Origin of the sequence: Lacrimispora sp. (assembly GCF_032078915.1) — a bacterium.
Lineage (GTDB): Bacteria > Bacillota > Clostridia > Lachnospirales > Lachnospiraceae > Lacrimispora.
The window spans coordinates 1-57,671 of the sequence record NZ_DAMAUN010000025.1; the positions used below are offsets into that span (position 1 = coordinate 1).

A 57,671-nucleotide genomic window follows, 5' to 3' on the forward strand; every position below is an offset into this window, starting at 1 on the left:
TAGCAGCCGGATCATGTAAAATTATTCTATTGACATCCGAGTCTGGTTTCTCTATAATATATGGTAATGAATACTACATGATAAGTTTTTCGCCAGGAGGAAGGATAGAGATATGAGCTATAAAATCATTGGGGACAGCTGCCTGGATCTTACGGCAGATCTAAAGAAAGATCCTCACTTTCAGATAATTCCCCTTACTTTGCAAGTGGGAAATACTCACGTTATCGATGACGAGACCTTTGACCAGAAGAGTTTTTTGGAGCTGGTAAAAGGCAGCAGCGAGTGTCCTAAAACAGCATGTCCGTCACCGGAGCTTTATAAAGAAGCCTTTGAATGCGACGTGGACCAGATTTTTGTTATCACTCTGTCCGAGCATTTAAGCGGCAGCTATAACAGCGCAGTTCTGGGAAAAAGGCTTTATGAAGAAGAACATGGGAATGACGGGAAAAAGATCGCTGTGCTTGGTTCAGACTCTGCCTCAGCCGGACAGCTGAATATCGCTCTTTACGTTCAGTCTCTTTGCCAGGCATCTCTGGCCTTTGAAGAGATTGAAGAAAAGGCAAGGACCTTCATCAAGAATATGAATACCTATTTTGTTTTGGAAAGTCTGGATACTTTAAGAAAAAATGGACGCCTCACGGGTCTTCAGGCATTTTTTGCCACAGCCTTAAACATTAAGCCGGTTATGGGATCTGATTCCGGCGTAATCATTAAGCTGGATCAGGCAAGAGGAATCAATAAAGCGCTGTCCCGCATGGTGGAGATTGCCATTAAGTACGGAGGTAATACCAGAGATAAGGTTCTGGCAATTGCTCATTGTAATAATCCGGAGCGGGCGGAGCATGTAAAACAGGAAATGCTTAAGCAGGCTGTATTTAAGGATGTGCTCATTGTTGAAACAGCCGGAGTTGCTACGGTATACGCCAGTGACGGCGGAATCATCATGACTCTGTAAAGTATGTTCGATAAATGCTTTACAAGTTTGGGAAAATATGTTAAAATGCTCACAAATAGAGAGTTTGACTAGGTGTAACTGTAATTAATCGTGCAGGCATAACTGGTTATATTTATACTTTTGCTCAGGCAAGGCGTAAATATGACCAGTTTTTTATTTTAGGGGAAATCTGGAATATCATAAGTCCCCCCCCACCCCTTATGTCGTACCGGCATTAAAGTGGGGGACTTACCTGATGAGGTCAAAAGACAGTACGTTTTATGAAAGGCCGAAAAACAGCCTTTCAAAAGCTGTATTATAAAAAGAAAGGATGGGAACTATGAGAGAAAACTTTTTGTGGGGAGGAGCCACTGCGGCAAACCAGTGCGAAGGCGGCTGGAAGGAAGGAAACCGGGGAATGGGAACTGTGGATGTGATCCCATGGGGAGAGAACCGTCTTCCGGTTATGCAGGGGGAGATGGATTACAGGCAGCTGCCGGAAGATTCCTATTATCCCTCCAGGGATGCTATTGATATGTACAATCATTATAAGGAGGACATCGCCTTATTTGCAGAAATGGGGTTTAAATGCTATCGCTTTTCCTTTTCCTGGTCCCGCATATTTCCAACAGGGGAAGAAGAGGAGGCGAATGAAGAAGGGCTTAAGTTTTATGAGGATTTCATTGATGAGCTTTTAAAGTATGGGATCGAACCGGTAGTGACCATCTGCCATTTTGATATGCCGCTGGCTCTTGTTGAAAAATATGATTCCTGGAAAAACCGAAAGGTCATTGACTGTTTTGTGAAATACTGCGATGCCATTTTCCGCCGTTTCCGGGATAAGGTGACTTACTGGATCACATTTAATGAGATCAATATGCTTCTTCACCTGCCGTTTATGGGCGCAGGAATCCGGTTTTCTGAAGGAGAAAATGAAATGCAGGTGAAATATCAGGCTGCCCATAACGAATTAGTGGCTTCTGCCATGGCAACCAGGCTGGCTCATCAGATTAATCCGGATTTTAAAATAGGCTGTATGCTTGCCGCAGGAAATTTCTATCCCTTTAGCTGCAATCCTAAGGATGTCTGGGAAAGCATTAAAAAAGACAGGGATAATTATTTCTTTATTGATGTACAGGCCAGAGGAGAGTACCCTGCCTATGCAAAGAAAATGTTTGAAAGGGAAGGAATAAAGCTTGAAACAGGCCCGGAGGACGATGAAATATTAAAAGAGCATACGGTGGACTTTATTTCCTTCAGCTATTACTCATCCCGGTGTGTCAGCACAGCAGAAGAAGCCATCAAAGAATCCACATCAGGCAATGTGATGAAGAGCGTCAAGAATCCCTACTTAAAGGAATCGGAATGGGGTTGGCAGATCGATCCACTTGGACTTAGGGTTACCTTGAATACTTTGTATGACCGTTATCAGAAACCGTTATTTATCGTGGAAAACGGCCTTGGTGCAGTGGACCGGCTGGAAGAGGATGGAAGCATCATTGACGGCTACCGGATAAATTATCTGGAAGAGCATATAAAAGCAATGATAGAGGCTGTGGATGAGGATGGAGTAGATTTATTGGGATATACCCCCTGGGGCTGCATTGACCTGGTCAGTGCATCTACAGGAGAAATGAAAAAGCGATACGGATTTATCTACGTTGATAAGGATAATGAAGGAAATGGAACCTTAAAACGCAGCAGGAAAAAATCCTTTGAATGGTATAAAAATGTGATCGCAAGCAATGGAGCTGTTTTGAAGGAAAGCGGATCCTGATAGTGAAATAGCATACGGGGAGGAAGGAAAGCACCTTTTGGGATAAACCCGAAAAGGTGCTTTTTTATTGATTCCATTTTATTTAATAAGAAAAACATATTTTTGTTGAAAATTGTAGGAGTAAAAGATATAATATATAAAAATACTAAAGCTTGAGGGGCCCGATGGAAAAAGAACAATTTTTATATAAAAAAATTTATCTGGATTTAAAAAATAAGATCCTTGCAGGAGAGCTGGAGGAAGGAACATGTCTGCCCCAGACAGGAGAATTAGCGGCGTCGTATGGAGTGAGTACCATAACCATTACCAATGCCTTAAATGCCCTGAAAGGGGAGGGCTACCTAAACCGGATCAAGGGGAAAGGAAGCTTTATACAGCTTCCGGTAAAGAGTGCAGGGACTTTAACAAGCGGCTTTGATGCTGCATCGGAACGATATGAGAGCCCGGACCGGGATAAGATGCTGGGCCTTGTACTGGAGCATGTATCCTCCTGCTTTGGGCTTGACATGATGTATGCAATGGATGCCATGGCGGCTGAGGCCGGCTATAAGCTTTGTGTCCGGTTTTCCTACGGAGAGAGAGAGAAAGAAACAGAGGAAATTGAGTTTTTAAAGGAGCTTGGCGTCAGTGGGATCATCGTCATGCCCTGCCATGGAATCTATTATAATACGGCAATTTTAAAGCTTGTGGTTGAAGAATTTCCTATGATACTGATCGATAAGAAAATGGAAGGGATCCCGGTACCATCCGTAAGAACAGACAACCATCTTGCCATGAAAGAGCTGGTGGATTATCTGGTTCATAAAGGAAATAAAAAGATCGGCTTCATTACATTTTCAGAAAACGGCACTTCTTCTATTAAGGACAGAAGAAAGGGATTCCGTGAGGCCATAAGGGCTGCCGGGGTTGAGAATATGGAGGAATGCTGTCTGGAAGGGTCTGAAAAAATAAATATTTATTCAGATGATCTTGATATAGGCCTCAGCGAGAAGATTGAACAGTATCTTGATGATAATAAGGACTTAGATGCGGTTATCTGCGCCGAGTATGGAATCGCCAGATGGCTTGGAAAATGGAAGGGAATTACCGTATGTTGTATTGACGAAGATTATTTATCTCCCGGAGGTCCTCTTTTTACTCATATAAAGCAGAATGAAAAGAAAATTGCCTTTGAAGCCATCAGGATCCTGTTAAAACAGATAGAAAAAGATCCGTCCTACAGCCAGATGGATTGTCTGATACCTGGAATATTTTGCGAATACTAAAATATATATTTAATTCTTGCAATAATTAGAGAGCAGAACAATGATTATAATTGTCCTGCTCTCTTTTTTTTTGATTGTTGTAAATATTGCATAAAAAATATTGATTAAATATGTATTTTAGTAACAAAATACCGATATGCAGTTGAAAGTAAAAGTGTGATATGGTATTATAAATAAATAAAACATATATTTTAATTAAAATATATGTAAAAGTTGAGTAAATATGGTTTACAAAATCAAAAATATAATATAGTATGATTTTGTAGTCCCGATGAGTGTTGGATTGAAAGGAGAAAAAATGAAAAAAAGAAGAGGTATGTTACTGCTCGCGGCAGCACTTATGGTATGTTCCATAAGCGCCTGCGGAAAACAGGAGAGCGCCAGCACAAAAGCCAGCCAGACAGAAGAAAGTAAGACAGACGAAAGTAAGGCAAACGAAAGTAAGACAGAAGCAGCCGGCCAGCCTGATAAAGAAGCAGGGGGCACCGTAAAGATCATGACAGCCAATACGGGAGGCAAGGATGAAGCGGAAATGAAGCTTTTTGCAGAAGCCCTTTCAAAGGCTACAGGCCTTACGGTGGAATTTGAAAAGCCGGCATCGGATTATGACAAGGTTCTGATGCAGAAGTTAAGCGGCGGTGAGATCTATGACCTGATTTATATCACTGCCAGCCAGTATGCCAATCTGGTGGCTCAGGGAGCCTTAATGGATATTACGGACCGGGTAAATGGTTCGGAGATTCTCACCGGCAATGTGGATCCGGCTGAGTGGAAGGATATCACCATTGACGGTAAGATCTACGCCGGTTTCAACAAAAAGGAGATCCACAGGGTAGTGGCTTTAAACAACACGCTTCTTAAAAAGACCGGAATCGATTATAAGAAGATCGAGCCTACCATGGATGGATATTATGATGTGATGAAAAAATTAAAAGACAGCAGCCAGGACCCGGACTTTTATCCATTTGATTCCATTTTATCTGAAACCTATGATTTACAGCCCTGGATGGCGGCAGTGGGCTTAAAGAACGGCGTGGTCCTGGACGATTCCGGGAAACGGTTTGCGCCATACGCAGAAGATGGAGCTGCGCCTGTTTGGGAGTGGTTTAAAAAGCTGTATGACGATGGTCTGCTGGATCCATCTTCCTTTGTAGATAAGACAAAGGATATGAGGGCCAAAATGGGGGCCTCCTCTCAGAAGACGGCTCTAACGGTTGACTGGGCGGCATGGGTTGGTTTACATAATGCAAATGCTAAGGCGGGGGGGATTTCTCCCGAAGATTTTGAGATCGTTTCTCTTCCTGGTCTTAAGACCCCTGACGGAAGCTATATGCTGGTCAAAGGAAGCGCCAGTTTGTTTGCAGTTCCTGCCAATGCAAAGAATCCTGACGGAGCCATGAAGGTTTTAGAGTATTTTGCAACGCAGGAAGGCGGAAATCTTCTTTCAACCGGAATTTTAGGCTATGATTATACTGGCACAGAAGGGAAATTTGAATTGACGGAAACTGGGGCTCAGCACGGCAATGACCATGGCGCTCCATTCCCTATCTATAAGGATTTTAAGCCGATTTTCGGGTTCAATCCCGGAGTGGATGAGGCGTTAAGCTACAGCAGCTATGCAACCATTGACAGGATCATTCCCAATGAAGCGGATTACAAGGAAATCGTTGGCAAATGGGGGATCAAGATCATCAAAGGAGAAGTTTCTGCCCAGGAGGGGCTTAGCGGCATGAGAAAAGAGCTTGTTGACCGGAAAGTGACTGACCGGTAATCACAATCCCTAAAATGAACAGGAGGTATCGGTTTGAAAGGACAGTTTAAGAAAAGGATATTGCGGTATAAGGAAATCTATCTGCTGCTGATACCAGTTCTCATTTACTTTCTTGTATTTTCCTATTATCCGCTGGTACTGGGAATCATAAAAAGCTTTCAGAAGGTAAAGCTTTTAGGCGGCTATGAGATGGTAGGGTTTAGCAATTACAAGGAGATTTTTGGGGATAGGCAGTACAGACAGGCGTTTATTAACAGCCTTACAGTAGGAGGAGGAACCTTTCTCCTGCAGTTTGTCTGGGGGCTTTTAATAGCTGTATTGCTGAATGAGGTCAGAAGTAAGGCACCCAAATCCCTGTTCCAGACGGTTACTTACATACCGTATCTCCTGTCATGGTCTGTGGTAGGAGGTCTGTGGATTTCCATTTTATCGCCTGCAGGCATGGTAAACGGCATCATGAGGGCTTTTATGGGAACCAGTTATTCTCCCATGGTATTTATGTCGGAGGGACGTTACGCCAGATCGATCATGATTTTTACAGGTGCATGGAAAGGGGCCGGCTATTTCGCGGCCCTGTTCCTGGCCGCCATGGTCGGAATCGATTCGGCGCTGTATGAATCCGCCAGAATGGATGGTGCTACAAGAATCAAGCAGATCCTATACATCACTCTGCCGGTTATCGTGCCCACCATGAAGGTGGTGGCAGTGCTGTCAGTCATGGGAATCCTGCGGAACTTTGACCAGATTTTTGTTATGATGAATGCATCCATCAGCGATAAGGTAAAAAACCTGCTGGTTTTAATTTACGAACAGGGCATTATCCAGTTTAATGTGGGGACTGCCACGGCGGCTGCGACCGTCGTTTTGTTCGCAACCCTGCTGATAACCTCGGCGGTCAGAAAAATGCTGAAATATGATGAGATATATTCCTGATGGAAAGGGCAGAGATATGAAGAATAATCTAGATAAAAAAGGTTTAACAGGTTTCTTTAGAGTATTATTTTTGTTTTTGACGGCAGCCATTTTTCTTACCATGTTTCTACCCATGTGGAATGTATTTGTGGTGTCCACCTCAACAGCCCTTGATTCCTCACAGAGCGGGATCAAGCTGTGGTGGACAACATTCAGTGTGGAAGGCTTTTTCTATGTATTCCGGGTGACAAAAATGGCAAGGCCATTTCTAAATTCCTTTTTTATAACCACCTCGGGTACTGTGATCCAGGTCCTTTTATCAGCCCTTGCAGGCTATGTTCTGATACAAAAGAGCCTTCCTCTTAAAAATTTTATTTCCTCATTCATCATGCTCACCATGATGGTGCCGGGGGACTTAACTTTAATATCCGTTTATCAGCTTAATAAGCAGCTATCATTGTTAAATACTTATCAGGGGCTGGTTCTAAACGGACTGGTGTCCGGTTTCAGCATTATGATGATGAGAAATTACTTTGAGACGGTTCCTTATTCTCTTGCGGAATCAGCCAGAATGGACGGGGCCGGAGAGTTAAAAATATTCCGAAGTATTTATATGCCCATATCCCTTCCGGGATTTGCAACGGTGTTCTTCATGGAGTATGTGGCCAGATGGAATTCTATCATGCTTCCGGCGACCTTGATCACGGACGAGAAAAAGTATACCCTTCCTCTGATGCTAAAGCAGATGATCATGTCTGTGGATTCCACTTCGGGAACGGCAGCGACTCCGGATAACGCGATTATGGCGGCGATCGTGATCTCAACCATACCGCTGCTGATCATCTATATGTTTGCCCAGAGATTTCTCATGGAGGGCATAAACATGGGGGCCGTTAAGGGCTAAAGGAGGACCGGTATGAAGGAAAAGACAATCACATTTCAACGGACAGCTTTAAAAGAGGAAGAAGGGCTGTATTTAGAGGTACCGTTTTTAGTGCCGGATCAGGCAGAAGCCATGGAACTGTCATACGACTACGACAGGAACGGAAATATCATAGATTTCGGCCTGTTAAATGAAACGGGAGAATTGATCGGCTGGTCCGGCTCCAACCGGAGCCGGATCGTTATTTCAGAGCACAGGAGCATGGCTGGTTTTGCATCGGTTCCTGTAAACCAGGGACAATGGAGCATACTTCTGGGTGCCTATAAGGTAGAGGAACAGGGAGTGGTAATTACATATAAAATTACATTCCATTTAAAAGGCCTGCGGCTGTATAAAGGAGATACCCACCTTCATTCCAGCGGCTCCGACGGAAATATGACTCCGGAAGAACTGGCCCTTGCTGCCGGAAGAGAAGGGCTGGATTTCCTGTTTGTTACGGATCATAACAATTATGCCCACAATTACCAGCTGCGTTCCACGGATCTGGTAACCATGATTCCGGGAGTGGAGTGGACCCATTACAAAGGACATATGGGAATGCTGGGAAGGAACCGCCCATATAAAAGCTTTCTCTCCAATTCTCTGGAAAGAACCGTGGAAATCATCGAAGAGGCAAGGAAAAACGGAGCCTTTACGGTGTTAAACCACCCCTTCTGTCCCTGGTGCGGCTGGCAGTGGGGGATGGAGAAGGTTCCCTTTGACGGGGTGGAGGTTTGGAATGGAGGCTTGATGGCGGAGAGCAACCAGGCCTGCCTGGCCTGGTGGGATGAAAGGCTTAAAGAAGGGAAAAGGATCCCAATCACAGGGGGCAGCGATTTTCATAAATATGAGCCGGGAAGAATGCCGGCTTCTCCTTGTACCTGCGTGTACGCCCTGTCAAGTACCGCCGGGGATATATTAGAAGGACTTAAAAAAGGGCATTCCTTTCTGACCATATCTCCGGAAGGTCCCATGATGGAGACCTGGGCCGGGGAGGACCTCATGGGAGATGAGATCCCGGAAGGAAGTGAAATCATGTTTACCTTCTGGAACTTACACGAGGGCGATATCCTGTTCCTGGTTTCCCAGGACGGCAGGGAAGAAATCTCCTGCGGGCAGGGCCGGCTGTCCATTCAGAGAACTGCCGGAAAGGCCGGATATCTCAGGGCAGAAATCAGACGAAGTTTTCTTGAGGGATATCCTTATATTCCGGTGTTGCTTTCCAATCCTTACTATATAACAGGTGAAAAAAATGACAAAGAATGAAATAGTGACAAATGAAACAATAAAAAGGGTGCATGTAGTATTCATGACCCATTTTGACATGGGATTCACGGATCTGGCAGACCGTGTTCTTTCCAGCTATATCCAGGATTTTATTCCTGAAGCCATCAGGCTTGCCATGGACTTAAACCAGGATGGAAGGAAACGGTTTATCTGGACCTTAGGGGCATTCTTAATTGACCAGTATCTAAAAAAAGCCTCTCAGGCGGAAGCGCAGAAGCTGAAAGATGCCGTGACGAGAGGAGATATCAGCTGGCATGGACTGGCCTTTACCACTCATACGGAACTGATGGATGCGGACCTGATGAATTTTAATCTAAGCTATGGAGACAGACTGGACAGAGAGTTTGGAAGGAAGACCATGGCTGTAAAACTTACTGATGTACCTGGCCATACAAAAGCCATGGTGCCGATCATGGCCCGCCATGGGAAACGATATCTTCATATCGGAGTAAATGCCTCATCCATGAATCCAATGGTTCCACAAAGCTTTGTATGGCGGTCAGGAAACAGCGAGATTCTTGTCCAGTATTCTCCTGTTTATGGCTCGACATGTTATATGGAGGGGATGGAGGATGTTCTGGAGTTTGTTTTTTTAGGAGATAATTTGGGCCTTCCCACCAGGGAAGAGGTTTTAAGTCAATTAGAGGAATTGGAAAAGAAATATCCGGGTGCATCAGTGGAGGCCTCCACTCTGGATGCTTATGCCGGGAAGCTTTGGGAAAGAAGGGAAGAGCTTCCCGTAATAACGGAGGAAATCGGAGATACCTGGATTCACGGCATTGCCTCGGATCCGGTCAAGGTCAGCGGCTTCAGACGGCTTCTGGGCCTTAAGGATCAATGGAAAAAACAAGGGAAGTTTGATTATGAAGGGCCGGAATTCCATGATTTTATGGAAAACCTTCTGATGGTATGCGAACATACGTGGGGGCTGGATTATAAGAAGCACCTGTTTGATTTTAAAAACTGGGAAAAGGAAGATTTTAAGAGAGCCAGAAAAGAAAATCATGTAACGGAGGATATGTTTACGGAAAGAAATGCAGCTCTCTTACATGCCATATATAAGGAGAAAGGTGTGGATCATCTTGAGAGCACTTATGACCGGTACGAAAGCTCCTATGAGGAACAGCGGGCCTATTTGCTCGAAGCGGTCCGGCTGCTGCCTGAGGAGCTTAAAGAGGAAGCCAGGCAGGCCCTGGTATGGGATCCGGTTTCAGAGGTGGAGCCATGGGAAGAGGGAGGAGAGGTCCATCCTTTTGAGATCCTTTCCATACAGGACTGGAAAGCGGCGTTTGATGGAGGCGGCTCAGTGGTATACCTGGAAAAGGGGGGAAAGGTCTGGATCCAGTCAGGCTGCTTTGGCCGTTTTTCTTATGAAACCTATGGGGCTATGGATACGGTATCGGAATACTATGAGTACAATCATGCATTTAAGGAAAATATGGCCTGGTCAGAAGCGGATTTTTCAAAGCCCGGACTGGAGACCGTGGAGGGACTTACCAACAGGAATTATACCTTTGGAGTGCGGGAGATGAGAAGGTCTGATTCTGTAGTGAGGATCCGTCTGGCAGGGAATCAGGCGGCTGTAAGTGAATACGGGTGCCCTGAGCGGGCATGGATCACCTACACATTTGGAGAAGAATTATTGTGCGATCTTTTATGGGAAAATAAAGATGCTAATAAAATGCCTGAAGCCCTCTGGTTTGATGTCAATCTTGATGTTGAAAACCCTTATCTCTGGAAAATGAAGATCATGGATCAGGAAATCTCTCCCCTGGAGGTGGTAAAAGGAGGAAACCGGAGGCAGCACTGCATAGAAAAGCTGGTCTATGACGGGGCGGATGGGACCATAGAAATACAGAATCCTGATTCTCCTCTGGTAAGTGTGGGAGGAAGACGGCTGTATGGCGGTTGTCTGGAGCTTCCGGATATGAAAAAGGGATTTTCCTATTGCCTGTTTAACAATAAATGGGGAACAAATTTTTCCATGTGGTGCCAGGATAACTGCAGGTTCCGGTATGTCTTAAGCGTACAAAATAAGTAAAAGGGAATATTTGACAAATCCATGGAACCAGTGTAAGATAAAAAAATGGAATATAATCCATAGAAATATGAAAGAAAAGTTATGGAAAAACCCATGGTTTTTGTGGAAAAAGTAATGAAATATGTAAAACCATGTGGAAATAGTCAACAATCAGGAGGAGTAGATGAAGAAAAAAAATGGGCTGATGAAGATTCTGATTTTCCTACCCATAGTGCTGTTTGTTTTGCTTGTTGGGTGGATCGGGGTAAGTGAAAGGAATGGAAAACAGGCAGTTCCAAGGGAAAGCCTGGCCCATTCAGAGCCTGAGACATCAGAGGAAACGGAAGTCCTGACGATGGAAGAATCCCAGCCTCAGGAAGAAACCGCTCCAATTGAGGAAGAAACAGAGCAAAAAACAGCCGTTCAGCTCCTCTTTGCTGGCGATATATTACTATCTAGTCATGTGATGGCGGCTTATGATAAGGCAGGGGACATGAATGGTGTCCTGGACGAAGGATACCGGGGCGAAATCAGCAGTACGGATATCTTTATGGCCAACCAGGAGTTTCCTTTCAGCGACAGGGGCTCTGCTGCACCGGATAAACAGTTTACATTCAGATTGCCGCCTTCCAAGGTCTCCCTGATGAATGAAATCGGAGTTGACATTGTTACTCTGGCCAATAACCATTCCCTTGATTATGGAACAGATGCCCTTGTGGATACCTGCACGGCACTGGATGGGGCCGGTATTAAGTACGTGGGGGCAGGCCCTGATATGAACCGTGCCAAACAGCTTGAGACGATAGAAGTGAATGGAAAGTCCATAGGCTTTCTGGGAGCGTCCAGGGTTTATCCCGATCCCAACTGGGTGGCGAGCAGCAAAAAACCAGGCATGGTAAGCGGTTATGATCCCACCATCCTTTTGGAAGAAATAAAAAAGGCAAAAGAAAGCTGTGATTATCTGGTGGTTTATGTCCACTGGGGAGTGGAGCGGGATGAGAAACCCCAGGAATATCAGAGGGCTTTAGGAAAGCAGATCATTGACGCAGGGGCTGACTTAGTGATGGGAAGCCATCCCCATGTTCTTCAGGGAATTGAATATTACAACGGCAAGCCTATCTGCTACAGCCTTGGCAATTTCATCTTTGGAAGCAGCATCCCAAAGACAGCCCTTATAAGGGCACAGGTGGATTTTGCACAGGGAAGCACCACCTTGTCCTTAGTCCCGGGGACATCAAAGGCAGGATATACCAGAACGCTGACCCAGGAAGGCGAGATCCGGGAATTCTACCAATATTTCCAGAGCATCTCCTTTGACGTATCAGTTGATGAAAACGGCGTTATTCACAATAATAACAATTAAACTCAGACGAGGTATCTGTCACCCTGGCAGATGCCTCGTTCTTTTAGCCGTTTAGCCAGAGTGCCGAGGACCAGCTTTTTATTTCCGCTCCATAAAGGCGAAAGAAGAAGTTTTTTCGGTCCATCTCCGCTGATCCGGTGTATGACCACTTCGGCCGGAAGGAGGGCGATGCAGTCAATCACCAGGTCTGTGTATTCTTCCAGGGTATAGACAGGAACCAGGCCTTTATCATATTCTGCGGCAAGATCAGTTCCTTTTAACACATGAAGAAGCTGAAGCTTAATTCCGTCGATTCCATGTTCCCCCAGATGACCCAGATCATTTACAGTTTCCAAAATCATATCTCTGGTTTCTCCTGGAAGCCCTAAAATGACATGAGCGATAACCGTAAGACCAGCTTTCTTTAAGTTCTGGTAGGCTTCATAGAACGTATGAAGGGGATATCCTCTGCGGATATGATCGGCTGTTGACTCATGGATGGTCTGAAGTCCCAGTTCCACCCAGACAGGCTTTATTTTATTTAATCTTTTTAACAGATTCAGGACATCAGGTGGAAGGCAGTCGGGACGGGTGGCAATGGAGAGGACCGCCACATCCGGATGGCAGATGGCCTGGGTAAACAGCTCTTCCAGATAGGGTACGGGAGCGTAGGTATTGGTATAAGACTGAAAATAGGCGATGAAACGGCCTTCTTCGGTCTTTATTTTACCCTGGATCCTTTTGCGGGCAGATTCGATCTGTTCCGTGACGGAGGAATGAAGGTTTAAGGATTCCGCAAATTCTCCTGATCCCCCGCCGCTGCAGAAAATGCAGCCCCCGGTTCCCAGGGTCCCATCCCGGTTCGGACAGGTCATGCCGCCGTCAAGAGCCAGCTTGTAGACTTTTTGCCCGTATTGTTTTTTCATTTCATAGTCCAGGGAATGATAAGGTTTTTCGTTCCAGAACATGGTTTCCTCTTTTCTGCCCGTGATTTTTGGGCATAAAGGTATGCCCGCAGGGTTTTCCTTCGCACTTATTTTTGTTTGTTTCATTATACGGGTCCCCCGGATGACCTGTCAAATTATTTTATAGGTTTTCGTAAAATATTATATTGTGAAATCTTTGGCATTTATGATATACTCGTAGCAATGACAATGCTTTGTCAATGAATGGGGGAAACCTACCAGGTTGCTATATAAATTGGGTGTGCCCAGCCCATAAGCGTGGGCAGTAAATCGGAAAAGGAGAGCAAGTGACATGAAGATAAGTGATACGATTCAGCTGCTGGAGTCTAAAGAGTCAGAAAAGCTTATGACTGCCTTATATGGAAAAGAGGCAGTCAGGGAGAATATTGAACGTTATCAGAGCCTTATTAAAAACTTCCAGAAGAAATTTCCGGAGGATGATGTGATGCTGTTTTCCTCGCCAGGGCGCACGGAGATCAGCGGAAACCATACCGATCATAACCATGGAAAAGTGCTGGCTGGAAGTATTAATCTGGATTGTGTAGGAGTAGCTGCAAAAAACAACAGCAGAAAAGTAAATATTATCAGTGAAACTTATAACCAGAGCTTTGAGATCGATCTGGATGACTTAGCTCCAAGTGATAAGAAGGCAGGAACCATTGACCTGGTAAAAGGTCTTTTAAAGGGCTTTTTAGAGGCCGGGTATGAGATCGGCGGTTTTGATGCCTGCGTAACAAGCAATGTCATCAGTGCGGCAGGTGTCAGCTCCTCTGCTTCCTTTGAGATGCTGCTTTGCTCTATTTTAAATACATTCTTTAATAATAGCGCTATGGATGCCGTGGCATATGCCCATATCGGCAAGTTTTCTGAAAATGTGTACTGGGACAAGGCTTCCGGTCTTTTGGACCAGATGGCATGTGCAGTAGGGGGACTTATTACCATTGATTTTAAGGACCCGGCAGTTCCGGTCGTAGAAAAGATTGATTTTGATTTTGGCTCTAAGAACCACAGCCTTATTATTGTCAATACAGGAAAGGGTCATGCGGATTTAAGCGCAGATTATTCCTCAGTTCCGGCTGAAATGAAAAAGGTTGCTGAATTCTTCGGAAAAGAAGTCTGCGCTGAAATCACGGAAAAAGAGGTCATTGACAATTTACAGGAAATCAGGGAATTTGCCGGTGACCGTTCGGTCCTCCGCGCCCTCCATTTCTTTGAAGAGAACAAGAGAGTAGAAGCAGAAGTGGCAGCCTTAAAAGAAAACCGGTTTGAGGACTTTTTAAAGAAAATCACCGAATCTGGAAATTCCTCCTGGAAATGGCTTCAGAACTGCTTTACCAACACCAGCTTCCAGGAGCAGGGAATCACCATTGCCCTGGCTCTTACGGAACTTTTCCTGGCAGAGAAAAATACAGGTGCGTGCAGAATACATGGAGGCGGATTTGCCGGTGTCATCATGACCATGCTGCCCAATGAGCTGGTAGAAGAATATATTTCCTATATTGAGAAATCCATGGGAGAAGGCAACGCTTACCGGATGAGCATCAGGCCATATGGAGCCATCTGCTTCAATGAGATAATCAATCAATAATAATTGTAAATTCTGCCAAAATGGAGTAAAATATAATTAAGAAACGTTAGAAAAGAACGTGGGCAGAAGGAGGCATTATGAAAGAAAAGAAAAATCTGGTCATCACCATAGGAAGGCAGTACGGCAGCGGCGGCCGAATCGTGGGAAAAGCCCTTGCAGAGGAGCTGGGAATTCATTTTTATGATGAAGAGATTTTGTCCATAACTTCGGAGCAAAGTGCCGTTGGAGAGGTATTTTTCCGTCTGGCGGATGAAAAGGCGGGAAGTAATCTGCTTTATAAGATCGTAAGCGGCTTAAAGCCTCAGCTTGGGAAACCCTCTACGGATGCGGACATTGTGAAACCGGAGAATCTGTTCCGTTTCCAGTCCCAGGTCATAAAAGAGCTGGCTTCGGAAGAGTCCTGCATTATTGCCGGGCGGTGCGGGGATTATATCTTAGGCCGTGAAAAGGAAGAATTCCCGGGCCTGGTAAAAATCTTTGTTTACGCAGATACGGAAACCCTCATCAAGCGCACCATGGAAGTGGATAAGGTTGATGAGAAGGAAGCGGCAAAGCGGGTAAAAAAGATTAACCGGGAGCGGAAGGAGTATTACCGCTACTATACCGGCGAAAACTGGGAAGATTGGAACAATTATGATCTGATTATCAATACCAGCAGCATTGACTTAGAGCAGACCGCGAAGCTGATTAAGGATTATATTAAGCTTAGAGGAATTGAGCTATAAAGGAAGGCATAAAACGGCGGCTTTGATTGTGATTTCAAAGCCGCCGTTTCCATGTCCAATCGGTTATATCATGGAATCAGTTTTAACGTTCCATGGATTTTTCCGGTACCAGCGCCGACAAGGCGCTATCTAAGTCATTCTTAAAGGAAATCAGGTTTCCTTTGTTGCATTCATAAATAAAATCCCTTAGACTTTTGCTGGTATAGCTTGAAAAATCCCCTATGATTGCAAGCTTAAAACGGTAGTTTGAAAATTTCTGCAGGATTTCCCCTGCTAAACCTGTTTTAAGATCAAAGAAGCTTTCCTCAAGGCTTTCTTTATACAGGATCATGCCGATGCAATCACATTGGTATTGGGACGAAGCCATGAGATCAAGGATATCTTGAGCAGTTGATATCTTTTCGTCCTTATTAAGAATTACAATGTTCTGGTTTCTTATTGTTTTTATATTCATCTCATCTAAATCCTTCTTTCTCCAGGAATGGAACTTCCAGATCCAATACATCTGCCAGTATATGCCCGCAGCCTTGAAGTATGTGGGTTTCCGACATTGGAGCCAGGGCAGCAAGCCTGCGTGCCGCTTCACGGGCATCAATGGTAACATTATTTTCTTAGGCAATCAGAAGAACAGGCATGGCAAGTCTCCCCTTTTTTTGTACAGGCTTCATTAATAATCCTCCTGTCTAATAGTTTCAACCAATTCCATAATCAACTGAATGATTGCCTGTGCAAATTGGATGTTCCCCCATATGGTGACACGAACTTTGCATTCTGATTCCAAAAACTGTGCATGCATGGTCGGATGGCCATATTCCGGGAGATTGGTATTCAGCGCGGCAGTAACAGTATTCATAATACGAATGGCATCATCCATTCCCTCTACATCAATATCAATTACGGAAGATACTTTTGTTTCATAGCCGGATTTTTTTATGGAATGGCTGTTTTCCTTTCCGGTTGGCAGTTTTGTGCTTTCCATAAAAACACTTAAGTCATGTCCGGTCACTCTCCAGCTTTTTCCGATCTTTCCAGCTCTCAGCTTGCCTTCCCTGATGTAGCGCTGGATTGTCTTTGGGTGGATGTTGAGCATTTCTGAAATTTGTTCCACTGAATAATATTTTTCTTTCATACCAATTACTCCTTATTGTTGTTTTAATACACTGTTTAGGTAATAATAAGGTACAATAGGGAATGTGTCAAGCGTTTTTTCGGGTTTAAATATGGTAAATATAAATTCAGATGGAGAGTGACTTTAATAGAAATATAAAAAGGCGGGTATCCGTACACATATTACGGACCCGCCTGATTACTAAACACATCTTCTTCTGCCTGTATCGATTCAATCGCCATCTATTCTAAATGAATAAATTCACATTGGATTCTTCCGCATCCCCCAGATAAGCGCCTACGCCTCCAAGCTCCACTCCGTCGATCAATTCCTCGGGCCGGATTCCCATGACATCCATGCTCATGGTGCAGGCAACAATTTTTACTCCGGATTTCATGGCCTTTTGGATCAGGGTTTCCAGTGAATCCACATGTTTATCATTCATGATTTTTTTCATCATAGCGGTTCCCATGCCGCCCATATTCATTTTCGACAATTTTAATTTTTTACTGCCCCTGGGAAGCATGAATCCAAACATGGATTCCACCGGTGATTTGCGGACCGGCTGTTTTTCTGTCTTTCTTAATGCCGTCAATCCCCAGAAGGTAAAGAACATGGTAACAGGTCTGCCCATGGCGGCAGCGCCATTAGCAATGATAAAGCTTGCCAAAACCTTGTCAAGATCACCGGAAAATACGATAATGGTCTTTCCTTCGGCTGCTTCCGTTTTTTCAGGGGCAGCCGGAGTTCCTTTCTTTACAAGGGCAACGTAATCCTTTCCGCGGAGTTCACAGGCCATAAGCTCATTACCGGTACGCCTGCACCAGGCGCCAATGTCCCGGGTAAAACCGGGATCAGAGGCGGACACCTCCATGACTGCTCCATCCGGCATCTCCTTCATGGTTTCAAACACCTTCATGATGGGACCGGGGCACTGCATTCCGCTGCAGTCCAAGCGCATGGCGGAGGTGGGGATATTTTTCGTTTCCATCTGGCCGCTGTCGGAATAAACGGTTTGTTCAAAAGGCAGAACCCCTTCAGCCGTATAATGGGTCGACTGATAGAATCTGGCGCCGCCGGGATAAAGCCTGACATTATGAAATCCGTTTTGCATCAGGAGGCGGGCAGCGTTGTAAGCCCGGACTCCAATGGCACAGAAGACGATGATTTTCTTTGAAGGGTCCAGCTCCTTTAAGCGGTTTCTTAACTGTCCCAAAGGAATATGCTTTGCATTTGGCAGGGAAAAGGCCATTAACTCTGCATCCTCTCTGACATCAAGCAGTACTGTCTCCGGGTTTTGCTCCACAGCATCCCAGGATGAAAATGCAACCTTTCCTGTAATCAGGTTTTCAGCCACAAAGCCAGCCATGTTGACCGGGTCCTTTGCAGAGGAGAAAGGAGGAGCATAAGCAAGCTCCAGGCTCTTTAAGTCAGAGATTCCTGCACCAAGGCGGATGGCCACTGCCAGAGTATCGATCCGTTTATCAACTCCGTCACGGCCCACGATCTGTGCTCCGAAGATCTTTTTTCCATCGGCGGAAAAAAGAAGCTTCAGAGTTATGGGAACGGCGCCGGGATAATAGCCTGCATGGGAATTCTGGGTAATGATGATGCTTTCATAGTCCCTTCCCTTTTGAAGGCCCCTCTTGATCAGTGCCTTTTCATTTACACCGGTAGAAGCTACAGCTAAATCAAATACTTTTGCAATGGATGTTCCCTGGGTCTTTTTATAGGTTTCCTGAGCTCCTGCAATGTTATTGGCTGCAATACGCCCCTGTTTGTTGGCAGGTCCTGCAAGGGGGATCATTGCCGGTTCCTGGAATATAAGGTCATCGACCTGGATCACATCACCTACGGCATAGATATCCGGATCCGAAGTCCTTAAATATTCATCGACTACAATACCGCCGCGCTCATTGACGGAAAGGCCGGCTGCTTTTGCCAGTTCGCTGTTGGGCCGTACACCGATGGAAAGGATGACCAGCTCTGCGGAGATGGTTTTTCCGCTTTTTAAAGTAATGGCCACAGATCCGGCCTCATCTTCAAATGCAGCGACACCGTCACTCAGATGGAGGTCTACTCCGTTTTGCAGGATGTGCTCGTGGAGCAGCTGAGCCATTTCGTAGTCCACAGGCGTCATAACCTGGTCCAGCATTTCAATGAGGGAAACAGAAAGACCTGCGTGACGGAGATTTTCAGCCATTTCAAGACCAATAAAGCCTCCGCCGATGACAGCCGCTGTTTTAATTTTGTTTTCTTTAATAAGAGCGCGGATGCGGTCGGTATCAGGAACCGTCCAGAGAGTCTGGATACGGGAAGATCCGATTCCCGGAATGGGCGGGCGGACCGGTGAAGAACCGGTGGAAATGACTAAGGTGTCATAGGTTTCCTCATAGGTTTCCCCGGAATCCAGCCTGCGGACCGTAATTCTTTTATTCTCCCGGTCAATGGAGGTGACTTCATGTTTCACTCTGACATCAATATTATATTTCTTTTTCATGGCTTCCGGCGACTGCAGCAGCAATGCATCCCTGGATTTAATCACATCTCCGACATGATAAGGAAGGCCGCAGTTGGCGTAGGAAATGTATTCCCCCCGTTCAAACATGATGATAGCTGCCTCCTCGTCAAGTCTGCGCAGCCTGGCTGCACAGCTGGCTCCTCCGGCTACTCCGCCGATAATTACAATTTTCTTCATAATTTGCCTCCTGCTATATTTTTAAAATAACGAATGATCACATGTTGTTTGGTTAAGTATAAACAAGAAATTAAAAGATGTCTGTGATTGAGTCACATAACAGTCATTGTCCCATGATATAGATCATTCGTTTTTCTGGCCCCATTAATTTGGTAAACCTGCAGTTTTTGATTTTGCACAATTAAATTTTACAACACCATTGACAAATGACGAATAAAGTCTTATGATAAGAATGATTTTAATAACTATAATTTTGTATAATATAAGAAGGAGGTACATGAAATGTCTGTTTATGATTTTACAGTGAAAGAGATGGATGGCACAGAGAAACCCTTATCCGATTTTGCAGGCAAAGTGTTACTGATCGTCAATACGGCGACGGTTTGCGGGTTTACGCCCCAGTATACGGACCTTCAGGCCATGTATGATGAGTATGGGGCCAAAGGATTTGAGATTCTTGATTTTCCCTGCAACCAGTTTGGAAACCAGGCGCCTGGCGATAACGAAGAAATTCATTCCTTTTGTACCGGACGCTTTGGAGTCACCTTCCCCCAGTTTGCAAAGATTGACGTAAATGGAGAGAATGCGATTCCCCTATACCATTATCTGGTGAATGAAAAGGGCTTTGAAGGCTTTGATCCGGGACACGAGCTGACTTCCCGCCTGGAACAGAAGTTTGAAACGCTTAATCCCAATTATAAAAATGAACCGGATATTAAGTGGAATTTCACCAAATTCCTTGTGGATCGCCAGGGAAACGTGGTCAGGCGCTTTGAACCTACCGCGGATATGAAGTATGTAAAAGGAGTTGTAGAGAGTCTGCTATGAAAAAACGTATCGAGGATCGCAATGGGAGAGAGGATAGAAGTTATGGACTATGAAAAATTAAAATTGGAGAACCAGCTTTGTTTTCCTCTTTATGCCTGCTCCCGTGAGATCATCAAATGGTATAAACCATTCCTTGATGAGATTGGTCTGACCTATACCCAGTATATTGCCATGATGGTATTATGGGAGAGAAAGCAGGTCACCATAAAGAAAATGGGAGAGCTTTTGTATCTGGACAGCGGCACCCTGACCCCTTTGTTAAAAAAGATGGAAGCTGCCGGGCTGCTCAAACGAAGCCGTGCCAAGGAAGACGAGAGAAGTGTGATCGTTGAACTGACGGAAAAGGGAGAGCAGCTAAAAGACCAGGCTGTAACCATCCCTGACCGGATGTCCCAATGTGTTCCTGTAAATAAAGAGGAGTTCAAAACCTTATACCGGCTTCTGTACCAGATCTTAGGCCAGACCGACCCCACAAAAGCACCCCCGCGTGAATCCTGATTTGCGCGAGGGTGCTTTTGCATTCATGCCTTTGCCATATACATGGGTTACCAGGAAAGGTTACAGCATTTAGAAGCTGTAAAGTCCATGTTATAAAACTCGCCGATCCCCTGAGGAAAGGTAAAAATGTTGAGCGGATCATAGTTCTCCTTTACCTTTTTTAATCTGCAGACATGGGTACCATAATATTCTTCAAGATAGCAGGGAAGGCATGCATAGGGGAAATTTACATAGGAGCCGTCGGTAACTGATTTTAAATAGCTGAATCTATCAGCAACCCAGGCGGCATTTTTACATCGATGGTCTTCAAATACGGTGTCAAGCCAGACTATAAAGTGGGCATTGCGGTAGAAAAATGCGGTTTCATCCACCTCCACCTCCGCCACCCTGCCTCCCAGGGCATAAAAGGAAATGCTGGCATAAACGGAGCCTTCGGCCCGTTCTTTTATAAGTCCGGCAATATTTAAGCTTTCACAGCTGCTAAAGTCCCGTACAGCAAAACGGCTTGCTGATTTGAACTTTTCAAAGGGTGGATAAAAATCCCCGATAATTGTAACAGCTTCCAGGAAGGTCACGTATTTTAAACTGTATTTTACACCGCCAAGCTCAAGGAGGGGAGCAATGATTCCAAGGGCTACTTCAGGAGGGCCATAAAAGATACCTCTTGCTATGATTGCAAGTCCTTCCAATCGGTCATTGTAGATCCTTGAGATCAAGGTTACCCTCTGATCGGCATCTTTCAGCCAGTCCTGCCAGGTCAGCAGAAATGAGGACTGCTTTTCCTGGTCTGCATGGGGATATCTTATGTCAATGAGCGTAACTTTATTTACCTTATGGGGAAGGCGGAATGTCATGGAAACAATTACGCCAAAGTTTCCTCCCCCCGCTCCCCGGCATGCCCAAAATAAATCGGCGTTTTCCTGTGAATTGGCATTTATGATGCGGCCTTCGTAATTGACCATACGGATTTCCAAAAGATTGTCGCAGCCAAGGCCAAAGTAGCGGCAGGAGAGTCCGAAGCCTCCGCCTAAGGCATATCCGCCTACCCCAACAGATGGGCAGGTCCCGCCAGGGAAGGGGTAACCTTTTGATGAGACGAATTCGTATAGCTGCTTGTTTGTTACGCCTCCCTGAACGTGAAGTAAATGGGCGTTTTCATCGATGGCAAGCTGGTTCATTTCACTTAAATCAATGTCAAGTATATCATCTCCAGTGGAGTAGCCTTCATAGTTATGGCCTCCGTTTCGGATCCGCAGGCAGACGTGGTTTCTTCGGGACCACAAAACAGCATTGCTGACATCTTCCTGGTTCTGGCAGTAAACAATTGCCAGGGGGAATTTTTGGACTGCCCTGTTATATACTTGTCTTAGTTCATGATAATAAGGGTCGTCTGGAGTTACAACACGACCGGTAAGCCCGTTAAAATTACAGGTGTTCATGAGGATTGCCTCCTTTCCTAATAACATGTTATTAAAAAGGAGGACATTTGGTTCGGGCGCAGCTTATCAGTAAATTTTGTTAAGCTCCAGAAACAGTTTGGCGATCTCAGGGTCAAATTGTGTTCCGGAACAGCGTCTGATTTCTTCCATTGCATCCAGGCTGTCCATTGCCTTGCGGTAGGCCAGATTGCTTGTCATGGCATCAAATGCATCGGCAACTGCCAGGATGCGGCACAGCAGTGGGATTTCAGTTTCTTTTAAGCCTCTGGGATAGCCGGACCCGTCCCATCTTTCATGGTGGGAGAGGATGTAATCAGATACAGTAGAGAGCTCAGGAGTGTTTTGGGCGATGCGGTAGCCGATTTCCGGATGGCGTTTCATTTCTTTCCATTCCTCATCGCTTAAGGGGCCTGGTTTCTTTAAGATCTCCATACTGATTCCGACTTTTCCAATATCGTGGAGCATGGACAGAAGGGATAAATCATTTTTTTCTTCAGGAGCCAGGTCCAGTTTTTGGGCCATTGCGATACAGTAGGTTTCAATCCTTAAGGTATGTTCTTCCGTTTCCATGCTCTTCTCATGCAGAGTAGCCAAAAGGGTATTTATGATTCGGTTGCGGTAGCTTTTCCCTTCTAAAAGCTTTTTATGGTACATTTGTTCTTCCGCTTTTTGCAGTACCTGATGAAGATTTTCATATACGCTGTATTTTACATCAAATCCCAGGGACACACTGATCTGCAGGGGAAGGCGGTCATTTTGCTTAAATTCCTCCTCCAGCTTCTGTATGATATCCTGGGCAGAAGTGGTATCGGTTTTTGGCAGCAGGATCAGGAATTCGTCTCCGCCCCATCTGCCTGCGATCCCGTTTTTGGGTAAGGCATGTTGAAAAATTTTCGCAACTTCCCTTAAAAGTAGATCCCCTGTTTTGTGGCCAAAGACATCATTGGTTACCTTTAGACCATTTACATCCCCCATGATTACTGTAATAGGCAGCATGGAGGCCCTGTCGATCCGGATCATTTCCTCCTCCACGTATCTGCGGTTGAAGATTTCAGTCAATGAATCATGATAGCTTAAGTACATAATCCTTCTCTGCTGCTTTTTTTCGTGGCTTACATCGCGAAAGACCATGACAACGCCGTACATATGTCCTGTTTGATCCTTGATGGGCGCGGCGCTGTCTGTAATGGGAATAAAATCTCCCTGCCTGTTTAAAAGAACGGTATGATTGGCAAATTCCACGATCTTTCCCGTTTTAAGAACGGCTCGGATCGGGTTTGAGATGGCTTCTCCGGAGGTCTCATTTCTTAAATCAAAGATTTCCTCAAAAGGCCTTCCGGTGGCAATCTCATGATTCCAGCCCGTGATTTCCTGGGCGGATTGATTTAAATAGGTTATTTTTCCTTCGTTGTCGGTGGTAACGACGCCATCACCAATGGAGTTAAGGGTAACGCTTAACAATTCTTTGTCCCAATAGAGGTCATATCTGAATTTTTCCCGGTCTGATACGTCAAAGATGATGGAGAAGAGCCGGCTCTTTCCTTCGTAGGTGATTTGGCTGGAATATACGTCTACCATTTTGACAGTTCCGTCCTTTAAGCGGTGGGAAAACAGGGAATAAGGCCTTTCATTATTGAGGGCCTGAACACGCATAAGTTTCATGGCGTCATTGGGAGTTTCACTGATATCCTGTATGTGCATGGTTAAAATTTCTTCTCTGGTATAGCCATAAAAGCTAAGGGATGATGGGTTGGCACTAAGTATTTTCCCGGTATTCATATCAAGGATCAGCATGACTGCAGAGTGCTCCGTAAACATGGAATTTAAGTTTGCAAGGAGCTGTTCCTTATCTTCCTGCAGCTTTTTTAATTCTGTGATATCAATTCGTGATCCGATAATATAGGAGACTTTCCGGTTTTCCTTAACAGGGGTAAGCCGAACCAGCCAATTCCTGAGGCTTCCCTTAAACTCTACGGTTTCCTCGTACATTATGGCTTCTCCGGAGGCGATACATTTCTTATATCCCTCCTGCAGAATACTCCCCACATCATCACCCATTGCTTCTATGGGCGTTTTTCCTTCCATAAGAGGAATGGTCATTCCGGTCAATCTCTGATGGACCGTATTGTTCCGGATATAGCGGAATTCTCCGTTTTTATATTCCAGAAAAAATAAACCATCCTGGGTGCTGTTAAAAAAAATATCAATATCCCGGCTTAGTCTTTCATTTTTCTTTCTTTGAGACTCAAGCTCCCCATTGATTTCCGTGATGTCGTCAAAAACAGCCGTCAGTCCGTCTGATGTGGGATTGCAGACAGTGACCTTAAAGCTGCGTTCCCCTATGGTCACGGTGAAATGCTTATCTTTTTCTGCATTCCCTAAGCGTTCATGAAACGTATGCCATGCGGGGGCTTCCGCTTTATCCTTCATAAGCAGGGATACATTTTTATGCAGCGCTTTTTCTTTGTCAAGGCCCCAGAGATCAAAAAAGGCATCATTTGCTTCTGAAAGAACATATTCCCGTGTGTGTTTCGTGCTTCCAAAGATAATTTCATAGTAGGCATAGCCTAACGGCATCTGCATGAAAAATTTTTCTTTTTCCTCTTTTGCCATAACAGGACCCCCTTTACGCGAATTTAATAAGTAAGGCGTTAAAATGCACCTATTTGTAATAAAATAATATCAAAAGTTTTTTTATTAGGCAATTTATATTTTGTGTTTTTTTACAAGAATTTTCACTTTTAAAACAAAAAATCTAATTTATCTGAATTTTATTGACAGAACTTGCCAGGAAGATTTTGGTTTGCAGCGGAAGCGGGTAGTGTCATGAACAGGAGGGGAATCTATGATCCGGAGAGCGCTGCTTTCCGGCGTTCATTTTTGTCAATATTTTACAAAAATATATTTTTTATGGGCTGACAGGTACTATTTTGATTTATAAATCATAAAATATGGAAAATTGCTTAATTGAAAGGCAGTAATCTTATGACTCCTTGCCCTGAAGGATTGCTCTCCTACACGATTCAATCCGGTGATACACTATGGCTTATTTCACAGCGTTTTCGTACTACCGTAGAGGAAATTATGGTTGTAAATCCTGGAATAACCCCCAATAATCTGATGGTTGGGCAGGTGATCTGCGTTCCCCAAGGAAGCAGGAACCGCAATATGCCATCACAGGCGGGGCCCCGGACACAACCTATGACCGGGCCTCAGACCCAGCCTACGACCCAGCCCCGGACCCAGCCGATGAACGGTCCTCAGACCCAGCCGATGACTGGACCTCAGACCCAGCCTACAACTCAGCCGATGAACGGTCCTCAGACCCAGCCGATGAACGGTCCTCAGACCCGGCCGATGAACGGTCCTCAGACCCAGCCGATGAACGGTCCTCAGACCCAGCCGATGAACGGTCCTCAGACACAACCGATGACTGGTCCTCAGACACAGCCTATGACTCAGCCTCAGACACAACCCCAGACTCAGCCCCAGACATCTGTTCCGGAAAACGGTATGAATAATTGTTCAGGAACGATGCAATCCTATACAATTCAAGCCGGAGATAACCTGTGGCTTATTTCGCGGCGTCATTCCATATCCATTGACGAAATTATGGAGGCGAATCCAGGCATAAATCCGAATCGTCTGTTTATTGGTCAGGTTATCTGTATTCCACAGGCGGGCGGAAATCGTAATATGCCTTCACAAGCTCAGCCCCAGCCCCAGACCCAGCCCCAGCCCCAGACCCAGCCTCAGACCCAGCCTACGACTCAGCCCCAGACCCAGCCTCAGACCCAGCCCCAGACCCAGCCCCAGACACAGCCTATGACTCAACCCCAGACACAGCCTATGAATCAGCCTATGTCTCAATCTTTTATAGAGGAAGACAGGAGGCGCAGAAACATAAGGACCAGATGTCCGGAAGGTTTACATCCCTATACAGTTCAGGACGGTGATACCTTATGGCTTATTTCACAGCGCCATTGCACTACAGTAGAAGCAATTATGGAGTCTAACCCGGGTATAACCCCTGGTAATCTGTATGTTGGCCAGGTAATCTGCATTCCTCGGTCAGCAGAATGCGCTACGCCTGAAAGTCCACAAAACCGGCCACGTAATGAAGAAGGACGGAGAGAGGAACGCACGGAGGAAGAAGGCCGAAGGAGACGCACGGAAGAAGAAGGCCGGAGGAGACGCACGGAAGAAGAAGGCCGGAGGAGGCGCACGGAAGAAGAAGGCCGGAGGGGACGCACCGAGAATCTCTGCCCAGGAGGATTACATTCTTATATCATAGAGGCTGAGGATACCCTTTGGATTATTGCACAACGTTTTCAGACTACGGTTGAAGCGATCATGTCTGTAAATCCAGGCGTTAATCCAACAAATCTGTTTGTTGGTCAGGTGATTTGTATCCCATTTGGACAGAGGCAGCCACCAAACTGCCCGACACCGCAGCCAATGCCGACACCACAGCCAATGCCGACACCACAGCCAATGCCGACACCACAGCCAATGCCGACACCACAGCCGATGCCGACACCGCAGCCAATGCCGACACCGCAGCCGCAGCCGATGCCTCAACCCCAACCCCCTATCACCATGTGTATCACCGAGGCAGAACAAAATGTATCTAACTACTTGAGGCTTTTATGGTTACAGCATGTATACTGGACGAGAATGGTTATTGAAGGCGTAGCTTTTGATCTTCCGAGTTTAAATGTTACAACAAATCGCCTTCTGCAGAATCCTAAGGATTTCGAAGAAGTATTGGTAACGTTTTATGGGCAGGATATAGCCTCAAGATTTGCAGAGCTGCTGACAACTCACCTTACCACCGCCAATGAACTTGTTATAGCGTCGAAGGTAGGCAACGTTGATGCTGCTTCCGATGCGGAAAAACGCTGGTATGAAAATGCAGATCAGATTGCAACGTTCCTTTCCAATATCAATCCCAATTGGTCGGTCGATGACTGGCAGGAAATGCTTTATAATCACCTGGCAATGACAAAGACGGAAGCTACTGATATTCTGACACAGAATTATGAAGACAGCATCGATATATTTGCGGACATTGAGAGGGGAGCCCTGGAAATGGCCGATGTCATGACACAGGGGATGGTACAACAGTTCATGCAGTTTTTCAGATAGTTACAATTAAATAAATGAGGGTATCTCAAAAGTCAATGAATGTCTTTTGGGATATCCTCATTTTTTCTTTTGGATAGCAGACTGAAATTGTTTGTGGTAAAATACCCATAAGACTGCGGCAGCTTTTTTTGATACTGCGGACGACTAATCGTGAAAAAGAAACTGCATAAATTGGGAGAGAAAATGACAATCAGGGGCAGGGGATTGCAACCGCCCTTTGTAACCGGCTGGAAGCAGATTTCCCTGCCGGCCCGGTGACAACACATGCTTCCATAACTGCGAAGCCGTTTTTTGAATCCCGCGGATATAGGGTTATCAAGGAACAGCGGGTAGAACGTAAAGGCGTTATTTTGACAAATTACGTGATGAAGAAATTATAAATGGAAGTAACTCTACGGAGCGTAGATTGAAAAGCCCACGACGAACATCTACAATGATATGCGGAGAAGAAACTTTAAATTTAAGAAAGATGGTGAAATAAAATGGATAAGTCTTCAAGGAAAGCTCTGAAAGAGCAGTATCAAAGTAGAAAAATAGTCGGGGGCGTATATTGTATTAAATGCAAGGACAGGGATGAAGTATGGTTTCGGGCAACTGAAGATATGCAGGGTGCAAAAAACCGGTTCCAATTTTTTGTGTCAACGGATTCATGTACTGAACCAGGTATGATGGATGCGTGGAAGGAGTCCGGGGCATCCGGATTTTCCTTTGAAATTATGGAGGAAATTGAAAAAAATGAAACACAGACGGATCGTGAATTTTCTGACGATGTTAATACACTTCTGGAATTATGGTTGGAAAAGAACCAAAACCCTGATCCTTAATTCCTGATATGGAGGTAAAGCATGGAAAACAATAGAGTAGGCGGCATAATCCGCACCTTACGCCAGGAACTCCGTTTGACACAAAGGGAACTTGCGGATAAAATGAACCTTAGCGATAAAACCATTTCCAAGTGGGAGAGGGGCCTGGGTCTTCCTGATATTTCTCTTATACCGGAGCTTTCCAGGATTTTGGAGATTGATATTATGAATTTACTGGCCGGTGATATGACTCCCAACAATTTTGCAGGAGGTAATATGAAAAATACAAAATATTTCGTTTGTCCCACATGCCAGAATATAACGCTCTGCACGGGAGAGGCGGAAGTCTCATGCTGCGGCAAAAAATTAGCGGCCCAGACATTGAAAAAAGCTGAAGAAGGCGAAAGGCTGACCGTACACTTGGTAGAAGATGACTGGTATATCACCAGTGAACATCCTATGGATAAAGAACATTACATTTCCTTTGTGGCTTTGGCTTCCGGCGACCGTCTCCAGATCATCAAGCAATATCCTGAATGGAATTTAAATGTACGCATTCCCAAAAGAGAACATGGAATGCTGATATGGTACAGTACGGATTATGGATTACGTTACCAATTGTTAAAATAATGCGGCTTAGCAGACAGCGGCAGCACTGTCGCCATACCGTTTAAGCAGCGTATCATTATAACAAATGCAGAAGAAATGCAGAAGAAAAGCACAGGGAGGCTCAATGCCCCCTGTGCTTTTCCTTGCGTTTTTCCTGCCGCAGTTCAAATTGGCGTTCTTTCTCAGCTTCCCGCTGTTCACGGGAACGGGATTTGCGTTCCGATTTTACCTGCTCCTGTTGAAGCTTCAAAGCCTGCTGCGCCTTTGTTCCAACCCCGTTATTTTGCAGATGTTTCTCAATGTCCCTCTGCATTCTCTTTGGATTGATGCGCCGTTCCGTCATTGGTGACGCTTCCAGAGATGGACTAAACCGAAGCCTGTTATAGTTTTTGAGTATGAAATCGTAGATTTCGTAGTCCTTTGGTTCTGCCCCGAAGGTGATTTTGCAAGCTTCGTATCTGCCTTCAAATTCACGCTCACAGATGCCTACCCAAAAGGGTTCCTCAAAGAATACAGTCAGCCTGGAACCAGCCTTTCTCATGATTAAATCCTCCTTTTAAATGCCTTACAAAGAACGGACAACCAAGGAGGCAGGTTACTGACAGCTTTCACTGCGTCCGGACTACCAACCGGAACTGTGTTTTTATCTTTGCATTGTATATTTTAACACTTATGGTTTTATGTTACATCATTTTTTTGCATCTTTTTATCAGTTTTACTGCTTCATACCAGAATACTGCGAATGCAGCAATGCCTATAGCAGTGAAAAGCATGGCTGCAGACAGCGGAGCCAGCTTTAAAAACGTATTTAAAGGTGAATACAAAATGATCCCCAGCATTGTAAAGGTTCCAAAGATCGCCGCCCACATCACTTTGTCTTTTACAAGACGTTTTATGGACTGAACTGCAAAATCGTTGTCTGAGCTGTTTACCTGTACCAGAAACAGATTGGAAAGCATGATGATAGTAAGCCCCATTGCACGGGCTGTGGGTGCGTTTCCTTCATTTCCATCAAGTAAGGTATAATAGGTGCCGAATGAAACGAAAAATATGATCAGTCCCTGCAGGACGCTTTTAAAAAGAAGGGCTGGAGTGAGCATCTTTTCTTTCGGATCACGGGGCTTTCGGTTCATGATATCCATTTCGGCAGGCTGCCGTTCCAGCACAATGGAGCAGGTTGGGTCAATTAGCAGTTCCATCAGCACAACATGCAGCGGCATCAGTAAAAGCGCAGTGGGCCCGATGCCAAGCATAGGGGCAAGCAAGGAAGCAAATGCAATCGGGATGTGGATGGTAAATACATAACCAACCGCCTTGCGGATGTTATCATAAATACGTCTGCCATCTTTTATGGTCTCCACAATCGTAGTAAAATTATCATCCATCAGGATCAGACCTGCGGCTTCACGGGAAACTTCGCTGCCCCGTTTTCCCATGGCAATACCAATATCGGCGTATTTCATTGCAGGAGCATCATTTACCCCATCACCTGTCATGGCAACGATCTCGCCGTTTTCCTTAAATGCCTTAACGATCCGCATTTTGTGTTCCGGTACAACACGGGAGAAGATCGAAACATCTTTTACTTTATTACGCAGTTCTTCATCACTCATTTCGTTTAGCATATCGCCTGTAATAATAGGATCGCTGTCAGGCATATTGATTTTCCTGGCAATAGAAGAAGCAGTAATGCCATTGTCACCTGTAATCATCACCACACGGATACCGGCCTTGCTGCAGACGGCAATGTCTGCTTTCACACTTTCCCGGGGAGGATCGGCAAGCCCGATCAAGCCGCAAAGTGTCAAGGAGCATCCGGTGATCTCAGCCGGTATCTCTGCTTCACTTTTGAGTTTAGCAGCAGCGACTGCAATGACACGAAGACCTTCCATGGACATTTCCCTGATTTTATGGCTGACGGTTTCTCTTTCTTCATCCCTGAGACTACAGATGGTCAGAATCCGTTCCGGGGAACCTTTCGCTGCAATGACTAACTCACCGTTTCTGCGCCAGATATGTCCCATCATTTTCAGCTCATTGGTAAACGCGTACTCGCTGACCAGCTCTCCGTTAAAAAGATGATCCCTGGTGATGCCAAGATTGCTGCAATGGGAAAGCATGGCTTTTTCCATGGGATCATAAACATCTGTTTCACAGCCAAGCCCCATGGTTTCACATAATGCATAATCATTTCCATCCAGTGCCCACACATCCTGCACTGTCATTTGATTCATGGTAATGGTACCGGTTTTATCTACGCAAAGGACTGATACCGCACCCAAGGTTTCTACGGAAGGCAGTTTACGCACCAAAGACTGCTTTTTTGCAAGCCTCCATGCGCCCATGGAAAGAAAAACGGTAAGAATAACCGGAAATTCCTCTGGTATCATTGCCATGGCAAGGGTAATGCCGGATAGAATGCTTTTAATCAGCCGGTCGTGAAACGTATGGTCCGGAATATTAAACCAAGTAAATATTGCCACAAGGGCAAACAATACCGCAGCGATTCCCGCGCATAGCTTAACAAGACTGCGGGTTTGCTTTTGCAAAGGGGTATCTTCATTAGGAGCTGCGGCCACATTTGCACCGATCTTGCCGTATTCCGTGGCAGCACCGATTTTATCTACACAAACAGTTGCCGTGCCCTGGGTGACCAGGGTACCTGCATAACAATAGTCACGGCGCCAGTAGTCATCAGCGGGATCTTCATGATCTGCTGAAAACTTCCAAACACCCTCAGCTTCGCAGATAAAGGATGATTCATCCGCGCATAATTTCCAAACACCCTCAGCTTCGCCGGTGAGGGAGGATTCATCTACACATAAGTCGTTGCACCTCACGATTATACCGTCTGCAGGGATCTTGACGCCCTCACAGATCGTCATTAAGTCGCCGGGAACAAGATCAGCACTGGCAATGATCTGTTCAATGCCATCGCGGATTACCGTCACATGAGGAGCTGATAAATCCTTCAGCGCATGAAGCGTTTTATCGGTTTTCCATTCCTGTATGACATCTATGCTGATGACACCCACTACAAAAACAAGCATGATGGCACCGTCTCTGGGCTCACCCAGAATAAAATAGATGATTGCAGCAACAATCAGCAGCAAAAACATCGGCTCACAGATAATGTGAAAGACCTTCTTAAAAATGCTCTCCATTTTCTGCGGTGTCAATTCGTTTTTGCCATATTGTTCCTGCAATCGCTTTGCTTCGGCAGAAGTCAGACCTGCCATGTGATCGTTGTTGTTTGTCATAAAAGTTACCTCCGTTTTAGCCTTCCGGCGTTCGTTTGATAGCTCTATGGCACTCCATTTTCGGGGTCTCTGTTCCATTTTTGTGTAAAAAAATACACCTATGGAACATATTATGAAAACAAAAAGATGTTCTCATAACCGGATGGACGACGCAGAAGCTGCGTCTTTTTATAAGGAGTTAAAAAGTAACTTCTCATAAACCATACTACTGTCCCACAGATGTGCAATCATTGCAATCTGTTGCCACTTATTAGGCGGCCCGGCCCCATGACCTTTGCAAAAAGGTTCATCGCCTGCTCAGTTTGTACCGTTGATCTCGCATCCACAATCGGATGTAATGCAGTGCAAAGAGATTACAGAACATTATATGCAGGGGGTTTTGGTTTGTCAACCAAGAAGAGTATTTTTTTGATGAATTAATTTTTTATTGTAAGATTATGAGAATTATTAGGATATATCAAACCATAAACAGAGAAGTGCCTTAACTTGAATCAGTATTATAAAAGTCAATTAGCATGAAAAAACATACTAAAAAAACAATTTTAATAGTTAAAATGATGATATTATTACGTGAATTGAAAAAAAAAGTTAATATAATGAACAAGAAAAACGTAAAAAAAATGTTGACTTTAAAAAAATGACATGTTAATATTTATTCAATAGTTAGGGGGTGGTAACAGATAGAATGTAAGCCCATAACAAAAAGTGAATAGATAAAAACTTGTTAATATCATATCAGGAAGCACAGTTGGATCGTGAATATGGCTTGAACGTATACGAAACCTGCTTGGTTCCGGGGATTTTTATCCCTGGAATCAGGTGGGTTTTCTTTTTTGGGGGGATCAGGAAGATGAGGATTGTAAAATTTTTAAACAATAATGCCGCACTGGTCTTAGACGAGACGGGGCATGAACTGGTTGTCATGGGAAAGGGAATCGCTCATTTATCCCATAAAAATGAGGAGATATCGCGTGAAATGATTGATAAAATATTCATTTTAGATGATCGCTCACAGCTTGCTCAGTATACTCAACTATTTTCGGAAATACCGGGGAGGATTTTTGAATTGGCCGGCCGTTTTGTTACGAAAGCCAAAGAGGACTTAAACCGTACTTTGCAGAATTCTCTTGTCATATCCCTGGCAGACCATTTAAACAGCATGGTTGCCCGTGGGAAGCTGGGGGCTTATCTGGAAAACAGAATGCTTTGGGATATCAGGAGGCTGTATCAGGATGAATTCCGGCTAAGCAGGGAGCTGGTGGCGGAATTTAATAAGCTTTATGATACCTTGTATGATGATCATGAAGCAGCGACCCTTGCCATGCATTTTGTCAATGCAGAATTGGAATCCGGCATGGAACATGCAGGGAAGATAACAAAGCTCATTGGTGAGATCTTAAATATAGTGAAATATCACTTTTTAATTGATTATGACGAAGAAAGTTATGCCTATTACCGCTTTGTGACTCACTTGCGTGTTCTGGCCCAACGGATTTTCCAGGGGTCTCAATTAAATGATGCCGATATGAGCGAGATATTAAAAGATCACTTAACCGAACGGTATGAAGCTACTTTTCAGTGTGTAAAAAAAATCAGGGATTTTTTTTGGATCCATTATAAATATTGCTTTACAGAGCAGGAAGGTTTATATCTGGCGATCCATATCATTAAGATCCTTGATGAAAATATAAAAATAGACTAGAAAGGGGAGATTTGCCATGGGAAAATATGAGGAACTGGCGAAGAAAATTGTCAAAGAAGTAGGAGGGAAAGAAAACATTGCGTCTTTGACCCATTGTATTACCCGCCTTCGTTTTCAGTTAAAGGATGAGAGCAAGGCACACGATGATGTCTTAAAGAAAATGGACGGAGTCGTTACGGTTATGAAAAGCGGCGGACAATATCAGGTGGTTATCGGCAATCATGTGCCTGCCGTGTACGAAGAGGTTTGTCAGGCGGCGGGAATCAGCAGCGAAGGAGGGGCAGCAGCGGATGCAGGCAGTAAAAAGCTGTTTGATAAGCTGATCGATACGATCAGCGGCTGCTTCCAGCCATTCTTAGGGATTCTCTCAGCAGGAGGTATCATAAAGGGTATATGCGCACTTTTGGTATTCCTCGGCGTCTTTTCCACTACGTCAGGCACCTATGCAATGCTTAATGCCATTGGTGATTCTGTGTTCCAGTTTATGCCCATCATCATTGGCTTTACTGCAGCGGGAAAATTTAATGTAAACCGGATGACAGGCATGGCCCTTGGTGCGGCCCTGTGTTATCCGGGCATCCAGTTATCTGCCCTGTCAGGAGGGGACGCCCTTGGCGTGCTGTTTGAAGGAAGCGTTTTCCACAGCGCTTATTACTTAAAGGCGTTTGGAGTGCCCTGGGTCGCGAATAACTATTTAAGCAGTGTAATTCCGGTTATTATTGTGGTCTGGTTTGCAAGCTATGTGCAGAAGTTCGCAAAAAAAATAATTCCGGAGATGCTTCAGAACTTTTTTGTTCCGTTTGTTGTTATGCTTGTATCCATGGTTGCGGGATTTTTGGTCATAGGGCCGGTAATATCTATCCTGACAAGTTTCTTAAACTCAGGATTTTCTGCCCTCTTTACAGCTTCTCCTATCCTATTTGGTATTCTGACGGGATTCTTCTGGCAGGTATTGGTTATTTTTGGCCTTCATTGGGCTTTGATTCCTTTGGCATTCATTCAGTTGGCTGAACTGGGATATATCAACGTATTAAGCGGAATGTATGGTGCAAGCTTTGCACAGACTGCCTGTGTGCTTGCCATGTACTTTAAACTCAAGGATAAGAAAACAAAATCACTTTGTATTCCCGCCGTGGTTTCCGGTATCTGCGGTGTTACGGAGCCTGCGATTTATGGTATCACCCTTCCGAAAAAGCTGCCCTTTATTTACTCCATGATCGGTGGTGCGGTAGGCGGAGCTATTATGACTACTATGAATGCGTCTTCTTATACTATGGGTGGCCTTGGAATCTTTGGGGTGGTAAACTATATCAATACTGCAACAGGAGATGCCAGCGGAATGGTTACTTCCTTTATCTGTATCGCCGTTTCTTCCCTGGTTGGATTTTTACTTACTTTCTTCTTCTGGAATGATAAGGAAACGCCGGAAGAGGATAACGGGGGAGCTGACGCATCGGCAGGGACACAAGAGAGTCCTGCAAAGTTTCTTTTCATAGAGGTTCGTTCTCCGGTAGAAGGTGATATTGTTCCATTGGAAAATCTGGAAGATGCTGCATTTTCCAGCGGTACTTTGGGAAAGGGGATTGCGGTAAAGCCATCAAAAGGAGTAGTTGTTTCTCCGGCAGACGGTGTGATCAGCGCCTTTTTCCATACAAAACATGCTTTGGGCATTAAGGCAGACAATGGTCTGGAGATTCTGATTCACGTTGGAATGGATACCACGAGATTAGAGGGGGAAGGTTTCATTGCTAAGGCAGAGCAGGGGCAGAGAGTAAAAAAAGGCCAGGTCATATTGGAGTTTGATATGGATTTTATAAATTCTAAGGGATATTCATTAGTGACACCGGTATTGATTACAAATTTAAATGAACATGACGGTATGATCTTGTGGAAAGAAAAAAAGGTCACTACAGAGGATTGCCTGATTGGAATTGAGAGAGCAGCAGCTCTGCAATGATTTTTGTGCCCAGTGAACATGGGCGGACAAGATAGAAGAAAGGAGTTATCATATGGCGTTTAAAGAGGATTTTTTATGGGGCGGTGCAACTGCTGCCAACCAATGCGAAGGAGGATATGCAGAGGGAGGCAGGGGCCTTGCCAATGTGGATGTGGTTCCACATGGCAAAGACCGCTGGGCTGTCGTTACCGGAGCCAGGAAAATGTTCGATTTTGATGAGGAACACTATTACCCGGCAAAAAAATCGATTGACATGTATCATCATTATCTTGATGATATTAAATTATTTGGGGAAATGGGCTTTAAAACTTATCGTCTTTCCATTGCATGGAGCAGAATCTTTCCTAATGGGGACGATGACCTTCCCAATGAGGAAGGGTTGAAATTTTACGAAAGTATTTTTAAAGAATGCCACAAGTATGGAATTGAACCGCTTGTTACTTTGGTACATTTTGACTGTCCCATGCACTTGATCACAGAATACGGCGGCTGGAGGAACAGAAAGGTCATCGGCTTTTTTGTAAATTACTGTAAGACCGTATTTACCCGTTACAAAGGACTGGTAAAATATTGGCTTACGTTTAATGAAATCAATATGATTCTCCATGGTCCTTTTATGGCGGCAGGATTATATTTTGAAGAGGGAGAAGACAGAACGCAGATTCAGTATCAGGCAGCCCATCATGAACTGGTTGCCAGTGCGTTGGCAGTCAAGATGGCTCATGAGACCGATCCGCAGAACAAGGTGGGCTGTATGCTGGCGGCGGGTCAATATTATCCATTTACCTGCAATCCCCAGGATGTATGGGCGGCATTTGAAAGTGATAGAGAGGGATATTTCTTTGTTGATGTGCAGGCAAGAGGCGAGTATCCTGATTATGCCTGGAAACGCTTTGAAAGAGAAAACATTAAGTTGGATATCACAGACGATGATCTGGAAATATTGAAAAAATCTCCTGTTGACTTCATTTCTTTTTCTTATTATTCGTCGAGAGTCGCCAGCGGGGATCCAACTGCTGCGGGAACAACGGAAGGCAATGTATTTGCCTCCCTGAAAAATCCTTATTTGGAAGCAAGCCAGTGGGGCTGGCAGATCGATCCTCTGGGCCTTCGAATTACCCTGAATGCTTTGTATGACCGTTACCAAAAGCCGCTGTTTATCGTGGAAAATGGTTTAGGTGCGAAAGATGTGGCTGATGTAAATGGATATGTGGAAGACGACTACCGCATTGGCTACTTAAAATCTCATATTGAAGCTATGAAAGATGCGGTCGAAATCGATGGTGTGGATTTAATGGGATATACGCCTTGGGGCTGTATTGATCTAGTAAGTGCTTCCACCGGAGAAATGAGTAAGCGCTATGGGTTTATTTATGTAGATCTGGATGATTCAGGAAATGGAACCGGAAAACGCTCCAGAAAAAAATCTTTTTATTGGTATAAAAAAGTCATTGCTGCCAATGGGGAAGATCTGACCTATTAAAACCGGAGGGAATGATGCCATGCCCGTCAAGAGGAGGCGGGCCGGCGGCTATCCGGGGGAAATGATCATGAGGAGTATATAATAATGGGGATGAGGGAATAAAGAATGAAAAAAGTTACCGGATATATGTCAGTATTTTTATTAGGAACCATGCTATTAACAGGCTGCCGGACGGCATCTGTAAAGCAGCCGGAGACGGCAGTGGCAAAGACTGAAACGGCAGTAACAAAGACTGAAACAGAGAAAGCATCTGCAGAAGAGTCTGCGTCAGCGATTGATACGGTGACACTTTATATTACACGTCACGGTAAGACCATGTTAAATACATCGGATCGTTCACAGGGCTGGATCGATGCACCGCTTACACCCGCCGGTATCGAGGTGGCAAGCGCTTTGGGACGGGGCTTAAAATTAGAAGGAGTTGAATTTGACGCTGTGTATACAAGCGATAGCGGGCGGGCCATTGAGACGGCAGAAATTGTACTGAACGAAAAGGGCCAGAATCTTGAGATTCATAAAGACAAAAGGCTTAGGGAGTTTAACTTTGGCACTTATGAAGGTATGCCAAATGATGAGATGTGGGGAGCAATCGCAGAAGCGCAGGGCATGACACTGGAGGATATGATGGCTTACATGCAGACCGGAAGTTTCATGGACACGGCTGCATCATTTGCAGATGCTCTGGCACAGCTGGATAAGGATAAGGCTGGGGAAGAGGGCAATTGGCCTGCGGAAGATATTGCCACAATACAAGCCCGTTTACAGGCGGCATTTAGCGATATCGTAAAGGAATCCATGGACAAAGGCTATGCTGACGTTCTTGTGGTTTCTCACGGATTAAGCATCGGAACTTTTCTTTCTACAGTCGATGCAAATGCTAAAGTGCCGGCAGCAGGGCTTAAAAATGCCAGTGTATCGAAAGTGGTTGTCAAAGATGGCATATATACAGTTGAAACGGTGAATGATTTGTCTTATGTAGAAAAAGGAAAATGATCAAAAAAAGAAAATGATCTTAAAAGAAAGATGGGATGGAATTAACCTCACCTTGCTTTGTATCACGTTTTAGGCTATACTGGTGTTGTTTTATACTACAATAGGCAAAGGAAACGTGATTCACATGGACATAGAGATTAAGCATAAAGCAGCAATTCCCCGCTATCAGCAAATTGCCGTAGAGGTGGCAGCCCGGATTGCCAATGGAGAATATGAGGTTGGTGAGAAGATTTACGCCCGTTCCTCCCTGGCCAGCCAGTACAGCGTATCTCCGGAGACTGCACGGCGGGCGATCTGCATACTCAGCGATCTGGGGATCGTAACCTCAGAAAAGGGGAATGGGATCATCATTAAGTCCCAGAAAAAAGCAGCAGAGTACATCCAGCAAAACAGTAAGCGGCAGACCATCGATACGATCAAAGAAAATCTTTTAAAGAGTGTCAGCCGCCAAAAACAGGAAATGGAGTATTTAAATGACTGCCTGAAGGATCTGATAGAGGCCTCCGTTCATTTCCGGTCAATGAATCCGTTTATGCCGTTTGAGATACGGATCACCAGCAATTGTGTCCATTTAAATAAGACGGTAACGGAAATCCAATTTTGGCAGCGGACTGGGGCGACGGTGATCGCAGTCAGCAGGAATGACACTGTCATAAAATCCCCCGGGCCATACGTTGCTCTTTCGGAAAATGATACCATATATTTCATAACACAGGATGACACCCCTGATCATGTAAGAGAATTTTTATATCCGTCCAAATAAGAGTTTTATCATAACGCTTGAAGCCATTTTGCTCCAGGCGTTTTTTTTGAAATTTGACAAAGTGACAACTTTATAATATAATTAAGTTGTTACTTTGCTAAAAAGGAGGGAGATATATGATACAATTTGAACGTATTTCCAAACGTTATAAGACAAAGCAGGTTCTGAATCAAATTACATTTACGATAAATAGCGGAAGCCTGGTGGCTATTATTGGTGAGAGTGGTTGCGGAAAGACCACACTTTTAAAAATGATCAACCGGCTGATCAAACCCACATCGGGTACGATCTCCATTGACGGGAAAAATATCGGCAGCATGGATGAAGTAGCCCTGCGGCGGAAAATCGGATATGTGATCCAGCAGACGGGACTGTTTCCCCATATGACGGTTAAGGAAAATATAGAGCTGATTCCAAAGCTTGAAAAGATGCTGCCAAAGGATGTTGAAGAAAATACAAAGAAGCTGATGCAGATGGTTGGACTTGACTGCGATGAGTTTTTGAATCGTTATCCGACGGAGCTTAGCGGTGGGCAGCAGCAGCGGATCGGAGTAGCCAGAGCCTTTGCCACGGATCCGAATATTATCCTGATGGATGAGCCTTTTTCGGCCCTGGATCCCATAACAAGATCAGATCTTCAGGATGAACTGGTGCAGCTACAGGCAAAATTAAAGAAGACGATTGTTTTTGTGACTCATGACATGGACGAAGCCATTAAGATTGCGGATATGATCTGCATCATGAAGGATGGCGACATTCTTCAATATGATACGCCGGAGAATATCTTAAACAACCCTGTGGATGAGTTTGTTTCAAGCTTCGTAGGAAAAAACAGGATCTGGTCTTCACCGGAGTACATCAAGGTGTCCGACATTATGATTGAGCAGCCGGTCACTGCCACCAAAGACTTATCTGTTTTAAAATGCATTGAAAAGATGCGAAGAAACAAGGTTGACAGCCTTCTCATAGTGGACCGGGATACCCGGCGTTTGATGGGAATTGTCAAGGCCAGCAGATTAAGAGGCATAGAGGACAGAACCCAGTCGGCAGAACAATTTATGTATGAAGACTTCCCTGCCCTTTTACCGGACCAATGTATACTGGATGCACTGAAAATAGTGACGGAAAACCAGGTGTCAACAGTTCCGGTGGTGGATGACCAAAGGCGCCTTAAGGGGCTTATTACCCGGAGCAGCCTGGTGACAACACTGAGTCAGCAATATTTTGACTATGAAGGAGGAGAGGAAGAATGAATTTTTGGAATTATGTAATAAGCAATTATCCCCAGATCCTTTCATTACTGATCGAACATCTGAAACTGACTGCCATATCGGTAGGTCTGGCCATCCTGATCGGAGTGCCTCTTGGAATTTTTATTTCCTTTGCGGCAAAAGCCAGTAAGCCGATCTTAGCAGTTGCAAACGTGATTCAGGCAATACCCAGCATGGCTCTGCTTGGCTTTATGATCCCACTATTGGGAATCGGTATCATTCCAGCAATTGTTGCAGTCGTTCTTTATTCTCTTCTTCCCATTATTAAGAATACCTATACAGGAATTGATAATATCAATCCCCAGACACTGGAGGCGGCCAGAGGAATCGGATTGACGCCGTTTCAGGTGCTGACAAAGGTGCAGATTCCCCTTGCCCTTCCGGTCATTATGGCAGGAGTGCGGATCGCTTCCGTAACAGCGGTGGGGCTTATGACCATGGCTGCGTTTATTGGTGCGGGCGGCCTGGGATATCTGGTGTTTTCCGGCATACGGACGGTAAATAACAATCAAATCCTGGCGGGCGCCATTCCTGCCTGCTTTTTGGCATTGATGGTAGACTTTCTGATTGGCCTGACTGAAAAGCTGGTTACGCCGGTCAGCCTTCAAAAGGGAGATGCCTCGGTTAAGAAAAAAAGCAGGAATATCCAGAAGGCAATGCTTGGAGCGGCTGCAATGTTTATTGCGGCTATATTCCTTTTCACATCCGTTGGCAGTGTATCAGGGGATGTGCGTACACTTTCAGTCGGCTCCAAGGATTTTACGGAGCAGGAGATCCTTGGGAATATGGTGGCGGATTTAATAGAAGACAGAACTGATATCATCGTAAACAGAAAGCTGAGCCTGGGCGGGTCACAGGTATGCTTTGCTGCAATGAAGACCGGAGATATTGATCTATATATTGACTACAGCGGTACCTCATACACTGATATCCTAAAACATCCGCCTATCAGTGATATGGAGCAGGTATATCAGACGGTAAAGAAAGAGTATAAGGAGCAGCTTGATCTGGAGATTCTTAAGCAGATGAGCTTTAATAATACTTATACATTGGCTGTAACTCAGGAAACGGCAGAGAAGTATCATTTGGATAAAATAAGTGATCTTGCTAAAATAAGCGGATCCCTGACATCCGGTACTACGTTTGAATTCTCCAACCGGGAGGATGGATTATCCGGACTGCAGAAAACATATGGTTTCCAAATGGGAAAAAACCTCACATTAGACTCTTCTCCCCGCTATACGGCTCTGGGAAGCGGTGAGGTGGATGTCATTGATGCTTTCGCCACCGACGGACTTTTGAAAAAATTCGACTTAAAAACGCTGACGGATGATAAGAACTTTTTCCCGCCCTATTTTGCAATTCCGGTTATTCGGGCAGATTCATTGGAAAAATGTCCGGAAATCGCCGGTATCATGGAAGAATTGGCACCATTTTTAACCAATGAGGTTATGATCGATTTGAACTATAAGGTGGATGAATTACAGCAGTCACCTGCTGCAGTCGCCCAGGAATTTCTAAAAGAGAATGGATTGATATCATGATTTATGGAATTCTGCTTTTTGCTTTTCTTTCCTTTATTTTTTCTTCTCCCAGGTGGCGCTGGCTGATGAGCGCTGACCAGCCCCTGTCTCTAAGGGAAGAAAGAATCGGTTTCATGTTTGGACGGTTTATGCGGGATGTGTCAGTTGTAATGCTGCTTTTATGGTTGCTTGGAACTTTGGGCATTCCCTGGGTATATGTGATTGCAGGGTGTGTGTTTATCCTGCGTACATTGAGTTTTCTCATTCATATGGCTCAGGTTTTTATAAATGATTAAATGCTTTCCGGAAAAAAGTAGTTAGGAATATAGCGAACAAGAGCCGTTGCATCGGAAAGAAGATGCAACGGCTCTTGTTCGTTTGTACCTTATACATTTGATCCAGTACGGCTCCGCTGCACTGGATCAAGGTATCCTTAAACGGTTTAATGCTTTCACCCTATGGTTAAGCCTTTTACTCTGACAAGTATATGCAATAGTCTAAAATAACATTTCCTTGTTCATCCTTCTCGGAAAATCTCGGACAGTTATACCTTTCGAAAAAATAAATCCTGTTCTCATTGTCTTCCTTAAAATTACCCATACCATGTTCCTGGAATTTAACCATGCACTCATCATGCATGCCATAGATGCCGCCGTCATCCTCTTTGCCTTTAATCCAGCATACACCGATGCTGCCCTCGTCCAAATCTATAAAATCATAGCCATCGGGGACAGATGTATCGGATGGAAGGAACATGCCAATCCAGTATTCAAACGTGTTTTCCAAATCGCTGCTGTTGCAGCGCATAAAGCCCAGATAACTGTTTTCGATCTTCGGGTCACCGCCAGGCTTTTCAAGCTCCCCAAACCAGCCGTTTCGAAACCATTCCATCCATTTGTGACCAAATCCGCCAGATCTGTCAGCGTTGGTATAGCATTTCCCAATAAAACGCAATGAGGGCAAATGCTCTTTATAGACTTTAATAATCTCTGCCATTTTTATTCCCCCTATTTTACGACTTTTTATAACCTTATTTTAACAGATATCCGCCAGAATACAATATAGGAGTCTGGAAAATAATGGAAGAAACTGCTCTGATCGGACAGGAGGCAAAACTACGGTAAAGAAAAAGGCCATTGCAAAGAAGTAAAAATGGTGATAAGATATATATGACACACTCATATATTAACTGTGTCATATATATAGTGGAAAGGTAAAATTATGTCTGATAATGATATACGGGTATCTGGCGCAAGGGTGCGAAATCTAAAAAATATTGATGTCCTGATACCCAAAAAAGAAATTACTGTTTTTACGGGAGTATCCGGTTCTGGTAAATCGTCACTTGTGTTTGATACGATAGCAGCAGAATCCCAAAGGCAATTAAATGAAACCTACACCAGTTTTATCCGCCACCGTATGCCTCATTACGGAAAACCTGATGTGGATACTATGGAAAATTTATCGGTAGCTTTTATAATCAACCAAAAACGGTTGGGTGGCAATGCACGGTCAACGGTAGGCACGATTACAGATATTTATTCTTTATTGCGCCTGTTGTTTTCACGGATTGGAACTCCTTTTGCCGGCTATTCTGATGTTTTTTCATTCAATAATCCGGCAGGAATGTGCGGCGGCTGTCAGGGCTTGGGAAAGATGGAAGCGGTTGATATTGAACGGCTGTTAGATAAAAACAAATCCTTAAATGAGGGAGCAATCCGTTTTCCAACTTTTGAACCCGGCGGCTGGCGGCTGACCCGTTATATTTATTCCGGATTTTTTAATAATGATAAAAAAATAATAGACTATTCACCCGAAGAACTGGAGCTGTTACTTTACGCTGACGGCATTAAGGTGAAGGATCCTCTTCCCGAATGGCCTAAAACTTCATTGTATGAGGGGGTGGTTCCACGGATCGAGCGGAGCTTTCTCAAAAAAGAGGATGGCGAAAAAGTCAGATACAGCAAAGAAATTGAGGGCTTTGTCATTAAACAGGATTGTCCCTACTGCCATGGGACACGCCTGAATGACAGAGTATTATCCTGCAAAGTGAACGGTAAAAATATAGCGGAATGCGCTGATATGCAGATAAACGAACTATTAGAATTTATCCAGTCCATCAATGCTCCGGTGGCGGCAACAATCGTTTCAGAATTGGTGAATCGCCTGCAGCAAATGGTATCTATTGGGTTGGATTATTTAAGTTTAAGCAGACAAACCTCCACTCTTTCAGGCGGGGAATCTCAAAGAATCAAAATGGTTTGCCAACTGGGCAGCAGCTTAACAGACCTTACTTATATTTTTGACGAGCCCAGTATCGGGCTTCACCCTTACGATATAAGCAAGATCAATGACCTTATGAAACTTTTGCGTAACAAAGGCAATACCGTACTTATCGTGGAGCATGATCCAGATATAATAAAGATTGCTGACCATGTGATTGACATGGGACCCGGCGCGGGAATTCATGGAGGCGAAATCGTATATCAAGGGAGCTTGCAAGGGTTAAAAGCATCGGGTACATTGACAGGGAAGTATTTGTCTTACCGGCCGGAATTAAAATCCGGCACACGTACCCCCAACGGCTGGCTGTCCATTCACAATGCAAAGCTGCACAATTTGAAGAACCTTTCAGTTGAAATACCCAAAGGAGTAATGACTGTCGTGACAGGGGTTGCCGGTTCAGGAAAAAGTACGCTTATTAGTCAGGTGCTGCCCCGATTTTATCCCGATACTGTTTTTATCGATCAAAAGGGAATACAAGCATCAAAGCGTTCCAACATAGCAACCTTTACAGGTATCTTTGATATGATCAGAAAACTATTTGCAAAAAGCAACGGAGTCAGCCCCTCCCTGTTCAGTTTCAATTCCCAAGGCGCATGTCCTGCATGTAAAGGCTTAGGTGTTACCTATACAGATTTAGCGTTTATGGATACCATAGTTACAGTATGTGAAGAATGTCATGGGAACCGTTATACCGACGAAGTGCTTGGGTATCAGCTAAGAGGTAGGAATATTGGTGAAATACTTAAGATGACCGTATCGGAGGCTTTGGAATTTTTTCGGGAAGAAGAAATAAGAACAGTACTTAAAAGGCTTTCAGATGTTGGAATTACCTATATTTCTTTGGGGCAGCCCTTGAACACCCTTTCAGGAGGGGAATTGCAGCGGATCAAACTGGCTTCCGAGCTGGAAAGCGGAGGGAAGGTTTATGTTTTGGACGAACCCTCAACAGGCTTGCATATGGCTGACATAAAACAGCTGATTGGTATTATGAGTCGTCTTGTAGAACAAAATTCCACCCTTATTGTAATAGAGCATAATTTGGATATTATTTGTCAGGCAGACTGGATTATTGACTTAGGCCCATATGCCGGACAGCATGGCGGTAAAATTATGTTTACAGGGCTGCCGGAAGATTTAATTAATTGTAAAGATTCCCTGACAGGAAAATCCCTGAAAAAATATATGAATAAAATATAGGAGATCGGTCTTATGGCAGAAATAGAATTAGAAGAAAGTTATGTACCTTTTCAGTGTATGATTGTATCTGATTCAAACAAATTTAACGTGGAAGGCGTTTCAACAGCACAGTACTATATACTTGATACGTTGAGTAATCAAGGGCCGAAAACAACAAAAGAGCTTGCCGAAATGAAAGGAATCTCGCAGTCAGGCATTTCAAAATTGACGAAACGGCTGTTGGAAAAAAAGTATATCGTACAGGAAAGGCAGCTTAATGACCGCCGTTCCTATAAAATTATACTGACCAGTGAAGGAAAAGCCTTTTTAAACCGTGTCGATGATTTTGGAAATGAAATCATGAACTTAATTGAAGAAGCATTAACGGCAGAGGAAGTAAAGGCTTTTTCCATGATGTGCAAAAAAATCACCAGCTTGTACGCTGAAAAAACATGATAGCTTAAGCGGGAAGAGAAGGAGGGATGTTATTTGAATTATATCTTTACAAACAGCATAAAAGAGGAGGATGCATTACGGCACAGTTATAACCGTTTAGCTGAAAAAACCTTTGGACTGTCTTTTGAAGATTTTTATCAGAATGGATATTGGACAGATAAATATATTCCATATTCCTTGATTGATGATGGAAAGGTAATCGCTAATGCCTCTGTGAATATTATTAAATCCCGTTATAATGGGAAGGAAAAACGGTGCATCCAGCTTGGCACGGTCATGACGGACCCCGATTATAGAAACCAGGGGTTATCCAGATATTTAATTGAAAGAATTTTAAGTGAATGGAAAGAGAAATGCGATACCATGTATCTGTTTGCCAATGACAGTGTTCTTGATTTTTACCCTAAATTTGGTTTTGTAAAAGCCGTTGAATACCAATGCAGCAGTCCAATCACTCCAACAAAAGGATGCATTAGGAAACTTGACATGAGCCGAGCAATTGATCGTGCACTCTTGAAGGGGTATTACTCGAAATCCAACCCATACTCTGCGCTTACAATGGAGGATAACTATGAATTGCTTATGTTTTATTGTACTTCATTGATGAAAGACTGTGTGTATTTTCTGGAAGATTTTGATGCTGTAATAATTGCTTCAAATAAAAATGAGATTTTAACCTGTTATGATATTTTTAGCAACGGTGGCCACGCTTTGATCGACATGGTATCAAGAGTGGCAGAGTCTCAAATTCACACTGTGGTTTTTGGCTTTACTCCTGCAGAACATGGGGATTTTCATTCACAAATTCTCGAAGAAGAGGATACAACTCTTTTTGTTCTTAAAGGAAAGAATCATTGGTTTGTGAATCATCAAGTGATGTTTCCTGTTTTGTCACATGCATAATTAAATCAAGGCTAGAGCAACGATGATGTATCATAGGGAATTATGAGATGTAACTAATTAAAAGAACAAAGGGGAGTCTTACATGAGCCAAAATATATATGACAATGAAGTGTTTTTTAAGAGTATATGAAATTAAGGGGCGAAAAAAGTAGTCGGCATTGATCTTTCAAAAAAGATGCTTGAAGTAGCAGAAAAGGAATTTCCTCACCCAAACGTTGAATACTGTCGTATGGATATGTCAGAATTAGCCGCATTTACACAGAAATTTGATTTGGTGTACAGTTCACTTGCCTTTCATTACGCTGAAAACTTTCAAAAACTTATCGAAGATATTTACCCGCTCTTAAATGAGGGCGGGTACTTGATCTATTCCCAGGAACATCCCATTGTAACAGCCACTATGGATTGTAAAGGTCATCATAACGTGGATGAGAACGGAAACTTTATTTCTTATACGTTTTCTGACTATGGGAAAAGCGGTCAGCGTGTTGGCCCGTGGTTTGTGGATGGTGTAATTAACTACCATCGTACCATGGGAGAAATCATATCAACATTAGCCCATACAGGCTTTATTCTTAAAGATGTGGTAGAGCCGACACCTGAGCCATGGGCTTTAAAGGAAAAGCCTGATCTGGTGAAAGAATTTATTAAGCCTGCATTTCTGGTTATAAAAGCAAAAAAGTAATCATCTTATTAAATTAGATAAGCAATTAGCGGAAGAGGACAAATGTTAGATTATAGGACTTTAAATAATGCAAGTATAGAAACACTTCACGAAGCATTTCTGAATGCATTTTCCGATTATCAGGTTGAAATGAAATTATCCATTGAAACATTCAAACAAATGCTGCAAAGAAGAGGGTATGTTCCGGAGATATCCATAGGTGCGTTTATAAATGATCGATTGGTTGGTTTCGTTCTAAATGGACTTTTAAAAAATAAGTACTCTTAACGTAGATGACGAATCGAAAGGTACGAAAGATTTTCTGATTAAATCAGGGTTTGAACCTACGGTGGGGCATAAGCCAGATCCAGACCCTCTTTTCAAATATATGGAAGTCTCAAATGCGAGCAATAACGAACTGATCTATATTGGGGACAGTGTATATGACTGGGAATGTGCCAAAAGTGCCAAGGTTGATTTTGCTTTGGCGGGCTGGGGCAGTCTCTCCAGGGAGATACAGGCAGATTATTACTTAGAAAAACCTGACGATCTTCTTTCAATTATGAGGGATAGATCATATGATGTAACAGAAGAGCATTCCATTGTCTGCCGAAGCTCGAATAACTCCAAACGAACTTGACAAATCTGGTATTTATAAGGTAATATGAGAAAAGCAATATAAGGAGATAAACTACAATGCGGCAAGGTATTCTTAAATAACAATCAATTGAATGATGGTAGGTATGAATTATTCAGCCTTATGACAGGTGTAATGGGCTTGGTTTTTTGTACCTTAATTTAAGAATACTTTCATATTTTATTAATGCCGCTGCGCTGTAGAATCTTCTTTCTAACAGCTTTTCATGTCGTGCGCATAATTGTTATGATAGCAGTCCCCTGTGACGAAAGTATTTCAATCACAGGGGACTTTTGTATTATAACGATTGTATGAGGTGTGACTTATGAAAATAATGAATATAGGCATCCTGGCTCACGTAGATGCAGGAAAAACAACATTAACAGAGAGCATGCTCTATACCAGCGGTACAATTGCTGAATCTGGGCGTGTTGATCGCGGTTCGACGATTACAGATTCTATGACACTTGAAAAACAGAGAGGAATTACGATACAGGCGTCTATAGCATCTTATGAATGGAAACATGTTAAAATCAACTTAATTGATACCCCAGGGCACATAGATTTTTATTCAGAGGTAGAGCGTTCTTTAAATATATTAGATGGTATCGTTTTACTGATCTCTGCCAAGGATGGTATTCAGGCACAAACACGTATTCTTTTCGATGCAATAAGAAAAAGGAAGCTTCCTGCTTTGATTTTTATTAATAAGATTGATCAGCCAGATATTGATCTTGAGTTGATTTATAAAGATATCAAAGAGAAATTAACTTCTCATATTCTTGTCATGCAGAGAATTACAAAAGATAATGCTCTTTTACCCACGGAAATTGATAAATTGTCAGAAGAGTTTAGAGATACGATTATTGAGATGGATGATACTTTACTGAAGAAATATATGCTAGATCAGCCTATTACAACTGAGGAGCTGTTAAATAGCAGAAGAAAAAATATAAGCAGCGGTAAGCTTTTGCCTATTTATCATGGCAGTGCTCTGAAACATATAGGAACAAAAGAACTAATGGATGCCATTCTTATAGAATTCGATCCGCTTATATTACAGACAGACTCCAAGCTCGCCGCATTGGTATATAAAATTGAAAGAGATGATAATCGGAATAAGCGCACATATATGCGTATTTTTGGAGGCTCAATTAAAACCCGTGATGTACTGACCCCCGAAGGTCATTCTGACAGTATGAAAATAAAAAAGCTGGAAACCTCAAGTAATGGTAAAATTGTAGAAGCCGACAAAATTGAATGCGGTGATATTGCTATTTTCCCAAATGAAGCCCGGCTTAAAATAGGAGACACCATAGGAATAATACCACGAAACAACGTGGTCCTGCATGATAACAGCCTGATAATGCAGGCTAATATTTCCCCCAAGGTTTCTTCCGATAGAGCAATTTTACTGGAAGCCTTGTCGGAACTGTCTGAAACAGATCCTCTTTTACAATATAAACTGGATTCCAGAAGCAGTGATATCACAATGGAGTTTCTTGGAAAGGTTCAAATGGAGATCATTGTTGCCCTATTGCAGAGCAGATACCATCTTCAGGCTAAAATAGAAAATGTAACAACTATTTATAAAGAACGTCCTTTAAAAAAAGCAGCTTTTACCGCCCATATTGAAGTTCCACCAAATCCTTTTTGGGCATCCATCGGATTATCAATAGAGCCTCTTCCTATTGGAGCAGGAGTGCAATATGAAAGTAAAGTGTCATATGGGTATTTAAATAAGTCATTCCAGAATGCCGTTGAAGAAGGTATTCGATCTGGCTGCGAACAAGGGCTGTATGGATGGGAAATAACTGATTTAAAAATTTGTTTTGAATATGGATTGTATTATAGTCCGGTAAGTACACCGGCTGATTTCAGGCATCTGGCTCCTATCGTGCTTGAACAAGCTTTAAAACAGTCAGGTACAGAGTTATTGGAACCGTGTTTGTCATTCAAACTTTATGTCCCCCAAGATTGCAACGCTCGTGTTTATAATGACTTAAAAAAATATCATGCAATGATTGAGTCAATAAAAACACAGCATAATGAAATTGTAGTGGCTGGAAAAATTCCAGCCCGCACATCTCAAATTTACAAAGAGCAGCTTTCAGAGTTAACAAAAGGCTGTGGAGTTTTTTTAACAGAACACGCAGGGTACCAGCAAAATACCGGAGAAATTTTTATTCAGGCAAGAAAGCCAGACGATCGGTTGGACAAAACCCGCCATTTATTTGATAAGGCTAATGAAGAAATGGTGCATGGCAACAGCAGCAATGGAAAGGCCAACATGGATACTGAATTAAACAATTCTTTTTAAAAATTAAAAAAAAATTAAAAAAACACTTGACTCCAACCTTAGGTAGGATCTTAGACTAAATAACGAGGTGAGAATATGGCTTACACAGTTCAAGAAGCTGCCAATCTTTCTGGCACAACGGTTAAAACGCTTTACCATTATCAAAAAGTAGGATTGCTTTTTCCCCATACAGTAGGTGACAATGGATACCGATATTATACTGATAAGGAGTTAGAACGGTTGCAGCAAATCTTGTTTTACCGTGAATTGGACTTTTCTCTGGATCAAATTAAGACTGCTTTGGAGAATGAGCCAAACAGACTGAATTGTTTAGAGATGCAGAAAGCTCTATTGATCGCGCGTAAAGAAAGGCTAACTGCTATTCTGAACACTTTAGATAAAACAATTTCTCACGCTCGGAAAGGAGTTCCTATGAGTACGGATAAAATGTTTGTCGGTCTGAACAAAGAAGCGTGGGGTGAAGCCCTTAAGCCGCAAAATGAACACTTACGAAAAGAATACGGGTTTTCTATTGACACCAGTATCATCGACGCAGATGCGATGAACGAAAGCGCACAGGAAGCCGCCGGATTTATTTCTTTCATGGCGATGTCCCTTGCAGATAAGGTAAGTGCCAGTGATGAAAAGGTATTAGCCGCAGTTCAAAAGCACCTTGAGTTTTTGAAAAGGAACATGGAGATTGACGCAAAAGGCTTTGCCGCACAGTCCCGCTTTTTCCTCACAGATGATTTTCACCGTGGAATGTTGGAAAGCCAGCAGATAGGATTAAGCTATTATATCTATATTGCGGCAGATAACTATGCAGCTAAAGAGAATCGCTAAATAAGCGGAATCGTTGTTAAAACCATTAAAAAGACCGCCGTTTTCCTTTCTCAAAACTGGAAATTCGAAGGGTGTGTTAAAATAAGGATACGGTGGTATCCTAGGAGGTATCACCGTGTTTCTTTTGTATGGGAACCATTCTACAATTGGTATCTTATTAAAAAAGCCTGCCCTAACAGGATATTCCGGCTAAAAGATGAACACACATAGCACTATATAACAGTTAATAAATCACACCTTGCCCGGCTGCGCTATGCAGTCAGGCATTTTTGCGTTTATTTCAAACTTTTTGGGAAATCATCTGCAATTTTTGGCAGATTTCATGCAACGATTATAAGCTGCTGATTACAAAGCCGGCTGTTTACTTAAGCTTCATGCTCTTTTTATATGTTTTTGGGAATGTGGGCATCAAATGAGCGCTGCGGGCTTCCAAAAGGTAAAGAACCCCCATAGAATGTGTTCTATGGGGGGTATAGCGGAAGCGGTGGGATTCGAACCCACGTGCCCTTGCGGACAACCGCATTTCGAGTGCGGCTCGTTATGACCACTTCGATACGCTTCCATGTAGTAAATATGCTGTTTGTATGCGGAGATTACGTGATTTCAAATCAGGTCCGCAATGGCCGCTTCGTATATGCTCTGCCTTATGAAAAAGACGAACGATACAATTATACACGAGAAATATGATTTTGGGTAGTACTTTTAGTAAAATTTTCATTTTTTCCTGTATAAGCACCAGTGCTATGGAAATAATAGGAACATATATGAAATAGTGCATATTTTTTTGTGAAAAACCCATTTGTTTTTGTTGAAAAGACACACAAAAAGTATCAAGAAAAGGAGGTGCCAGAGATGAGGAATTTGAAACACACATTTTCTACGGTGGAAGATCTGATTGCATTTGTAGTAAGAGCGGAAAGGTGCAGCTTTGATATTGATGTCATTTACAATCAGCTGGTGATTGACGGAAAATCGCTGATGGGAGTTATGCTCATCGGCATTGGAAAACAGGTAGAGATCGTTTGCCACAATGCAGCAGCTTCTCCTGAAGAATTAGTAGGCCATGCCGCCTAAAGACTGGAATATTAGAACATCACGCAGAAACAGAGCGGTAGAAGCCGGTCCCATCTATTAAAGGAAAAGGGGACCGGCTTTCCCTGTTTGTTTCAATGGACATTGCCCTGACAGCGGTCTGCAGTCTGCAGGGCAGGATCCGGTCTGATCAAATTTAATCCAATAAGAGCTTTAATTTGCAGTTTTAGCCTGTTTCTGATTGACTTTATCCTAAGGAAAGACGTAAACTTAGTAAAAGGGAAAATCAGGAGTTTGAGATATGACGAATCAGACAAAAGAAAGCTATGATGAACTGGAACGCCGCCGCCGCGCCAGAATAAGGCGGCAGAAGCAAAAGAAGCAGCAAAAAAGAAAGCGGATCATCTACATAGTGGTCAGAGTACTCATTCTGTCCATAGCCCTGGCCGGGATCGCATGGGGGATCAGTCTGCTGTTTTTTAAAAAATATGTGGATCTAAAGAGGGTTACCATGCCTGACTGGGTGGAAGAGTACTTTATTGAGCCGAATCCTTACTCAAGACCTGGGACAGAAATGAAAAGAGCTGATGGAATTGTGGTTCATTATGTGGCCAATCCACGTACTACGGCCAAACAGAACTTAAATTATTTTGACAGTTTAAAGAACCAGACAGGAGATAAAAAGATTTCGGCCAGCAGCCATTTTATGATTGGACTGGAAGGAGAAATACTTCAGGGAATCCCCATTTATGAGGTGGCTTATGCCACATCCAAGGAAAAAAATGTGGATACGGTATCCATTGAATGCTGCCATCCTGATGAGACAGGGAAATTTAACGATGAAACTTATGATTCCCTGGTAAAGCTGACTGCCTGGCTTTGCAGGAATCTTGGATTAACGGAAAAAGACGTGATAAGGCATTATGATGCCACAGGTAAGGACTGTCCAAGGTACTTTGTAGCTCACGAGGATGCGTGGAAGAAGTTCCTTTCAGATGTGAAAGCGGCCAGAAAGCTGCCGGATGAAGGGGAAAGATAAGGATAAAGAACCTCCAATAGGCCATATCAGGCTTATTGGAGATTCCTCCAAGGTACGTTATTCTTCTCCAAATAATTCATGGTCTATGATTCTTACGGCATCTGCGATGCAGTCATTGCAGGATCGCAGGACAGTTCCGGTTTCTATTCCCTTTAAATCCTTGCAGATCACGCTTTTGTTTTGTTCCTTAAATTCTGACAAGCATTTTTTGGATGCTTCGTGAGAGGTTCGCTTGGAATCCGGCCTGTCCAGGCGGGCGGAGCTGTTCTTTAGTCCGGATAGTACGGCAGCAGCGCTGATTGCCCCGCAGGTACCTTCCATGCCGCCCATTCCAAGGCCCATGCCTTCCGTAACGCGGAACATGGTCTCCTCGTCAATGCCTGTTTTATCACAGAAGGCACAGGAGACTGCCTGTGCGCAATTATACCCTTTTGAATGCTTGTTTAGAGCTTCTTCCACTCTTTTTGATGTTGTGTCTGACATGTAAGGTTTCCTCCTGAAGTTATGATATCCTCTGTATTGCCCGGTCAAGCTTCGGCCTGGGCAGAGAACAAGCGGAATTTATAAAATATTATGTGAAACAGAAAGCCGCCCAGGCAGGTGGCAAACAGATAAACAGCATTCCCTATGGATATGCCGTATTTTAACGCAATTTCATGAAAAATGATCTGAGCCGACGGGTAATAGGGGGAAATGTAGAACATATCTGCCTGACCCAGAGGCTTTGCCGTCCGATTGATAATAGAAGCTATGATGCAGCAGATGAAAAACAGGGGAAGCGTCCGCACGAATCCCAAAAGCGAAGTATCGGAAAGACGGGAAAATGCGATGACCAGCCCTATATAAATCAAAAGCAGGTGCCAGATCAAACCGTGAAGAGTTAAAAACCAGTAAGGATGAAAAAGCCCGGATGGTTCTGCAAGTGCCATGATGCCTCCTAAAAGGTTGAAATCCTGCATAAAGGTGCATAGCACCCTTTGCCCGTCCTTAGAAGGGACCAGCGGAAGAATGAGACAGAGGTACATGGGAAGGCTGCAAAGCTGAAATGGAAAATACCACCAGTTGTAGGTCTGTTCATTTACCACATAATATAAAAAAAGCTGTTTCCAGCATTCGGTGGCAGCCAGAAGAAGGCCGCAGAAAAAAAGCAGCCGCGGAAGTCTGGAGCTGTTTATTTTTCTGGTGGTATAATAAGCGAGAAAGACCACAGAAGCAAGCCCTACGGCAATAAATATGATATGGAACAGGGAATAAGGAGCCGGCGGATTCATGGGCCATGCTGTTTTTTCAAGGAGTTCCTTCATAGCGATTACCGACCTTTCTTTCTTAATTCTGATAAAGCCATATTGCAAGTTCCGATAAACCATATTATATAGGATTGCCTGAATTCATGCAAGGTAAATGAAAATTCCCCGGAAAATAAGAATCTTCTTCTTATTAAGTACTTGATTAATTCCGAAAATGCTATATAATGTATAACTAGCACTTTGTTTAATAATTATGCATATTTGTGTATATAAGAGGAGGAATCATTATGAAAAAGAATGTAATTGCAATGGCAGGTGTCGCATGCATGGCAGCCTTATTAACTGCTTGTGCAGGCTCCGGAACTAAAACAGAAACAACTGCGGCAGGGCAGAAGGAATCGGCCGGAAAGCTGGTTATGGTGACCAACGCAGAATTTCCGCCCTATGAATATTATGATAAAAATGAAATCGTTGGAATTGACGCAGATATTGCAAGGGCAATCGCTGATAAGCTGGGTGTTGAGCTGGATATTGAGGATATGGCCTTTGATTCTTTGATCCCGGCTGTTCAGTCCGGAAAGGCAGACTTTACTGCCGCCGGTATGACCGTTAATGAAGATCGTAAGAAAAATGTTGATTTTACCGATACTTATGCAGAAGCAGCCCAGGTCATCATTGTTAAGGAAGGCAGCGAGATCAAAACACCGGATGATTTAACGGGAAAGAAGATCGGCGTGCAGACCGGCACCACCGGCGATATTTATGCAGATGATATTGAGAATGCGGAAGTTAATCGTTACAATAAGGGAATGGAAGCTGTTATGGCACTTTCTCAGGATAAAATTGATGCAGTCATCATTGACCGTGAGCCTGCAAAGGTATTTGTAAAGGAAAATGCCGGATTGGTAATCCTTGATGAAGCATTTACCGAGGAAGAATATGCGATCGCTATTAAAAAGGGCAACAAAGAGCTGTTAGACAAGATGAACAGTGCCATCAAGGAATTAAAGGAATCCGGTGAATTAAAGAAGATCGTGGATAAATACATTACTGCGGAATAATAAAAAAGGAAGAGTGACATGTGGGAAAAGCTAAGAGATGATTTTTATCAGAATTTTATCATAGATGACCGTTGGAAATACATTACCGGCGGCCTGCAAAACACGTTGAAGATCACGTTTTTTGCAGTTTTGATCGGTATTGTGCTGGGATTTCTGGTTGCGATCATTCGTTCAACCTATGAAAATACCCATAAACTGAAGATATTAAATGCAGTTTGCAGCGTTTATCTGACGGTGATCCGCGGGACGCCGGTGGTTGTGCAGCTGATGATCATGTATTTTGTCATCTTTGCATCCACTGATCCGGGCCAGGTGCCAACCGCGATTCTGGCATTTGGAATCAACTCTGGCGCCTATGTGGCGGAAATCTTCCGGAGCGGTATCAGTTCCATTGAAAAAGGACAGTTTGAGGCCGGCCGAAGCCTGGGCTTTAATTACGCCCAGACCATGTGGTTCATCGTTATGCCCCAGGCCTTTAAAAATGTGGTTCCTACCCTTGCCAATGAATTTATCGTCCTTTTAAAGGAGACTTCTGTGGCAGGTTACATAGGGCTGCAGGATTTGACCAAGGGCGGCGATATCATCAAGAGCCGTACTTATTCTGCGTTTATGCCTCTGATTGCAGTGGCCATTATTTATCTGGTTATGGTAATGGTATTTTCATATCTCGTAAAATTACTGGAGAGGAGGCTGCACAGAAGTGAGCATTAATAGAATGGAACCCCCCTTGATTCAGGTACAGAATCTGGGGAAAAAGTTTGGCGACGTGGAAGTGCTTAAGGATATTTCCGTTGATATATATAAAGGGGACGTAGTATGCGTGATCGGGCCTTCCGGCTCGGGAAAGAGCACATTTCTCCGCTGCTTAAACCGCCTGGAGGAACCCACCGGAGGACATATCCTGTTTGAAGGCGTGGACATAGTAGATAAGAAAACCAACATTGATAAGCACCGTCAGAAGATGGGAATGGTGTTCCAGCAGTTTAATCTGTTTCCTCATATGACGATTTTAAAGAATTTGATCCTTGCTCCAATGAAGCTTCAGGGACGCAGCAGGAAGGAAGCGGAAGAGCAGGCATTAGGACTTCTTCAGAAAGTGGGCCTTGACGACAGGGCAGATTCCTATCCAAATCAGCTATCCGGCGGGCAGAAACAGCGTATCGCCATTGTTCGTGCCCTGTGCATGAATCCGGATGTCATGCTGTTTGACGAACCGACATCTGCTCTTGATCCTGAGATGGTAGGTGAGGTGTTAAATGTAATGCGGGAGCTGGCTGACGAGAAGATGACCATGGTCGTGGTCACTCACGAAATGGGTTTTGCCAAAGAAGTGGCTACCCGGGTCATGTTCATGGATGGCGGTTATTTCCTGGAAGAAAACGAACCAAATGAGTTCTTTGCCAATCCACAAAATGACAGATTAAAGCTGTTTTTAAGCAAGGTACTTTAATATGGCAGCGCCCCTGGTGATTGTATAATGACCAGGGGCGCTGTGAGGTTTAGCAGGTTTATAGGTCATGCAATAGTGAAGGTAAAGGAAGAGTACGCAAAATAAGCCGAGTTGTTACTTGGCTTATTTTTTTGCTTTTTCATTCAAAAATCCTATCATTAGTAATCAATTATTGGTATTTTTCAACAAAGATAAAATGTGTTAAAATTAAAACAAGAATGTTAAAAAAATAACCAGAATAGAGTAACAAAGGAGGGGTTCGTATGTTCATACATTGGTGGAGCGGTCGAGAAAAGCGCAGGAGATACTGGTTACTTATGACCAGGCGGCAGAAACTACCGGAATGAAGGGAAAGACGTTTAAAGGGCTTAAATAGGAGTATAAAAGATGTTTTTAGGAGACGTTTCATGCGGAAAAGCCTTGTAATAACTTGGGATATATGGTATGTAAGAAATGCCGGGTCCTGCAGAGATGCCCGGTTCCCGGTCCGGAAAGATATCATCCGGACCGGGAAGGTATCACTTGTCTTTAAGAAGAGAGCCCCAGCAGTTTCCTTGCCTCATCCAGTAATTCCTGGCTAGTTTCCTCTACCAGGACAACATCTGCGACAGAGGGGAGTGCGGCTTTGACTTCAGCCGCAATCAGTTCTTCGCTGGTTCGGCTGGCAGCGGGACATCCGGAACATTTGCCGGTTAACCGGACTTTCAAAATGTTATTTTCCAGGCTCAGTACCGTGACGTTGCCTTCGTGTTGGGCCAAAGCCGGGCGTACCTTCTTATTGAGGATCATTTCAATCTGCTCTCTTATTCCTATCATGGCGAACCCTCCTTTTGAAACAGTGTAACAGCAGGAAGCAGCCTTTGTCAATCCGGATACTGATACGAATATCTGATGATAACAGATAGGAAAAAACAATAAAAGAAAAGAGGGAATCAGTATGTCGGCCAATTTTGAACATTACAAAGTTTTTTATTATGTGGCTAAGTA

The 57,671-nt window shown here is 43.8% G+C and carries 49 protein-coding genes, 1 tRNA gene, 2 pseudogenes and 1 riboswitch (1 of these 53 running past the window's edge); of the genes and pseudogenes, 39 read left to right on the top strand and 13 right to left on the bottom strand.

Going from position 1 to position 57,671, the window contains the following annotated elements; genetic code table 11:
• Positions 1-112 precede the first annotated feature (112 nt).
• The 9 genes from RT269_RS11830 (at position 113) to RT269_RS11870 (ending at position 12,251) form a co-directional block, all read left to right on the top strand.
• Positions 113-955, top strand: coding sequence for a DegV family protein (locus tag RT269_RS11830; protein ID WP_313182850.1), 843 nt, complete (start codon positions 113-115; stop codon positions 953-955).
• A 310-nt stretch (positions 956-1,265) separates the two neighbouring features.
• Positions 1,266-2,711 (top strand): 6-phospho-beta-glucosidase, encoded by a 1,446-nt coding sequence (locus RT269_RS11835; RefSeq protein ID WP_313182852.1) that lies wholly within the window; start codon positions 1,266-1,268, stop codon positions 2,709-2,711.
• A 164-nt stretch (positions 2,712-2,875) separates the two neighbouring features.
• On the top strand, positions 2,876-3,976 hold the full coding sequence (locus tag RT269_RS11840) for a GntR family transcriptional regulator (RefSeq protein ID WP_313182853.1): 1,101 nt from the start codon (positions 2,876-2,878) through the stop codon (positions 3,974-3,976).
• Between the two features lie 298 nt (positions 3,977-4,274).
• Entirely contained in the window at positions 4,275-5,747 is a 1,473-nt protein-coding gene (locus tag RT269_RS11845) for an ABC transporter substrate-binding protein (RefSeq protein WP_313182855.1), read from the top strand.
• A 33-nt stretch (positions 5,748-5,780) separates the two neighbouring features.
• Positions 5,781-6,680 (top strand): ABC transporter permease subunit, encoded by a 900-nt coding sequence (locus RT269_RS11850; protein ID WP_313182856.1) that lies wholly within the window; start codon positions 5,781-5,783, stop codon positions 6,678-6,680.
• 16 nt (positions 6,681-6,696) lie between these two features.
• Complete coding sequence (locus RT269_RS11855) at positions 6,697-7,563, top strand: carbohydrate ABC transporter permease (protein WP_313182858.1); 867 nt, start codon at positions 6,697-6,699, stop codon at positions 7,561-7,563.
• A gap of 12 nt (positions 7,564-7,575) precedes the next feature.
• Positions 7,576-8,847, top strand: a complete 1,272-nt coding sequence (locus tag RT269_RS11860) for a CehA/McbA family metallohydrolase (RefSeq protein WP_313182859.1) — start codon at positions 7,576-7,578, stop codon at positions 8,845-8,847.
• Entirely contained in the window at positions 8,834-10,909 is a 2,076-nt protein-coding gene (locus RT269_RS11865; RefSeq protein ID WP_313182860.1) for a DUF5054 domain-containing protein, read from the top strand. Before RT269_RS11860 ends, RT269_RS11865 begins: the two co-directional genes overlap by 14 nt.
• Positions 10,910-11,072: 163 nt before the next feature.
• Positions 11,073-12,251 (top strand): CapA family protein, encoded by a 1,179-nt coding sequence (locus RT269_RS11870; RefSeq protein ID WP_313182861.1) that lies wholly within the window; start codon positions 11,073-11,075, stop codon positions 12,249-12,251.
• 2 nt (positions 12,252-12,253) lie between these two features.
• Here the strand turns inward: RT269_RS11870 and RT269_RS11875 are convergent, their stop codons facing one another.
• Positions 12,254-13,198: a TIGR01212 family radical SAM protein gene (locus tag RT269_RS11875; protein WP_313182933.1), complete on the bottom strand. Its 945-nt coding sequence runs from the start codon at positions 13,196-13,198 to the stop codon at positions 12,254-12,256.
• 289 nt (positions 13,199-13,487) lie between these two features.
• On the opposite strand from RT269_RS11875, the gene RT269_RS11880 reads away from it, so the two are divergent.
• Both RT269_RS11880 and RT269_RS11885 read left to right on the top strand, forming a co-directional pair.
• Entirely contained in the window at positions 13,488-14,783 is a 1,296-nt protein-coding gene (locus RT269_RS11880; protein ID WP_313182862.1) for a galactokinase, read from the top strand.
• A gap of 77 nt (positions 14,784-14,860) precedes the next feature.
• Positions 14,861-15,508 carry a cytidylate kinase-like family protein gene (locus RT269_RS11885; RefSeq protein WP_313182863.1) on the top strand — a complete coding sequence of 216 codons (648 nt, stop codon included), beginning with the start codon at positions 14,861-14,863 and terminating at the stop codon, positions 15,506-15,508.
• An 82-nt stretch (positions 15,509-15,590) separates the two neighbouring features.
• Here RT269_RS11885 and RT269_RS11890 read toward each other — a convergent pair whose 3' ends face one another.
• From RT269_RS11890 to RT269_RS11900, 3 genes are all read right to left on the bottom strand, one after another.
• Positions 15,591-15,962, bottom strand: coding sequence for a DUF4180 domain-containing protein (locus tag RT269_RS11890; protein WP_313182864.1), 372 nt, complete (start codon positions 15,960-15,962; stop codon positions 15,591-15,593).
• A 213-nt stretch (positions 15,963-16,175) separates the two neighbouring features.
• Positions 16,176-16,637 (bottom strand): helix-turn-helix domain-containing protein, encoded by a 462-nt coding sequence (locus RT269_RS11895; protein WP_313182866.1) that lies wholly within the window; start codon positions 16,635-16,637, stop codon positions 16,176-16,178.
• Between the two features lie 226 nt (positions 16,638-16,863).
• Positions 16,864-19,314 carry an FAD-dependent oxidoreductase gene (locus RT269_RS11900; RefSeq protein ID WP_313182867.1) on the bottom strand — a complete coding sequence of 817 codons (2,451 nt, stop codon included), beginning with the start codon at positions 19,312-19,314 and terminating at the stop codon, positions 16,864-16,866.
• Between the two features lie 282 nt (positions 19,315-19,596).
• Here RT269_RS11900 and RT269_RS11905 point away from each other — a divergent pair, with 282 nt between their 5' ends.
• Complete coding sequence (locus RT269_RS11905; RefSeq protein ID WP_313182869.1) at positions 19,597-20,142, top strand: glutathione peroxidase; 546 nt, start codon at positions 19,597-19,599, stop codon at positions 20,140-20,142.
• A 42-nt stretch (positions 20,143-20,184) separates the two neighbouring features.
• Positions 20,185-20,640 carry a MarR family winged helix-turn-helix transcriptional regulator gene (locus RT269_RS11910; protein ID WP_313182870.1) on the top strand — a complete coding sequence of 152 codons (456 nt, stop codon included), beginning with the start codon at positions 20,185-20,187 and terminating at the stop codon, positions 20,638-20,640.
• A 47-nt stretch (positions 20,641-20,687) separates the two neighbouring features.
• Here the strand turns inward: RT269_RS11910 and RT269_RS11915 are convergent, their stop codons facing one another.
• Both RT269_RS11915 and RT269_RS11920 read right to left on the bottom strand, forming a co-directional pair.
• The gene (locus RT269_RS11915) at positions 20,688-22,079 is read right to left on the bottom strand and encodes an FAD-binding oxidoreductase (RefSeq protein WP_313182872.1); all 1,392 of its coding nucleotides are present in this window, start codon (positions 22,077-22,079) and stop codon (positions 20,688-20,690) included.
• A 66-nt stretch (positions 22,080-22,145) separates the two neighbouring features.
• Positions 22,146-24,692 carry a PAS domain S-box protein gene (locus RT269_RS11920; RefSeq protein ID WP_313182873.1) on the bottom strand — a complete coding sequence of 849 codons (2,547 nt, stop codon included), beginning with the start codon at positions 24,690-24,692 and terminating at the stop codon, positions 22,146-22,148.
• A 372-nt stretch (positions 24,693-25,064) separates the two neighbouring features.
• Between RT269_RS11920 and RT269_RS11925 the strand changes: the two genes are divergently transcribed.
• From RT269_RS11925 to RT269_RS11940, 4 genes and pseudogenes are all read left to right on the top strand, one after another.
• Positions 25,065-27,227: a LysM peptidoglycan-binding domain-containing protein gene (locus RT269_RS11925; protein ID WP_313182875.1), complete on the top strand. Its 2,163-nt coding sequence runs from the start codon at positions 25,065-25,067 to the stop codon at positions 27,225-27,227.
• Between the two features lie 185 nt (positions 27,228-27,412).
• A pseudogene (locus RT269_RS11930) lies at positions 27,413-27,607 on the top strand (GNAT family N-acetyltransferase); the annotation flags it as partial.
• Between the two features lie 102 nt (positions 27,608-27,709).
• Positions 27,710-28,051 (top strand): GIY-YIG nuclease family protein, encoded by a 342-nt coding sequence (locus RT269_RS11935; RefSeq protein ID WP_313182876.1) that lies wholly within the window; start codon positions 27,710-27,712, stop codon positions 28,049-28,051.
• Positions 28,052-28,072: 21 nt separating this feature from the next.
• Entirely contained in the window at positions 28,073-28,660 is a 588-nt protein-coding gene (locus tag RT269_RS11940; RefSeq protein WP_313182877.1) for a helix-turn-helix domain-containing protein, read from the top strand.
• 100 nt (positions 28,661-28,760) lie between these two features.
• Here the strand turns inward: RT269_RS11940 and RT269_RS11945 are convergent, their stop codons facing one another.
• Together RT269_RS11945 and RT269_RS11950 are read right to left on the bottom strand one after the other, a co-directional pair.
• Positions 28,761-29,180, bottom strand: coding sequence for a YjdF family protein (locus tag RT269_RS11945; RefSeq protein ID WP_313182879.1), 420 nt, complete (start codon positions 29,178-29,180; stop codon positions 28,761-28,763).
• Positions 29,181-29,322: 142 nt separating this feature from the next.
• Positions 29,323-31,899 carry a cation-translocating P-type ATPase gene (locus RT269_RS11950; RefSeq protein ID WP_313182880.1) on the bottom strand — a complete coding sequence of 859 codons (2,577 nt, stop codon included), beginning with the start codon at positions 31,897-31,899 and terminating at the stop codon, positions 29,323-29,325.
• A 206-nt stretch (positions 31,900-32,105) separates the two neighbouring features.
• Positions 32,106-32,210: riboswitch (NiCo riboswitch) on the bottom strand.
• Positions 32,211-32,749: 539 nt separating this feature from the next.
• Between RT269_RS11950 and RT269_RS11955 the strand changes: the two genes are divergently transcribed.
• The 8 genes from RT269_RS11955 (at position 32,750) to RT269_RS11990 (ending at position 41,887) form a co-directional block, all read left to right on the top strand.
• Positions 32,750-33,601, top strand: coding sequence for a PRD domain-containing protein (locus tag RT269_RS11955; protein WP_313182881.1), 852 nt, complete (start codon positions 32,750-32,752; stop codon positions 33,599-33,601).
• Between the two features lie 16 nt (positions 33,602-33,617).
• Positions 33,618-35,558 carry a beta-glucoside-specific PTS transporter subunit IIABC gene (locus RT269_RS11960; protein ID WP_313182882.1) on the top strand — a complete coding sequence of 647 codons (1,941 nt, stop codon included), beginning with the start codon at positions 33,618-33,620 and terminating at the stop codon, positions 35,556-35,558.
• Between the two features lie 52 nt (positions 35,559-35,610).
• A complete protein-coding gene (locus tag RT269_RS11965) occupies positions 35,611-37,041 on the top strand; it encodes a 6-phospho-beta-glucosidase (protein WP_313182883.1) in 1,431 nt (476 codons plus the stop codon).
• A 105-nt stretch (positions 37,042-37,146) separates the two neighbouring features.
• Positions 37,147-38,034, top strand: coding sequence for a histidine phosphatase family protein (locus RT269_RS11970; RefSeq protein WP_313182884.1), 888 nt, complete (start codon positions 37,147-37,149; stop codon positions 38,032-38,034).
• 124 nt (positions 38,035-38,158) lie between these two features.
• Positions 38,159-38,797: a GntR family transcriptional regulator gene (locus RT269_RS11975; RefSeq protein ID WP_313182886.1), complete on the top strand. Its 639-nt coding sequence runs from the start codon at positions 38,159-38,161 to the stop codon at positions 38,795-38,797.
• 116 nt (positions 38,798-38,913) lie between these two features.
• Complete coding sequence (locus RT269_RS11980; protein WP_313182887.1) at positions 38,914-40,050, top strand: ABC transporter ATP-binding protein; 1,137 nt, start codon at positions 38,914-38,916, stop codon at positions 40,048-40,050.
• On the top strand, positions 40,047-41,612 hold the full coding sequence (locus RT269_RS11985; RefSeq protein WP_313182889.1) for an ABC transporter permease/substrate-binding protein: 1,566 nt from the start codon (positions 40,047-40,049) through the stop codon (positions 41,610-41,612). The genes RT269_RS11980 and RT269_RS11985 overlap by 4 nt, the downstream gene beginning before the upstream one ends.
• Positions 41,613-41,677: 65 nt before the next feature.
• The gene (locus tag RT269_RS11990) at positions 41,678-41,887 is read left to right on the top strand and encodes a hypothetical protein (protein ID WP_313182891.1); all 210 of its coding nucleotides are present in this window, start codon (positions 41,678-41,680) and stop codon (positions 41,885-41,887) included.
• Positions 41,888-42,062: 175 nt separating this feature from the next.
• Here RT269_RS11990 and RT269_RS11995 read toward each other — a convergent pair whose 3' ends face one another.
• The gene (locus RT269_RS11995) at positions 42,063-42,587 is read right to left on the bottom strand and encodes a hypothetical protein (protein WP_313182892.1); all 525 of its coding nucleotides are present in this window, start codon (positions 42,585-42,587) and stop codon (positions 42,063-42,065) included.
• Between the two features lie 225 nt (positions 42,588-42,812).
• Here RT269_RS11995 and RT269_RS12000 point away from each other — a divergent pair, with 225 nt between their 5' ends.
• The 8 genes and pseudogenes from RT269_RS12000 (at position 42,813) to RT269_RS12035 (ending at position 50,855) form a co-directional block, all read left to right on the top strand.
• A complete protein-coding gene (locus RT269_RS12000; RefSeq protein WP_313182894.1) occupies positions 42,813-45,074 on the top strand; it encodes an excinuclease ABC subunit UvrA in 2,262 nt (753 codons plus the stop codon).
• 12 nt (positions 45,075-45,086) lie between these two features.
• Positions 45,087-45,509 carry a MarR family winged helix-turn-helix transcriptional regulator gene (locus RT269_RS12005; RefSeq protein ID WP_313182895.1) on the top strand — a complete coding sequence of 141 codons (423 nt, stop codon included), beginning with the start codon at positions 45,087-45,089 and terminating at the stop codon, positions 45,507-45,509.
• Between the two features lie 33 nt (positions 45,510-45,542).
• Complete coding sequence (locus RT269_RS12010) at positions 45,543-46,412, top strand: GNAT family N-acetyltransferase (RefSeq protein WP_313182896.1); 870 nt, start codon at positions 45,543-45,545, stop codon at positions 46,410-46,412.
• A gap of 151 nt (positions 46,413-46,563) precedes the next feature.
• Positions 46,564-47,097: pseudogene (locus tag RT269_RS12015) on the top strand (class I SAM-dependent methyltransferase); the annotation flags it as partial.
• Positions 47,098-47,139: 42 nt separating this feature from the next.
• The gene (locus tag RT269_RS12020) at positions 47,140-47,364 is read left to right on the top strand and encodes a hypothetical protein (RefSeq protein ID WP_313182897.1); all 225 of its coding nucleotides are present in this window, start codon (positions 47,140-47,142) and stop codon (positions 47,362-47,364) included.
• 61 nt (positions 47,365-47,425) lie between these two features.
• Positions 47,426-47,716, top strand: coding sequence for an HAD hydrolase-like protein (locus RT269_RS12025; protein ID WP_313182898.1), 291 nt, complete (start codon positions 47,426-47,428; stop codon positions 47,714-47,716).
• A gap of 322 nt (positions 47,717-48,038) precedes the next feature.
• Positions 48,039-50,033 carry a tetracycline resistance ribosomal protection protein gene (tet, locus tag RT269_RS12030; RefSeq protein WP_313182900.1) on the top strand — a complete coding sequence of 665 codons (1,995 nt, stop codon included), beginning with the start codon at positions 48,039-48,041 and terminating at the stop codon, positions 50,031-50,033.
• 75 nt (positions 50,034-50,108) lie between these two features.
• Entirely contained in the window at positions 50,109-50,855 is a 747-nt protein-coding gene (locus RT269_RS12035; RefSeq protein WP_313182901.1) for a MerR family transcriptional regulator, read from the top strand.
• Positions 50,856-51,331: 476 nt separating this feature from the next.
• Here RT269_RS12035 and RT269_RS12040 read toward each other — a convergent pair.
• Positions 51,332-51,417, bottom strand: a tRNA-Ser gene (locus RT269_RS12040).
• A gap of 290 nt (positions 51,418-51,707) precedes the next feature.
• On the opposite strand from RT269_RS12040, the gene RT269_RS12045 reads away from it, so the two are divergent.
• Both RT269_RS12045 and RT269_RS12050 read left to right on the top strand, forming a co-directional pair.
• The gene (locus RT269_RS12045; protein ID WP_054790391.1) at positions 51,708-51,929 is read left to right on the top strand and encodes an HPr family phosphocarrier protein; all 222 of its coding nucleotides are present in this window, start codon (positions 51,708-51,710) and stop codon (positions 51,927-51,929) included.
• A 259-nt stretch (positions 51,930-52,188) separates the two neighbouring features.
• Positions 52,189-52,926 carry a peptidoglycan recognition protein family protein gene (locus tag RT269_RS12050; protein ID WP_313182903.1) on the top strand — a complete coding sequence of 246 codons (738 nt, stop codon included), beginning with the start codon at positions 52,189-52,191 and terminating at the stop codon, positions 52,924-52,926.
• A 57-nt stretch (positions 52,927-52,983) separates the two neighbouring features.
• Here RT269_RS12050 and RT269_RS12055 read toward each other — a convergent pair whose 3' ends face one another.
• Both RT269_RS12055 and RT269_RS12060 read right to left on the bottom strand, forming a co-directional pair.
• Positions 52,984-53,409, bottom strand: coding sequence for a C-GCAxxG-C-C family protein (locus RT269_RS12055; RefSeq protein ID WP_313182904.1), 426 nt, complete (start codon positions 53,407-53,409; stop codon positions 52,984-52,986).
• A 44-nt stretch (positions 53,410-53,453) separates the two neighbouring features.
• Positions 53,454-54,230: a TMEM164 family acyltransferase gene (locus RT269_RS12060; RefSeq protein WP_313182905.1), complete on the bottom strand. Its 777-nt coding sequence runs from the start codon at positions 54,228-54,230 to the stop codon at positions 53,454-53,456.
• Between the two features lie 230 nt (positions 54,231-54,460).
• On the opposite strand from RT269_RS12060, the gene RT269_RS12065 reads away from it, so the two are divergent.
• From RT269_RS12065 to RT269_RS12075, 3 genes are read left to right on the top strand one after another with little or no spacing between them, the layout of a single operon-like run.
• Positions 54,461-55,234 (top strand): basic amino acid ABC transporter substrate-binding protein, encoded by a 774-nt coding sequence (locus tag RT269_RS12065; RefSeq protein WP_313182906.1) that lies wholly within the window; start codon positions 54,461-54,463, stop codon positions 55,232-55,234.
• Positions 55,235-55,252: 18 nt separating this feature from the next.
• A complete protein-coding gene (locus RT269_RS12070; protein WP_313182907.1) occupies positions 55,253-55,945 on the top strand; it encodes an amino acid ABC transporter permease in 693 nt (230 codons plus the stop codon).
• Between the two features lie 4 nt (positions 55,946-55,949).
• Positions 55,950-56,684 (top strand): amino acid ABC transporter ATP-binding protein, encoded by a 735-nt coding sequence (locus tag RT269_RS12075; RefSeq protein ID WP_313182935.1) that lies wholly within the window; start codon positions 55,950-55,952, stop codon positions 56,682-56,684.
• Between the two features lie 528 nt (positions 56,685-57,212).
• Here the strand turns inward: RT269_RS12075 and RT269_RS12080 are convergent.
• Positions 57,213-57,500 carry a NifU family protein gene (locus RT269_RS12080; protein WP_313182909.1) on the bottom strand — a complete coding sequence of 96 codons (288 nt, stop codon included), beginning with the start codon at positions 57,498-57,500 and terminating at the stop codon, positions 57,213-57,215.
• Between the two features lie 121 nt (positions 57,501-57,621).
• On the opposite strand from RT269_RS12080, the gene RT269_RS12085 reads away from it, so the two are divergent.
• On the top strand, positions 57,622-57,671 hold the 5' portion of the coding sequence (locus tag RT269_RS12085) for a LysR family transcriptional regulator (RefSeq protein ID WP_313182910.1). 844 nt of this gene lie beyond the right edge of the window; 50 of the gene's 894 nt are visible here — the first part of the coding sequence; the start codon lies at positions 57,622-57,624; its stop codon lies off the right edge, out of view.

Coding starts and splice junctions, on each gene's coding strand:
- RT269_RS11830 (WP_313182850.1), top strand. CDS start 113: ATGAGCTATAAAATCATTGGGGACAGCTGCCTGGATCTTACGGCAGAT.
- RT269_RS11835 (WP_313182852.1), top strand. CDS start 1,266: ATGGGAACTATGAGAGAAAACTTTTTGTGGGGAGGAGCCACTGCGGCA.
- RT269_RS11840 (WP_313182853.1), top strand. CDS start 2,876: ATGGAAAAAGAACAATTTTTATATAAAAAAATTTATCTGGATTTAAAA.
- RT269_RS11845 (WP_313182855.1), top strand. CDS start 4,275: ATGAAAAAAAGAAGAGGTATGTTACTGCTCGCGGCAGCACTTATGGTA.
- RT269_RS11855 (WP_313182858.1), top strand. CDS start 6,697: ATGAAGAATAATCTAGATAAAAAAGGTTTAACAGGTTTCTTTAGAGTA.
- RT269_RS11860 (WP_313182859.1), top strand. CDS start 7,576: ATGAAGGAAAAGACAATCACATTTCAACGGACAGCTTTAAAAGAGGAA.
- RT269_RS11865 (WP_313182860.1), top strand. CDS start 8,834: ATGACAAAGAATGAAATAGTGACAAATGAAACAATAAAAAGGGTGCAT.
- RT269_RS11870 (WP_313182861.1), top strand. CDS start 11,073: ATGAAGAAAAAAAATGGGCTGATGAAGATTCTGATTTTCCTACCCATA.
- RT269_RS11875 (WP_313182933.1), bottom strand. CDS start 13,198: ATGTTCTGGAACGAAAAACCTTATCATTCCCTGGACTATGAAATGAAA.
- RT269_RS11880 (WP_313182862.1), top strand. CDS start 13,488: ATGAAGATAAGTGATACGATTCAGCTGCTGGAGTCTAAAGAGTCAGAA.
- RT269_RS11885 (WP_313182863.1), top strand. CDS start 14,861: ATGAAAGAAAAGAAAAATCTGGTCATCACCATAGGAAGGCAGTACGGC.
- RT269_RS11890 (WP_313182864.1), bottom strand. CDS start 15,962: ATGAATATAAAAACAATAAGAAACCAGAACATTGTAATTCTTAATAAG.
- RT269_RS11895 (WP_313182866.1), bottom strand. CDS start 16,637: ATGAAAGAAAAATATTATTCAGTGGAACAAATTTCAGAAATGCTCAAC.
- RT269_RS11900 (WP_313182867.1), bottom strand. CDS start 19,314: ATGAAGAAAATTGTAATTATCGGCGGAGTAGCCGGAGGAGCCAGCTGT.
- RT269_RS11905 (WP_313182869.1), top strand. CDS start 19,597: ATGTCTGTTTATGATTTTACAGTGAAAGAGATGGATGGCACAGAGAAA.
- RT269_RS11910 (WP_313182870.1), top strand. CDS start 20,185: ATGGACTATGAAAAATTAAAATTGGAGAACCAGCTTTGTTTTCCTCTT.
- RT269_RS11915 (WP_313182872.1), bottom strand. CDS start 22,079: ATGAACACCTGTAATTTTAACGGGCTTACCGGTCGTGTTGTAACTCCA.
- RT269_RS11920 (WP_313182873.1), bottom strand. CDS start 24,692: ATGGCAAAAGAGGAAAAAGAAAAATTTTTCATGCAGATGCCGTTAGGC.
- RT269_RS11925 (WP_313182875.1), top strand. CDS start 25,065: ATGACTCCTTGCCCTGAAGGATTGCTCTCCTACACGATTCAATCCGGT.
- RT269_RS11935 (WP_313182876.1), top strand. CDS start 27,710: ATGGATAAGTCTTCAAGGAAAGCTCTGAAAGAGCAGTATCAAAGTAGA.
- RT269_RS11940 (WP_313182877.1), top strand. CDS start 28,073: ATGGAAAACAATAGAGTAGGCGGCATAATCCGCACCTTACGCCAGGAA.
- RT269_RS11945 (WP_313182879.1), bottom strand. CDS start 29,180: ATGAGAAAGGCTGGTTCCAGGCTGACTGTATTCTTTGAGGAACCCTTT.
- RT269_RS11950 (WP_313182880.1), bottom strand. CDS start 31,899: ATGACAAACAACAACGATCACATGGCAGGTCTGACTTCTGCCGAAGCA.
- RT269_RS11955 (WP_313182881.1), top strand. CDS start 32,750: ATGAGGATTGTAAAATTTTTAAACAATAATGCCGCACTGGTCTTAGAC.
- RT269_RS11960 (WP_313182882.1), top strand. CDS start 33,618: ATGGGAAAATATGAGGAACTGGCGAAGAAAATTGTCAAAGAAGTAGGA.
- RT269_RS11965 (WP_313182883.1), top strand. CDS start 35,611: ATGGCGTTTAAAGAGGATTTTTTATGGGGCGGTGCAACTGCTGCCAAC.
- RT269_RS11970 (WP_313182884.1), top strand. CDS start 37,147: ATGAAAAAAGTTACCGGATATATGTCAGTATTTTTATTAGGAACCATG.
- RT269_RS11975 (WP_313182886.1), top strand. CDS start 38,159: ATGGACATAGAGATTAAGCATAAAGCAGCAATTCCCCGCTATCAGCAA.
- RT269_RS11980 (WP_313182887.1), top strand. CDS start 38,914: ATGATACAATTTGAACGTATTTCCAAACGTTATAAGACAAAGCAGGTT.
- RT269_RS11985 (WP_313182889.1), top strand. CDS start 40,047: ATGAATTTTTGGAATTATGTAATAAGCAATTATCCCCAGATCCTTTCA.
- RT269_RS11990 (WP_313182891.1), top strand. CDS start 41,678: ATGAGCGCTGACCAGCCCCTGTCTCTAAGGGAAGAAAGAATCGGTTTC.
- RT269_RS11995 (WP_313182892.1), bottom strand. CDS start 42,587: ATGGCAGAGATTATTAAAGTCTATAAAGAGCATTTGCCCTCATTGCGT.
- RT269_RS12000 (WP_313182894.1), top strand. CDS start 42,813: ATGTCTGATAATGATATACGGGTATCTGGCGCAAGGGTGCGAAATCTA.
- RT269_RS12005 (WP_313182895.1), top strand. CDS start 45,087: ATGGCAGAAATAGAATTAGAAGAAAGTTATGTACCTTTTCAGTGTATG.
- RT269_RS12020 (WP_313182897.1), top strand. CDS start 47,140: ATGTTAGATTATAGGACTTTAAATAATGCAAGTATAGAAACACTTCAC.
- tet (WP_313182900.1), top strand. CDS start 48,039: ATGAAAATAATGAATATAGGCATCCTGGCTCACGTAGATGCAGGAAAA.
- RT269_RS12035 (WP_313182901.1), top strand. CDS start 50,109: ATGGCTTACACAGTTCAAGAAGCTGCCAATCTTTCTGGCACAACGGTT.
- RT269_RS12045 (WP_054790391.1), top strand. CDS start 51,708: ATGAGGAATTTGAAACACACATTTTCTACGGTGGAAGATCTGATTGCA.
- RT269_RS12050 (WP_313182903.1), top strand. CDS start 52,189: ATGACGAATCAGACAAAAGAAAGCTATGATGAACTGGAACGCCGCCGC.
- RT269_RS12055 (WP_313182904.1), bottom strand. CDS start 53,409: ATGTCAGACACAACATCAAAAAGAGTGGAAGAAGCTCTAAACAAGCAT.
- RT269_RS12060 (WP_313182905.1), bottom strand. CDS start 54,230: ATGAAGGAACTCCTTGAAAAAACAGCATGGCCCATGAATCCGCCGGCT.
- RT269_RS12065 (WP_313182906.1), top strand. CDS start 54,461: ATGAAAAAGAATGTAATTGCAATGGCAGGTGTCGCATGCATGGCAGCC.
- RT269_RS12070 (WP_313182907.1), top strand. CDS start 55,253: ATGTGGGAAAAGCTAAGAGATGATTTTTATCAGAATTTTATCATAGAT.
- RT269_RS12075 (WP_313182935.1), top strand. CDS start 55,950: ATGGAACCCCCCTTGATTCAGGTACAGAATCTGGGGAAAAAGTTTGGC.
- RT269_RS12080 (WP_313182909.1), bottom strand. CDS start 57,500: ATGATAGGAATAAGAGAGCAGATTGAAATGATCCTCAATAAGAAGGTA.